We start from the raw sequence: 55,283 nt of genomic DNA, 5'->3' as shown, positions 1-55,283 counted from the left end.
TGCTGGGCATCACCTGTGTCGCGGGCAACGTGCCACTGGAGCTGACCTCGAAAAACGCGCGCATCGTCTGCGAATTGGCGGGGCACCGGGATGTAAACGTCTTTGCCGGTTGCGACCGCCCGCTGGGCCGTGACTTGGTGACGGCAGAACATGTGCACGGCAAGACCGGCCTTGATGGCCCCGACCTGCCCGACCCCACCATGCCGCTGGCCGAGGGGCATGGCGTCGATTTCATCATCGAACAGATCCGTGCCCATCCCGCAGGCAGCGTGACCCTCTGCCCCTTGGGCCCGCTCACCAATATTGCGACCGCCCTGCAAAAGGCGCCCGATATCGCCGAGAGGGTGCAAGAGATCGTGTTGATGGGCGGTGGCTATTTCGAAGGGGGCAATATTACCCCCACGGCGGAGTTCAACATCTACGTCGACCCGCAAGCCGCTGACATCGTGTTTAAATCAGGTATTCCCATCGTCGTGATGCCGCTGGACGTGACCCATAAGGCCCTGGTCACCAAACCGCGCAACGATGCCTTCCGCGCGATTGGCACGCCGGTGGGTGTCGCCGTGGCCGAAATGACCGATTTCTTCGAGCGGTTCGACAAAGAGAAATACGGCTCCGAAGGCGCGCCGTTGCATGACCCTTGCGTCACCGCCTATCTAATCAACCCCGATCTGTTCAAAGGTCGCCATATCAACGTCGAGATCGAGACTGTGTCTGAACTGACCATGGGCATGACCGTAGCCGATTGGTGGGGCGTGACAGACCGCGCGCCCAACGCGCTTTTCGTGGGCGACCTTGATGCCGATGGGTTCTTTGCGCTGCTTACCGAAAGGCTGGCCCGTCTATGAGCGCACATCTCACCCTCGGCGCGCCTGAGCATCTTGATAAATTAGTCGGGCTGGTCACGGCCTTTCACGCCGAAGCGGGCATTGAGATGACCGACGAGCAGCGCCGCAACGGATTGGCGCCGCTGCTGGAGGGGATCCCCCATGGGGCCGCCTATCTGATCGGCCCGCCCCGCGCGCCGATTGGCTATGTGGTGATCTGTTTCGGCTGGTCGGTTGAATTCGGCGGGCTGGACGCCATCATTGATGAAATCTACGTCCGTCCCGGCGTGCGGGGGCGCGGCATTGCCTCGGAAGCGCTGATCGCTCTGCCACGGGCGCTTGCCGCAGGCGGGTTGCGCGCCATCCATCTTGAGGTGGACCGCACCAATAAAGCGGCGCTCAAAGTCTATACCCGTGCGGGCTTCCGCCCCCGCGAGGATTACATGCTTATGTCTCGGAAACTGTGATGCGTATTCCCTTTGATAACAGCTATGCCACCCTGCCCGACGGGTTCTTTACCCGGCTCGACCCGACGCCGGTAAAAGAGCCCAAGCTCTTGGCATGGAACGACGATCTGGCGGCGTCGCTGGAAATCGAAGGCGGCGATGCAAAGACCCGCGCGCAGGTTTTCGGCGGCAATCAGGTGCCCGCAGGGGCGGCCCCCTTGGCGCAGCTTTACGCCGGGCATCAGTTCGGCAATTTCAACCCGCAGCTTGGCGATGGCCGTGCGATCCTGCTGGGCGAGGTCGTCGACAGCGTCGGCAAGCGCCGTGACATTCAGCTCAAAGGCTCCGGCCCGACGCCCTATTCGCGTATGGGCGATGGCCGCGCTTGGGTTGGGCCGGTGCTGCGCGAATATCTAATCAGCGAGGCGATGCATGCGCTCGGCGTGCCGACCACCCGCGCTCTGGCTGCTGTCGCCACAGGCGAGCCGATCCTGCGCGAAAGCGGCCCTCTGCCCGGCGCCATCGTCACCCGCGTCGCCGCAAGCCATCTGCGCGTCGGCACCTTTCAAGTCTTTGCCCATCGCGGAGAGACGGAGGCGCTCAAAACCCTCACCGACTATGCCATTGCGCGGCATTATCCCGATGCCGAGGGTCCGCTTGACCTTCTGCGCGCGGTCTGTGCCGCGCAGGCAGAGCTGGTGGCGCAGTGGATGTCCTTCGGCTTTATCCACGGGGTGATGAACACCGATAATTGCAGCATCTCGGGCGAGACGATCGACTATGGCCCCTGCGCCTTTATGGATGCCTTTCATCAGGGCCGTGTGTTCAGTTCCATCGACCGGCAGGGCCGATATGCCTACGGCAATCAACCGCAGATCGTTGTGTGGAACATGGCGCAGCTTGCGACCTCGCTTTTACAGCAGATGGACGACAAAGAGACCGCCGTCGAAGACGCCACCGAAATCGTACATGACTTGCCCGAGTTGGTCGAAGCCGCATGGCTGCGGCGTTTTGCGGCCAAACTCGGAATTTCCAATCCTCGACCCGAGGATGTGGATCTGATCAACGAACTGCTGAGCCTGATGCAAACGGACGGCTCGGATTTCACCAACACGTTCCGCGCCCTTGGGACCGATCAAGCGCGTGATCACTTTACCAACGGCGATGCCTTTGACGCATGGGCCGAAAACTGGCGCAGCCGGATCAAGGATGAGCCGGACCCGCAGGCGGTCATGCAGGCGGCGAACCCCGCCGTGATCCCGCGCAACCACCGGATTGAGCAGATGATCGAAGCCGCCGTTGCGGGCGACATGGCCCCGTTCGAGCGGTTGATGACAGCGCTGGCGACGCCCTTTGAAGAGACCGATCCCGAGCTTCAGCGCCCGCCGACCGAAGATGAGATCGTCCCGGCGACCTTCTGCGGGACCTGAAGCCTAGCGCACTCGGGGTTTGCGGTTGATCAGGTGGATCCCTGTCGCCACCAGCAGCAGGGCGAACCAAACGGTGAGCCCGGTGTCTTGCGACAGGATCAGCCAGCCTAAAAGCACCGCTAAGACCGCAGCCACGCGGGTCGGATAAGTCAATGGCGCGCTGTGGTTGTCACAGCACGCCATTGGGTCGTTCAACATTCTAAATGTCGGCTTAGGCTGCCTGCTGGCCGCCCGGCTTCCCGCCGCCGCCACCGCGCCGACGGCGACGACCACCGCTTGGCTTGCCAGCGCCTTCGCCCCCGCCGCCGCCACCGGGACGACCACCGCCGCCACCGGGACGGCCACCGCGCCCACGGCCACGGCCTTTGGGTTTGGACGGCTCATCAATCACTTCCCACGGACGGCCCGAAGCCACAGGGATCGAGATGCCCATGGTCTTTTGGATCGCTTTCAACTCGCCCATTTCATCCGGTGCGCAGAAGGCCACGGCAGCGCCGTCCTTGCCCGCCCGCGCGGTCCGACCGATCCGGTGCACATAGTTGTCAGGCACGTTCGGCAGCTCGAAGTTATAGACGTGCTTCACATCCGGGATATCCAGACCACGGGCCGCCACATCGGTGGCCACCAGCACAGTGATGTCGCCATTTTTGAAACCCGCAATCGCGCGGTCACGCTGGCCTTGGCTTTTGTTGCCGTGGATCGAAGCGGCGTCGAAACCGGCTTTCACCAGCGTCTTCATCAGCTTTTCCGAGCCATGCTTTGTACGGCCAAAGACCAATGCGCGCTCGCCTTTATGCTTGGCCAAAAGCTCTTTCAGCAGTTCGGTCTTTTCGGCCTTGGCGATGAAGTGCACCTCTTGCGTCACCTTATCCGCCGCCTTGCCCGGAGGCGAGACTTCGATGCGGATCGGGCTGCTAAGATAGCTGTTGGCGATCTCGTTCATCAGCTTGGGCATGGTCGCCGAGAACAGCATCGTCTGACGCTCTTTCGGGATCAGGTTCGAGATTTTTCGCAGGTCATGGATGAACCCCATGTCGAGCATCTGGTCGGCCTCATCCAGCACGAGGAAGGTCGTGGTGTCGAGCTTGACCGCGCGGCGGTCCAGCAGGTCCAGCAGACGGCCCGGCGTGGCGATCAACAGATCGACACCGCGCTCCAGACGCTTGATCTGCGTGTTGATCGACTGACCGCCGACAACCATCGCCACTTTGATCGGCGTGCCTTCGGCATAGCCGCGCAGGTTCACGGCGATCTGTTGGGCCAGCTCGCGTGTCGGGGCCAAGACAAGCCCGCGCACGGAGCGCGGCGCGGGGCGGCCTTCAAGCTCCATCATCTGCGCGATAAGCGGCACACCAAAGGCCGCCGTCTTGCCGGTGCCGGTCTGGGCAAGGCCCATCACGTCGCGGCCATTCATGGCTTGGGGGATTGCTTGTCGTTGGATCGGGGTCGGATCTTTCAGACCCATTTCATTCAACCGGGCCACCAAGTTCTTTGGCAGGCCCATCATGTCAAAATCGCTCATTCGTTCACTTTCCGGCACGCAAGAGCGCGCACCATCCTTAGTCGCCGCGCCCAATTCAGGCGCCACGGGGTCGCGCAAGCCAGATCGCGGGCGCAGGCCACATGCCTCACACCCGTCTGTCGCGCTTGGCCCCACGCGTGATTTTGGGAACATCGGCGGGCCTTGTCGTCAGCGTCCAGAGGCCCCTTATGGGACTTGGCGCTGATACTGCTCACGCGGCAGAAGGCTTCGCTTGACCCCCACATGGGCGGTGCGCGGGCAAAAGTCAACCGGCGGGGTTCAATTGCGGTGGCGTCTGACCGCGCTAGAATGTTAGGAACGTGGTCCGACGGACGAAGGGCGAAACGATGCGCAACCCGATCATCAAACGGTGCGAGGCCATGGGCCTGCGCATGACAGGTCAACGCCGGGTCATCGCGCAGGTAATTCACGACAGTGACGACCACCCCGATGCCGAGGAATTGCTGGCCCGCGCCACTGAGATCGACAGCGGCATCTCTATCGCCACGGTTTACCGCACGGTGAAACTGTTCGAAGAGGCAGGCATCCTCGACAAGTTAGAATTCGGCGATGGCCGGGCGCGCTATGAAGATGCGCAGCGCGAACATCACGACCACCTGATCGACGTGAATTCCGGCGAGGTGATTGAGTTCGTCGACGCAGAAATCGAAGAGCTTCAGGAACGTATCGCGCGTAAATTGGGTTACAAACTGCAGGGGCACCGGATGGAACTTTACGGTGTGCCAATCAAGAAGGATGACCCATGACCGACCGTGACCGCCCGCTTCTGGCCGTGTTAATCGACGCCGACAATGTCCCGGCCAAACATGCCGCGGCCATCATGCGGGAGGTCACAACCATCGGAGAGCCCGCCCTGCGCCGCGTCTATGGCGATTGGTCGAATGACCACCTCAAAGGATGGAAGGCGCCGATCCGCGAGTTGGGCTTGGTGGCCCATCAGGAAACCGCCAACACCAAGGGCAAAAACGCCAGCGACATCGGTCTGGTCATTCAGGCGATGGACATTCTGCATAGCCGCCGCTTCGATATCATCGTGATCGTCTCGTCCGACAGTGACTTCACCGCGCTGGTGAACCGTCTGCGCGAAGATGGGGTGACGGTGATCGGCATCGGCGAAAAGAAGACCCACGATTCGCTGCGCAACGTCTATAACCGCTTCATTCTAATTGAAAACCTCGACGGCGCGGAGCCGGATACAACGTCCCGCGCCAGCGCCAAAGTGGCCGACGCCCTGCCCCTGTTCAAAGCCGCGATGGATAAGATCGACACTGAGGACGATTGGTACAATCTCGGCCAGATCGGCCAGACGATACAGGCTGCGCATCCGGATTTTGACAGCCGGACATACGGCCATGGCAAACTGAGCGCCTTGGCGGCTGATCTGAAGGCATTGGAAACCCGAAAGACAGGCAATCGGCTGATGGTGCGGCTGAAACCTTAACGCCTGCGTATCACTCGGCGGGACGCTTTTCTCGGCGGGAGACGCGCGACAGCATGGCGGGCAACAGCACGCTCAGCACCACCAGCCGCATGATGTGGCAGGCGGCGACAAACCCCGGCACCACGGCCAGCACCGCGCCAAGCGCGATCATCGTCTCAAGCCCACCGGGCGCGAAAGCCACCAACACATGGCCCAGCGGCATGCCGAGCGCCCAAGCCACAGGCACAGCACCCAGCCCCGCCAGCCCGACGGCCACGCCGGTAATCGCCAGCCCCGCGCCAAGCCCGCTGACAAACCGCGCGGGCGTGATCCCAGAGAACCGCGTGCCGATCAGGCAGCCCAGCACCAGATAGGCGATAAGGGTCAGCCAACCCGGCAGCACCCCGGTCTCCAACTTGGTCAGATGCGCGATGGCAGAGACCACCATCGCCCCCATCAAAAGTGGTGCGGGCACCGAAAGCCGGGCAAAGATCAGCCCTACAACCACGGCCGCAAAGATCATCACGAAGATTGAGAGCACCTCCATCCCCGCGCCCGCCGGGGCGATATTGCCGGTCATATCGACGCCCATCAGCAAAGCGGCAAAAGGCACGACAATGGTCAATGCCAAAAGCCGGACCGACTGGGTGATCGAAATCCGCGGCACGTCAGAGCCTCCGTCGCTGGCAATCGCCATGACGAAACTCAGATGCCCCGGAGCCGAGGCCAGAAGCGCGGAACGCGCGTCGAAACCGAAATACCGCGCCAGCATCCAGCGGCAGACAGCCATAATCCCCCAGATCACCCCCGTCATAAATACAAAGGCCAGCGGCCAGCGCACCATGGCGTTGACCGCATCTTGGTTAAATCCCGCGCCGACAGCGATGCCCAGCACCACGAAACAGGCATCCCGCAGCCGCGGGTCGACCGCCGTGCGCAGACCGGCCAGCCCCAGACCACTCACCGCGATCACCGGCCCCAGCAGCATATAGACAGGGGCGTTGAGCCACCAAAACAGCAGCGCGCCAAGACCCCCTGTGGCAAGGGTCAGCAGGGTGTCACGCGGGGCAAGGGAAAGGCTGGGCCATCTCATGCATGATGGCTAGCACCCTGCCTTAGCGGGCGCCAGAGCCACACGCATGACGCGCATTTTGGGCTCTTGCCCTTTCATCGCAAAAGGTTCATGGGCGATTGGCAATATCCGGTGTGAAAGGGCGATAACATGGACAATCTGCGCGGCGCGATGCTGATGGTGCTGGCCATGGCCGGTTTCGCCATTGAGGATATGTTCGTCAAACTGACGAGCGATGCCCTCCCCGTGGGGCAGATCATCGCGCTGTTGGGCGCGGGCGGCGGGGCGATCTTTGCCGTGATCCTGCGCATTCAGGGGCGGCGGTTGTTCTCTGCGGATATGCTCACCGGGCCGATCCTGCTGCGCGCCGTGGGTGAGGTGCTGGGCACCCTTTGTTTCGTGACTGCCATCGTGCTGACGCCGCTTTCCTCGGCCTCCGCAATTTTGCAGGCGACCCCGCTGGCCGTGACCCTTGGTGCGGCGCTGTTTCTGGGGGAACCCGTCGGCTGGCGCCGTTGGAGCGCGATTGTCGTGGGTTTCCTCGGCGTGCTGCTGATCGTCCGGCCGGGGTTAGAGGGGTTCAACGCGCTGTCGCTCTTTGCCGTGGCAGGTGTCATCGGCCTTGCGCTTCGCGATCTGGCGACCCGTAAAGTCCCCAAAAGCATCAGTTCCATGCAGCTTAGCTTTCTTGCCTTTATCGTGCTGGTCCCGGCGGGCCTGATCCTGATGCTGGCCGCTGGCACCCCCGCCGCCATGCCCGGCGGGGCCGAGGTGGTCTATCTTGCCGCCGCGATGGTGATCGGTGTGATGGCCTATTACGCCATCGTGGCCGCCATGCGCGTGGGCGAAGTCAGCTTCGTCACGCCCTTTCGTTACATGCGGATGCTATTCGCGTTGGTCGCGGGGATCGTGGTCTTTGACGAATCCCCCGACACGCTGACGCTGGTGGGGGCCGCAATCATCATCGCCTCGGGGGTCTATACCCTGCTGCGCGAACACAAAATCACCCCCCGGCCCCGCCGCGGTCTTTCCAAGCCGGGCCTGCCGGGGTAAACCGCTGCAAACCCGAACATGAGGACAAAGCCCATGAGCACGATCATCGACATCCACGCCCGCGAAATCCTCGACAGCCGGGGCAACCCGACGGTCGAAGTCGACGTTATCCTCGAAGACGGCACAATGGGCCGCGCAGCGGTTCCTTCCGGTGCCTCCACAGGCGCCTATGAAGCGAACGAACGCCGCGATGGCGACAAGTCCCGCTACATGGGCAAAGGTGTGTTGGAAGCCTGCGCCGCCGTCAACGGCGAGATCGCAGAGGCGCTGGTCGGGATCGACGCGACCGAGCAGGTTGAGATCGACGAGATGATGATCGAACTCGACGGAACCGAGAACAAATCCCGCCTTGGTGCAAATGCGATTCTGGGTGTGTCGATGGCCGCCGCCAAGGCCGCCGCAGACTACTGCGCGCAGCCGCTCTACCGCTATATCGGCGGCACCACTGCCCGCGTTCTGCCCGTGCCGATGATGAACATCATCAATGGTGGCGAACATGCCGACAACCCGATCGACATTCAGGAATTCATGATCATGCCGGTCGCCGCGGAGAACATCCGCGAAGCCGTGCGCATGGGCGCCGAAGTCTTTCACACGCTGAAAAAAGAACTTTCCGCCGCGGGTCTGTCGACCGGGATTGGCGACGAAGGTGGTTTTGCCCCGAACATCAGCTCGTCGCGCGATGCGCTTGATTTCATTTTGAAGTCGATCGAAAAAGCAGGCTACAAGCCCGGCGAAGACATGTACCTCGCCCTCGATTGTGCGGCGACGGAATACTACAAAGACGGCAAATATGTCCTCTCCGGTGAGGGCAAGACCCTGTCGAGCGAAGAGAACGCCGACTATCTGGCAGCCCTCGTGAACGACTATCCGATCATCTCCATCGAAGACGGCATGGCCGAAGACGATTGGGAGGGCTGGAAGGCGCTGACAGATGTCTTGGGCGGCAAGGTGCAATTGGTGGGCGACGATCTCTTCGTGACCAATCCCGCGCGTCTGTCCGACGGCATCAAACGCGGCTGCGCCAACTCCATGCTGGTGAAGGTCAACCAGATCGGCACCCTGACCGAGACCCTCAAGGCTGTCGATATCGCGCATCGCGCGGGGTACACCAACGTCATGTCGCACCGCTCGGGCGAGACTGAGGATGCCACCATCGCAGACCTTGCCGTGGCGACAAACTGCGGTCAGATCAAAACCGGCTCGCTCGCGCGTTCCGACAGACTGGCCAAGTACAACCAGTTGATCCGTATCGAGGAAATGCTGGGCGAGACCGCGCAATACGCGGGCCGCTCGATCCTGCGCGGCTGATGTCTAAAGTTGATATTCGTCCTGTCACCACCGCTGCGGATCTCGCGGCGGTGGTTGAACTTTGCTGGGCCTACCGTGACTTTCTTTACACTTTCGCCCCGACCGAGCGGCGGATTGTCGAGACCTTCTATCCGCAAGACAAATACAGCGCTCTGATGGCCCGTCTGGCCGATGAACACGCCCGCCCGCGCGGCATCATTCTGTTGGCCGAGCGGGACGGCATCCCTCTGGGCTGCGGCATGTCCCATGCGCTGAGCGATACCGAGAGCGAGATCAAGCGCGTCTTCATGACGGATGCCGCCCGTGGCACCGGCGCGGGCCGCGCGATCTGCCAAAGGCTGATAGATCAGGCGCGGGAGGATGGGTTTGAGAAGGTCTATCTCGACACGTCCATCGCCTTTGCCCCTGCCCGCGCGCTCTATGCCTCGCTTGGGTTTATTGAGCGGGGGCCCTACCAGCCAATGCCTGATTTCGCCCGTAAGGCGATCTGCTTTTATGAGCTGCCGCTGACCGACATCCCGGCAAGCGCCGGACCTACCTGAACGCGGCTATGCTCGGCTGACAGTACCGCCACCCACTGCTGCACGCACGCCGGTCGTGCTAGGGCATGAGGTCGGCAGGCCACGCGCCACGCGTACAGCGAGATAGGCAAAAGCCTGTGCCTCCAGCATATCGCCATCCAACCCGATCTCTTCCACCGGAGCGACAGGGCAATCAAGGCTGACGTCCAGCATCCGCATCAGCACCGGATTATGGCGCCCGCCCCCCGTGATATAGACCCGCTCGGGCGGGGCCGGGCAGTGCTGCATCGCCTCGGCCACGCCAGCGGCGCACATGGCGGTCAGGGTGGCACAGGCATCGGCGTCTGACAGTTCACCGACCAAGGCGACCATTTCCGCGAAATCATTCCGGTCGAGCGATTTGGGCGGCATGCGTGCAAAGTATGGCTCGGCAAGGAATAGCTCCAACGCGCCATGTTCCACCCTGCCCCGCGCGGCCAGTCTGCCGCCTTCGTCAAAGTCTTGGCCGAGGCGGGCCTGCATCAAATCGTTGATCGGCGCATTTGCCGGGCCGGTATCGAAAGCCAGCAGCGCGCCTTCTTCCTCTGGGCGTGCAACGCGCGGATCGACCCAAGTCAGGTTGCCCACGCCGCCGAGGTTCAAAAAGGCCACCGGGCCCTCCCGCCCTGCAAATCGCGCGCAGGCATGGTGAAAGAACGGTGCCAAAGGCGCGCCCTCTCCGCCCAGTTCGACATCGGCGCTGCGGAAATCCCAGACGACGGGCAAGTTGATGGTGCGCGCCAATAGCGCCCCGTCGCCCACCTGCAGCGTGCCCTGCATCCGCGGCGCATGGGCAAGGGTCTGGCCGTGGAAACCGACAAGCTCGACCCCGGGTTCATCTTTCAACACATCATCCAACAGCGCCAGATGCGCGGACTCGACAGCTTGGGCTGCCGCCTCAACCTCGGCCCCGTGCCATTTCCCGAATCCGGCGGCGATCACCCGACGTTCCTCAGTCGAATAGCTGCGATAGGCGCTGCGCCCAAAGCTGGTGATGTCCTGCCCATCGGTGCGCAAAATCGCGGCGTCCACCCCATCCAGAGAGGTGCCCGACATCATTCCCAGAGCCGTCACCACACCGGTTCCGACATGTTGCCTGTGCATGGCCCTATTCATGGCCTTTTCCTTTGCCGCTCGTACGCATATAGATTGCCCCGCAATACAGTTTTGAGGCAAGTCACCATGACATACCATCCCAAATCGGAGTTCATCCACACGATGATGCAGCGCGGCTTTCTGGCCGATTGCACCGATTATCAGGGGTTGGACGACGCCCTGCGACAAGGCGCAGCCCCCGCCTATGTGGGCTATGACGCCACGGCCAAATCGCTGCACGTGGGGCATCTGGTCAATATCATGATGCTGCGTTGGTTGCAGAAATGCGGCGGCAAGCCGATCACCCTGATGGGCGGCGGCACGACAAAGGTGGGCGATCCATCCTTCCGCTCGGATGAGCGCCCCCTGCTCACGCCCGAGGCGATCAACGACAATATCGAAGGCATTCGTCAGGTCTTTGCCCGCTACCTTGATTATGGCGATGGGCCGAGCGACGCGCTGATGCTCAACAACGCCGAGTGGCTGGATGAGCTGAACTACCTCGATTTCCTGCGCGACATCGGGCGGCACTTCTCAATCAACCGGATGCTCAGCTTTGAAAGCGTAAAATCGCGTCTGGACCGCGAGCAATCGCTGTCGTTCCTTGAGTTCAACTACATGATTCTCCAAGCCTATGACTTTATGGAGCTTCACCGTCGCTACGGTTGTATCCTGCAGATGGGCGGCAGCGACCAATGGGGCAACATCGTCAACGGCATCGACCTCACCCGACGCGTGATCGACGGCGAAGTTTACGGCCTGACCTCGCCCCTCTTGACCACCAGCGACGGCAAGAAGATGGGCAAATCTGCGGGCGGCGCGGTCTGGCTGAACGGCGATATGCTTTCGCCTTATGAGTTCTGGCAGTTCTGGCGCAATTGCACCGATGCCGATGTGGGCCGTTTCCTTAAACTCTACACCGAGCTGCCGGTCGATGAATGCGACCGTTTGGGCGCGCTCGCCGGGTCCGAGATCAACGAGGCAAAGGTGCGTTTGGCCAATGAGGTCACCGGCCTGCTGCACGGCGAAGAAGCGGCGCGCAACGCCGAAGCCACGGCGCGTGAAGTCTTTGAAAAAGGCGGTGTGGGCGACGATCTGCCCACCCTGACCCTCTCGGCGGCGGATGTGGGCGATGGCGTCTCTATCGTGCAACTGCTGGTGAAATCGGGTCTCGCCGGGTCCGGCAAAGAGGCCAAGCGCCTGATTGCCGAGAACGGCGCGCGGATTGATGACCAGCCGCTGACCGATGCGGGCATGATGCTGGATGCGAGCGCGCTGTCCTCTCCGATCAAGCTGAGTGCGGGCAAGAAACGCCACGCGCTGGTGCAGGTCGGCTGATTGCCAAGGGGGGAAGGCAACGGCCTTCCTCGCCCCCCGCCGCAACGGCATCGCTTGCATGGGGCGAGACTTCGTGTTGAACTGAACAAGCGTTCATATCGGGGGGAGCCATCATGAAACTAGACAGTACAGCCGCCATCGTCACCGGGGGCGCATCGGGGCTTGGCGAAGCCACGGCGCGCTATTTTGCGTCGCAGGGGGCACAGGTCACCCTGCTGGATCGTGACGCCGCACGGGGCGAATCTGTGGCCAAGGAAATCGGCGGGCATTTCGTCATGACCGATGTGACGGATGAGGCTTCGGTCCAAAAAGCGGTGGGCCATGCTCAGGAAAAGATGGGCTGGATCACGGCGGCGGTGAACTGCGCAGGTATTGCCCTTGGCATCAAGACCACAGGCCGCGACGGGCCGCACCCCTTGGACGCCTTTCAACGCACGGTCGACATCAACCTTGTCGGCAGTTTCAACGTGGCGCGGCTTGCAGCGGTGGCCATGGCCAAGAACACTCCCGAAGACGATGGGGCGCGGGGGGTGATCATCAACACCGCCTCAATCGCCGCTTTCGACGGTCAAAAGGGCCAAGCCGCCTATGCCGCGTCCAAAGGCGGGATCGTAGGCATGACCCTGCCCATGGCGCGGGATCTGGCCAAAGACGGCATCCGCGTGATGACCATCGCGCCCGGCATCTTCAAGACGCCGATGCTGGCGGGCCTGCCGGAAGAAGTGCAAGCGGATCTGGCCAAGGATGTTCCCAACCCGCCGCGCCTTGGCGATCCTTCGGAATACGGGCGGTTGGCCGGGTTCATCGTTGAAATGGGCTATCTCAACGGCGAGGTTATCCGCCTTGATGGGGCGCTGCGGATGCGCTGATGCCGCTGCAGAACCGCGTCCAGCCCGATGGAGAGATCATCGCCCACCCCGCGCGGGGTGGGTTCATGGGCAATCGCGGTATCCTGCACGATGAAAACGGTCTGCACCCCAAACGCCGTTGGGCGCATCAGAATTGGGTGTGCTGTGTGCTCAGCTTTAAGGGCCGTCGGCGGCAGTTGATGGCCCCGCGGCACTATACCGAGCTTTTCTTTCTGGACGAGGCCGTGGCCTTTGCCGCAGGTCACCGGCCCTGCGCTGAATGCCGCGCCGCGGATTACCGACGTTTTCGGGCGTGCTGCGATGTGTCGGGGCCTGCTGCGGCCCTTGACCGTCAGTTGCACAGCGAACGCGCCGTGCCGCGCGTTTTCCAACAGCGTCGCCATGCGGATGTGGCGATGCACGACCTGCCTGACGGGTCTTTTGTCTTAGATCATGAAGGCCAGAGTGGGGTGCTGTTCGGCGATGCCTTCCACCGCTATCAGCCCTCAGGCTACGGCCCGGCGCAACCACGCCCTCGGGGCCGTGTCACCCTGCTCACTCCGCCCAGCAGCTTCGCCGCCTTCCGCAATGGATACCGGCCGCAGATCGCCCTGAAAGACGCGGGGGGTTAACCCTGCGCCTTTTCCTCCAGCGCCATCCACTCTTCCTCGGCGTCGGACAGTTTTTCGTGCCGCTGCACCAGCGCATCGGTGGCCTTTTGGAACTTCACCGGCTCACGGGTGAACAACTCCGCGTCGCTAAGCAGTTCTTCGAGTTTGCCGATCTCCGCCTCAAGACGCTCAATCTCACCCGGCAGCGCTTCGAGCCGGTGCTTTTCGGTAAAGCTGAGACCTGAGACGGATTGTTTCTTCTCTGCTTTCGGCTCGGCCTTGCCGGGCTTGGACTTTACCACGCTGTCGGAAAAATCATCCTGGTCGCGCTGCGCCAGATAGTCGCTCCAGCCGCCGGCATAGACCGTGGCACGCCCGTCGCCTTCCATGGCGATGGTGGTGGCGGCCACGCGGTCAAGGAAGTCACGGTCGTGGCTGACCAGCAGCACGGTGCCGTCGTAGTTGCCCAAGAGTTCTTGCATCAGGTCAAGCGTCTCAACATCCAGATCGTTTGTCGGCTCGTCGAGCACCAAAAGGTTCGAGGACCGTGCCATGATCTTGGCCAGCAGCAGCCGCGCCTTTTCCCCGCCTGAGAGCGAGCGCACAGGCGCGCGGGCCTGCCCCTCGTCAAAGAGGAATTCTTTTAGGTAGCCGACCACATGTTTGGGCTGTCCGCGCACCAGCACCTGATCGGCCTTGCCTGACACGCGCATGTCAGGATCCCCCGTGAGGCTGTCCCAAAGGGTCATGTCCCCGTCAAGCTGCGCACGGGCCTGATCGAAAAGCGCCAGTTCCAGATTGGTGCCGAGCTTGATCTCGCCTGAATCGGGCTGTTCTTTCCCGATCAGCATGTTCAGCAGCGTGGTCTTGCCCACGCCGTTCGGCCCCACCAGCGCGATCCGGTCGCCGCGTTGCACAGTGATCGAGAAATCCCGCAGGATCTGTTTGTCACCGAATTTCTTGGCGATCCCCGCAGCTTCGATCACCTTGCGGCCAGACTTCGGCCCGGCCTCCAACGCCATGGCCGCCGTGCCTTGCCGTTTGATCTGGGCCGACCGTTCGGCGCGGAGATCCTGAAGCGCCCGCACCCGGCCCTGATTGCGTTTGCGCCGCGCAGAGATGCCTTCGACCGCCCAACGGGCCTCGGCCTTGATCTTGCGGTTCAGCTTGTGACGCTGCATGTCCTCCTCTTCCCAGACCTGATCGCGCCAAGCCTCAAAGCCTTCAAAACCGATGTCCTGTCGGCGCACGGCCCCGCGGTCCACCCAAAGGGTCGCGCGGGTCAATTCGCGCAGAAAAGCGCGGTCGTGGCTGATGATGACAAAGGCCGTGCGGGTGCCCTTCAGCTCGGATTCGAGCCAAGCGATGGCTTCGATGTCGAGGTGGTTGGTCGGTTCGTCCAGCAGCATCAGCTCGGGCTCTTCGGCCATCAGCCGCGCCAGTGCCGCACGGCGGCGTTCGCCGCCCGAAGCGGTGGCGACGGGGCGTGCGGGGTCGAACTTCAGCCCCTCGCCCGCGCGTTCGACCTTGTACATCTCGCCCGGATCAAGACCGTGTGCGGCGAAATCGCCAAGCGTCTCGAACCCCGTAAGATCGGGTTCCTGCTCCATATAGCCGACCGACACGCCGGGCCCGGCAATCACCGCACCGCTGTCAGGCTCGACCAGCCCGGCCATGACCTTCATCAGGGTCGATTTGCCCGAGCCGTTGCGGCCGACCAAAGCCAGCCTGTCGCCGGTCTGAATCACCAGTGAGAGGTCTTCGAAAACAGGATCGCCGCCAAAGGTCAGCGAAATGTCGGTGAGTTGTAAAAGGGGTGCGCGTGCCATGCCCGCCAGCTATCTCTCGGCGCGGGCAAGGTCAATGTCCAAAGGCGCGCCCGCGTCAGGCCAATGCACGCAAGAGCCGCGCGCGGTTGGGTGGGATCGCGGCGATCTCAAGCCCGGTAAAGACGTGCAGCGTGTTCATCTGCCGGTCGATCACAGCGTGATCGCTGACCCATCCCCCCATCGCCAGATAGCTGCGCAGCAGCGGCGGGATCTGCTGGCGCGCGCGCCGGGGATCTGCGGTATGGCTGTCGCGGGCGTAGGCGTGGATATCCGCGGCTTTGGCGGCAGGCCGCCAGTGTGCCGGGGCAAGGTGCTGCTGTTTCAACAGGGCAAAGGCATCGCGGTAGGCGGCAGGATCGGTGCCCGCAAAGGAGGAACAGCCGAACAGAAGCGCCGCACTGCTGCGGTCGACCTCTCGCGCCAACTGCCCCCAAGCGAGGCGCTGAATATCCGGATCGTGCCAATCTGGATGAATGCAAAAGCGCCCAAGTTCCAGCATGGCGCCCTCCATCCGGTATAGGCGGCTCAGGTCATAGAATTGCGCGGCATAGCTTTGGCCAAGGCTCGTGCCCTGAAACCGCGTCAGGCGAAAGCAGCAGATCAGCCTATCGCTGGCGCGGTCCTCGACCAGAAAATGCCGTGCAGCCGCGTCGAAGGGGTCTCTGTCTGGGGTGGTTCCGGTCTGAAAACATTGCGCCCGAAGCGTCTGCGCACGGGTAATGTCAGCAGGCGTGATGGCTTCGCGCGTCAGATATCGGCCCGGGGGCGCATGGGTCATCTGCGAGGTCGCCTTCGCTTGTCCGCTGCCCCGCCGACCGTCCGGCGGGACATGCCGGGGGAAACTTAGCTGCCGAATGCCGAGGGGCTAAAGCGGCCGATGTTGCCCAGAAGCTGACGCAGGAAGGTGTTATCGGCTACGGGAGATGTCGTCACGCGGCGCGATAGCGGCACAACTTGCCCGCGTTCCAGCCCAAAGCGTTCGACATTCGACACCACACCCGCCTCATTGAAGCTGACGGTCACCACTTCACGCTCGATCTCTTTGGCGGCCAGAAAGCCCAGAGCCCGTTTGCGCATTTTAACGTAATAGTAACTATCATCGCTCAAAACACCTGAAACGGTGGGCACACCGATCTTCTGGGCGACGCTTTCTTTGGTATCGCTGCCAACGACGACCTGCTCAAGCTGGTCCTGCGGCGGCACATAGCCGTGGTTTTCATACTGCGGGCTGCAGGCTGTGAGAAGCAGTGCAAGGCCCATACCTGCGAGCCGGAGACTCGTCTTGCCGGTCTGTTTCGATTTGCGCATTTGCTCTGCCCTCTTGCCCTGACGGATTATGGCTTTTATTTCGCATACACCAAGGCACCCCAAGTGTACAAGAAACGAAAGTCGGATCTCATGTCGCGCAAATCACCTACGCCCACCGCTCTACGGGTCGCTGACCTGTCCCAGACGGAGCCAAACGGCTTTGCGCTGCGCCCTGAGGCAGAGGCGCTGGCGCAGATCGCCGAGGAGTTGAACCTCTCCGCGCTGCGCAAACTCAGCTTTTCAGGGAGCATCAAACCCCTCGGCAAGCAGGACTGGCAGCTTGACGGGAAATTGGGCGCGACCGTGGTGCAGCCCTGCGTGGTCACGCTGGAACCCGTTACCACGCGCATCGACGCGAATATCACCCGCCGCTTCGTCCATGATTTCGAACTCCCCGATGAGGAGGAGGTCGAAATGCCCGAGGACGACACGACCGAACCGCTGGGGCAATGGATCGACCCTGCGCAGGTGATGATTGAGGCGCTGGCGTTGGAAGTGCCGGAATACCCCCGCAAGGGCGATGTCGAACTGGGCCAGATGGTCCATGCCGAACCCGGGCAGAAACCGATGACCGACGAAGACGCGCGGCCCTTCGCGGGCTTGGGTGCCCTGCGCGATGCGCTAAAGAAAGACGAAACCTAAAGAAACAGGCGGAAAACCGCGGGTATTCGCGCTTGCATCGCGGCGAATTCGCGTTATTTTGCCGCCCTCACCCGAATTAAGGTTGGACATTGCGCGGCTGCGGCCCTAAAGCGTCGTCACGCCCGAAACGGGGTCCGAATTGAAACACGGTTGCGGCCTGCCACATGCACGTCAGCAACCCCGAAGGCAAAGGCACCAGACATGGCTGTCCAACAGAATAAAGTATCTAAATCCCGCCGCAACAACCGCCGCGCCCACGATTCGCTGTCCGCAGCGAACCCGAACGAATGTTCGAACTGCGGTGAGTTGAAGCGCCCCCACCACATCTGCGCTGCTTGCGGTCACTATGACGACACCGAAGTTGTCGCCCTGACCGAAGAAGTAGACCTGGAAGACGACGCAGCATAAGCTACGGTTGTTTCCAAGGTTTTCTCTAAGGCAGTGAGGCATTCGCACTGATGACGGCCCAGCCCGATCACCCCAACGCGAAAGCCGGACACACCCTGATCTCGGTCGACGCGATGGGGGGTGACGAAGGCCCGGCAGCAGTTGTTGCCGGGTGTGCGCTTTCTGCGACAGCAAATCCCGACATTGGTTTTATCCTGCATGGTCCCCGCGATCAGTTGGAGCCTTTGATCGCCAAACGTGGCGAGTTGTGGGGCCGTTGCGAAATACGTCACGCTACGGATGTCGTCACGATGGACGACAAGCCGAGCCAAGTTGTGCGTACCGGCAAAGACAGCTCCATGTGGTCGGCCATCGAATCCGTGCGCAGCGGAGAGGCGGCCGTGGCTGTCTCTTGCGGCAATACCGGCGCGCTGATGGCGATGTCGATGATACGGCTGCGTAAATTGCCGGGCGTGAACCGCCCTGCGATTGCCGTGCTCTACCCGTCTTCCAACCCCCAGGGGTTCAACGTGATGCTCGACGTGGGCGCCGATGTGCGCGCCGACGCCGATGATCTGTTGCGTTTCGCGCTGATGGGCACCTCCTATGCCCGCAACGGCATGGAACTGGAACGCCCCCGCGTCGGTCTGCTGAACGTCGGCACCGAAGAGCATAAGGGCCGTACTGAACTCAAAGAAGCCTACGATCTGATTCGGGCCCAAGGCGATGCCACCGGGTTTGAATTCGTCGGTTTCGTCGAGGGCGGCGATATCTCGGGCAACCGCGCCGATGTCATCGTGACCGACGGTTTCACCGGCAATGTCGCGATCAAGACCGGCGAAGGCACCGCCAGCATGATCGGCAACCGCCTGCGCGAGGCGTTCAAATACTCGCCCCTGTCCCGGCTGGCCTCGCTGCTGGCCTATACATCCCTGCGCCGCCTCAGCAAAAAGATCGACCCACGCCGTGTGAACGGTGGCGTCTTTCTGGGTCTGAACGGCACGGTGGTGAAATCGCACGGCTCTGCCGATGCGACCGGCATCTCTGCTGCGATCAAACTCGCCGCGCAGTTGTCGCAGAATAAATTCAATGACAAGCTGGCCGCTCGCGTTGCCGCGACGCTGCCAGCCGAGGAGTCCGTCAAATGAGCCTGCGCGCCGTTGTCACTGGTTGTGGCCACTACCTGCCCGCCCGTGTCGTGGAAAATGCCGAATTTGAAGCGACCCTCGACACCAATGACGAATGGATCCGCTCGCGCTCGGGCATCGAACGGCGCCACTTTGCCGCCGAAGGAGAAACCACCTCCACCATGGCCAGCGCCGCAGCGCGCAAGGCGCTCGAAGACGCCGGGCGCGATGTCTCTGACGTGGATGCGATCGTCGTGGCGACCTCCACGCCTGATCTTACCTTCCCCTCCGCCGCGACCATGGTGCAGGCCGAATTGGGCATGACCAGTGGTTTTGCCTTCGACGTGCAGGCTGTCTGCGCGGGCTTCGTCTATGCGCTGGCAAACGCCAATGCCTTGATCGTATCCGGTCAGGCGCGCAATGTGCTGGTGATCGGAGCCGAGACTTTTAGCCGGATCATGGATTGGACCGACCGCTCGACCTGTGTGCTGTTTGGCGACGGCGCGGGCGCGTTGCTGCTTGAGGCGCAAGACGGCAGCGACAGCCCGTCCGACCGGGGCATCCTCGCGACGGACCTGAATTCCGACGGACGCTACCGTGATCTGCTCTACGTTGATGGCGGCGTGTCGACCGGCACCACTGGCTATCTGCGGATGCAGGGCAATCAGGTGTTTCGCCACGCGGTCGAGAAACTTGCCGCCACCGCCAATACCGCGATGGACCGCGCCGGCGTCAGCGCCGAAGATGTCGATTGGATCGTGCCGCATCAGGCCAACATCCGCATCATCCAAGGCACCGCAAAGAAATTGAACCTGCCGATGGAGCGCGTGGTCGTCACCGTACAGGACCATGGCAACACCTCGGCGGCCTCGATCCCGCTGGCGCTGTCTGTGGGCCGTGAGCGTGGCCAGATCAAACAGGGCGATCTGATCGTCACCGAAGCCATTGGCGGCGGTCTGGCGTGGGGCTCTGTTGTCCTGCGCTGGTAAGTCCCTGAGCTAACGCGGAAAATCTCTGCCGAATCGTGCTTGATCCGGGCATTGATGTTGACTCTAAAATTCTGAGCAGCATATGCTATTGGAAAGCATGGGGGATATAATGCCGAACAAGACATTGACGCGCATGGATTTAAGCGAAGCTGTATTTCGTGAAGTCGGTCTTTCTCGTAATGAGAGTGCTCAACTGGTCGAAGCAGTGCTTGAGCATATGTCCGACGCTCTGGTCGACGGGGAACAGGTCAAGATTTCCTCTTTCGGCACCTTCTCGGTACGCGACAAGACCGCGCGTGTGGGCCGAAATCCGAAAACCGGCGAAGAGGTTCCGATCAACCCGCGCCGGGTGCTGACCTTCCGCCCCTCGCATTTGATGAAAGACCGCGTTGCCGAAGGCAACAAGTCCTGACCCATGGTCAAATCGCCGGACGCTTTTCGCACCATCTCCGAAGTCGCTGACTGGCTCGGTATTCAGGCCCATGTTCTGCGGTTCTGGGAGAGTAAGTTCACCCAAGTGAAACCCATCAAACGGGCTGGAGGGCGGCGCTATTACCGTCCGGCCGATATGCTGTTGCTGGGTGGGATCAAGAAACTGCTGCACGATGACGGGCTGACCATCAAAGGCGTCCAAAAGATCCTCCGCGAAGAAGGGATGACCCATGTGTCCTCCCTCTCTGCCCCGCTTGATGAGCTGGATTTTGCGGAGCCTCGGCCCGCCCCCAAACCTGACATCATCCGCCCGGAAACCGGGGTGGTTCTGAACTTTGGCGGCGCAAAGTCTGACGCCGTGCCCGAGGCCGATGTCTCGGACGCGGACGCCGAAGAGGCAGAGCCTGCCGCCGATCTGGACGAGAACGCTCTGCCCGTCAAAGAACCCGCAAGCGCAGCGGAGGCGACGCCTGTCGAAGAGGCACCGAAAGCACCGGAGGCCGCGCCTGTGGCGGTGCCGCGCCGCTCGCCCGTGCCGCCCTCCGATGACCACCCACGGGCCACGCCTGATCCGCTGGCCCCGTCAGACAGCGCGACGCCGGATGCGCCGCAATTGGATGAACCTGCCGCTGATGCAGCGGTTGAGCCCGCCCCGGCTATGTCCATCCCATCTAAGCCAGAACCGTCCGAGCCTGAACCGGCATCAAACGCCAGCCTCCCCGATTTTCTCAAACGCCCACTGGCTCCCGAGCCTGAACAGGCAACCGAAGCGGCGCCCGACCCCGCGCCTGAGCCCGCAGAAGCCGCGCCCCAAGAAGACGAGGTCGACCACACGCCCAAACCCGCGATCATCGATCTGCCTGATTTCACCCCCGAAGCCGATTTCCCCGCCAGCCCGGGGCTGCTGAGCGTTGGCGCCCGTGTCCACCGTCTGCCGCGTGACGTGCAACCTCGGGTCGCCGGTCTGCTGCTGGATCTGGCCGAATTGCGCGCGCGTATGGCCGCGGAACCCGGCACCGAAACAAATTACTAATCGCGATGAAAAGTTTGGCAATTCCCTCTTGCGCCCCCTGCGAGATCGGGTATGAAGCCCACGTAGTCGGGCTATGGCGCAGCCTGGTAGCGCGTCCGTCTGGGGGACGGAAGGTCGCAGGTTCGAGTCCTGCTAGCCCGACCAACCGACTACAACAAAACGCCCGCGCCGGTAACGCGCGGGCGTTTGTCATTTGAAAGGCCCCGTTTGATGCCCAATGCGATGAACGGGGTGCTCCCCAACCAGCAGATTGCAGCGATGATCGACAGCGGTGCCATTGCCGCCGATCCGGCGGTGACCTCGGCGCAAATCCAGCCCGCCAGCCTTGACCTGCGGCTCGGCAATGTCGCCTACCGCGTGCGCGCGTCTTTCCTTGCGGGGCACGGGGCCAAGGTCGCGGATCGTTTGGAAGAATTCGAGATGCACCGCGTCGACCTCAGCGATGGGGCCGTGCTTGAAAAAGGCTGCGTCTATGTGGTCCCCCTGATGGAGCGGCTGGCCCTGCCCGAAGGCGTCTCTGCCGTGGCGAATGCCAAAAGCTCCACCGGGCGGCTTGATCTTCTGACCCGCACCATCACCGACGGCGGCACCGAATTTGACCGGATCGCGCCGGGCTATACCGGCCCGCTCTATGCCGAGATCTGCCCCCGTTCCTTCTCGGTGCTCGTGCGCCCCGGTATGCGGTTGAATCAAATCCGCTTTGGCAGCGGGGATGCGACGCTCGATGATGACGCCCTGCGCGCGCTGCATGACACCACGCCACTGGTGGACGGCACTGCCGTGATCGACGAAGGGTTGGGTTTTTCCGTCGATCTGCGGCTGCCCGGCACCAGCCTTGTCGGCTACCGCGCGAAGCCGCATACCGGGGTGATCGACCTCGACAAGATCGGCCACTACGACCCCGCCGCCTATTGGGAAGAGGTGCACAGCACCAATGGCCAGATCATCCTTGATCCCGGCGCGTTTTATATCCTTGTCAGCCGCGAAGCGGTGACGATCCCGCCCGCCTATGCCGCTGAAATGGCACCCTATTTGGCAATGGTCGGAGAGTTCCGCGTGCATTACGCGGGCTTCTTCGATCCGGGCTTTGGCCATGCCGAAGCAGGTGGCGCAGGCTCACGCGGGGTGCTTGAGGTGCGCTGTCACGAGGCGCCCTTTGTGCTGGAGCATGGGCAGGTCGTGGGGCGCTTGGTCTATGAGCATATGGCGCAGATCCCCAGCCAGCTTTACGGCGCCGACATCGCGTCGAATTACCAAGGTCAGGGTCTGAAACTGTCGAAGCATTTCCGCTCCGTCTGACCGCCTACCGCGAGCGAAGAAACCGGCGCAGCAAGCGGACCCCTCGCTGCGCATTGCGCGCATTGAAAGCGGTGCCCCCGCGCGAGCGGCCCTTTTTTCCCACGCCAGCGCCTCGTGACATTAAGCGGCGCATGACATGGCGCAGAACCATATTGACGATCGGTTTCATCAGCCCTCTCCCTTGGATCAGCCTCCCTGATGTAGTGGCAGCGGGGCGTAAGTCAGCCCTGGCCCCAATCAATCTTCGAACAGCTCGCTCTGGCCTTCGGTGGTTTCTGGCTCGTCCTCGCCATCGCCTACGGTGGGCAGCAGACCGGCGGGCGGGCGGTTTTCCAACAACCCGGCAGAGCGCAGTTCTTTGAGCCCCGGCAGGTCCCGCGCGCTTTCCAGACCGAAGTGATCCAGAAACTCCTGCGTGACCACAAAGGTCACCGGACGGCCCGGCGTCATCTTACGGCGGCCAAAGCGGATCCACTCCATCTCAAGCAATTGATCCACCGTGCCGCGCGACACGGCCACGCCGCGAATCTCTTCGATCTCGGCGCGGGTGACGGGTTGGTGATAGGCGATGATCGCAAGCGTTTCGATCGCAGCGCGGCTGAGTTTGCGGGTCTCGACCGTTTCCCGATGCATCAAAAAGCCAAGGTCCGGCGCGGTGCGAAAAGCATAGGCGTCGCCGACTTTCATCACCTGCACGCCGCGCCCCTGATAGCGGTGGCGCAGAAAGGCCATCGCCTCGCCCACGTCAGAGCCGCGCGGCAGCCGCTGTTCCAATTCTCGCAGCGTGATTGGTTCGGAACTGGCGAAAAGCACGGCTTCGATCATACGCTCCTGCTCGGCCAGCGAGGGCGCGTCGAACAGTTTCTTTTCTTTCGTTTCAATCTCTTCCGACACGCATCAATCCTTCTTGCGCAGTTGGATGGGGGCGAAAATCTCTTTTTGCCGGATCTCCATATGCCCCTCTTTGACCAATTGCAGGGAGGCCGCAAAGGTCGCAGCGGTCGCTGAGCGGCGGCGCTCAGGATCGCTTTCCCAGCCCTCGGGCAGGTAGCTGCTCAGATCACCCCAATCGCCCGCATAGCCGATCAGCCCGCGCATCCGTTCCAGCGCCTCTTCCATGGTAAAGACCTTGTCGCGGTCCATCACAAAGGGGCGGAAATCCTCCCGCGTGCGGGTGCGCGCATAGCCCTGCATCAGGTCCAGCAGCGTCGCGGTATAGGTGACCTTTTTGACAGTGGTGATTTCTTGGGTCTGGCCGCGGGCAAAGAAATCCCGGCCCAGTTGATCCCGCGCCATCAGGCGTGCGGCAGCGTCCCGCATCGCCTGCAGGCGTTCCAGTTGGAAAGCCAGATGGGCGGCCATTTCTTCGCCCGAGGGGCCTTCTTCGGTGGGGTCCGGCGGCAGCAAAAGGCGTGATTTCAGGAAAGCCAGCCATGCGGCCATGACGAGGTAATCCGCCGCCAGTTCCAACCGCAGTTCTTTGGCACGCTCGACAAAGGCCAGATACTGCCGCGCCAGTTGCAGGACCGAAACCTTGCGCAGATCGACCTTTTGCGTCCGGCTCAGCGACAGCAGCAGATCAAGCGGCCCTTCATAGCCTTCGACATCAATGATGAACGCCTCGGCGGCCAGCCGGTCGGCCACGGAGCCACCGGCCCCGCCCCTGTCTTCCTCGAATGTCGTGTCAGCCATGCAATGCCCCGCCCAGAAGCGTCTCAAGCTGGGCGCTGAGGGCGTCGATGTCAACGTCGTCGGGGGTTTGCCGCGCATCCAACGCACGCAGCGCGCGGGTCTGGGTAGCTGTAGTCATCTCGCCTGCGGCCTCGGCCACGGCGCGGCGTTCTTCCAGCGGTCCATTGCAAAAAAGCGCGACATCACAGCCCGCGGCAATGGCCGCACGGGTGCTTCCCGCCGGGGTCATCTGCAGGGCTTTCATCGAAATATCGTCGGTCATCACAAGGTTATCAAAGCCGATATCATCGCGGATGATCCGCATCACCTCTGACGACAGAGTCGCGGGCGTGTCGTCCAGCGCGTCATAGACAAGATGTGCCGTCATGCCCATCGGCAGGTCGCGCAGGCTGCGGAACGGCGCGAAATCCACGGCCTCCAGATCAATGCGGCGGGCATCCACGCGGGGCAGATTGTGATGGCTGTCGAGCGTCGCCCGGCCATGGCCCGGCATATGTTTCATCACCGGCAGCACGCCCCCGGCCAGCAGCGCATCGGCAACGGCGCGGCCAATCTCGGCCACCTGCCCCGGCGTTTCGCCATAGCACCGGTTGCGCAAAAACGGATGGGTCTTGGGCCCCGCTACATCGATCAGTGGCGCACAGTTGCTGTCGATCCCGACGCTGTGCAACTCATGGGCGATGATCCGGTACATCAAGTAAAAGGCCTTCGTCGCCCGTTCCCCGGCGCGCGCGGCCAGTTCCATCGGCGGCATCCAATCGCGCCACTGCGGGGCGCGCATCCGCTGCACGCGGCCTCCCTCTTGGTCGATGGTGATTACTGCCTCATGGCCTGCCGCCTCGCGCATCTCATCACATAGCGCGCGGACCTGATCCGGGCTGTCGATGTTGCGGGCGAAAAGGATGAAGCCGAAGGGCCGCACGTCACGAAAGAACGCTTTTTCCTCGACGCTGAGCTGGAGGCCCGTCGCGTCGAGGATCGTGGCCCCGAAGGGACGCATCAGCGCATCACCACCGGGATGCAATCCGCATTTTCGGCCACAAGTGCCGAACAGAAGCGCCGCGCATCGGCGATGTCGTCAAAGCCCATGGCACGCAGGCGATAGAACACCCGCCCGCCGCTGGTGGCCTTTTGCACAACGCGATTCTTACCTTCGAGATAGGCACCGAAACGGCCCTGCAAACGGTCCCATTGTTCGCGGGCAACCTCGGGGCTGTCAAAGGCACCAAGCTGGGCCATCCGGGTGCCAGCGGGAAGGGCCGCGGGATCAACCTCTTGGGCGACAGTCGCGACCGGATTGCTCTGGACTGCGGCGGGTGTCACCACGGCACCGCCTGCCGGGCGGCGGCGCGGACGCAGGGAGTTGCGCACGCCGGGCGCGTTCAATACGGCCTTGACGACTTTCGGCTGCACGGAGGTATCGGCCAGCGCCATCGCCACGGCGGCATCGACCGGATCACCAGAGGCGCCCGCCCCGGAGAGCGGTGCGACACCATTGGTCAGCTGCGCCACGAGGTCTTGAACATTGCCAGAGCGGATCGCGGCGGAGGCATCGATCAGGTCGCCGTCATTCTCGTGGGCGACGGCGGGGGTCGCATTGCCCTGTGTCTTTGCGGCAACCATCGCCACTTGAACGGGCTGGTCTTCGTCTTGCAATTCCATTTGACGCGGCGCGAGGCGCAGTTGATCTGCGGGCCGTCCGGCGCTGCCTTCGGCGGCAACGACATTGACCGATAAGCCCTGATGGCGGGCCAATTCGCCGCCCGGCTCTTCGGGGCGCACGCGGATCTCGCCTTCGATGGCGCGGACCACCGGAATGCCGGTCACATCACGCACCAGCAGCTTGTAGCCCCAAACACCAATCCCCGCGACAAGCGCCAAGGAAACCACAGCACCTGCGATATTGGTGAGCGTTGTCAGGGTCTTGGGCCCGCTGCCCACTGCGTAGCCATGCGCGGAATCGGGCGCATAGCCCGCCGTCGTCGGGGAAGACGTGAAATCTGCCATCTCTGCCTCTTTGCCCGGCGTGATACATCGCCACGCGGGTCTGGTCATGGGGTTGCCTGTTTTCGGCGCGCTGGTGCGGTTATCGCATCTCCTGCGCCGGTGTGACCCCAAGAATACCAAGACCCGCCGCAATTACAATCGCAACGGCACGCGACAGGGCGATTTTTGCCTGCGATGTGGCAGCGTCCCCTTCTTGCAACGCACGCAGCCCGTCTTCGGAACGGCCCAAGTGGTAGAGGCTGTGGAAATCGGACGCGAGTTCATAGAGGTAGAAGGCCACCCGGTGCGGCTCGTTGCTGCGCGCGGCGGTTTCGACCAGACGCGGCCATTCGGCCAGTTTGCGCAGCAGGCCCAGCTCGGCATCATGGTCAAGCTTGGTCAGATCCGCATCCATCAGCGTGGCATCGGCAACCTCGACCCCAGCCTCTTGCGCCTTGCGCAGGATCGAAGCCACCCGTGCGTGGGCGTATTGCACATAGAAGACCGGGTTCTCGCGGCTTTGCTCCAATACCTTGTCGAAATCAAAGTCGAGCATCGCGTCGTTCTTGCGCGTCAGCATGACAAAGCGCGTCACATCGGGGCCGACCTGATCGACCACATCGCGCAGGGTCACAAAGGTCCCTGCCCGTTTGGACATCTTGAACGGCTCGCCGTTTTTAAAGAGTTTCACCAGCTGCGTCAGCTTGATGTCGAGCGGCACATGACCATCGCTCAATGCCGACACGGCCGCCTTCATCCGTTTGACGTAGCCGCCATGATCCGCGCCGAAAATGTCGATCAGCATGTCAAAGTCGCGGCTAACCTTGTCGTAATGATAGGCGATGTCAGGGGCGAAATAGGTCCAGGACCCGTCGGATTTCTTGACCGGGCGGTCCACGTCATCGCCGTGTTCGGTGGATTTGAACAGCGTCTGTTCGCGCGGTTCCCAATCTTCGGGCTTCTTGCCTTTTGGCGGCTCCAGCACGCCTTCGTAGATCAGCCCTTTGGCTTCGAGAGAAGCAATCGCCGCTTCGATCTGGCCGGTGCCGTAGAGAGATTTCTCGCTGTAGAAGACATCCATCTCAACGCCGAGGGCCGCCAAATCCTCACGGATCAAGTTCATCATCGCATCGGTGGCAAAGTCGCGGATATGATCAAGCCATTCGCTCTCAGGTTGGTCGACCAGCTTGTCGCCATACATCTTGGCCAGCGCCTCGCCCAGCGGGATCAGGTAGTCCCCGGGGTATGTGCCATCGGGAAAGGCCACCTCTTTGCCATTGGCTTCAAGGTAGCGCAGGTAGACCGAGCGCGCCAGCACATCGACCTGCGCGCCGCCGTCGTTAATGTAATATTCGCGCGTCACATCGTAGCCTGCGAAATCCAGCAAGCTGGCCAGCGCATCGCCAAAGACCGCGCCACGGGTGTGGCCCACATGCAGCGGCCCGGTGGGGTTGGCCGAGACATATTCGACGTTCACCCGCTGACCCGCGCCAAGGATCGCGCGGCCAAAGTCGGTGCCTTGGTTCAAGACTTGCCGTGCCACGTTCTGCCAGACCGAAGGCGCAAGGCGCAGGTTGATAAAGCCCGGGCCGGCCACTTCGGCAGAGGTGATGCGCGGATCGTTTTGCAATTGGGCGGCCAATGCTTCGGCGATATCGCGTGGCTTCATGCCCGCGGGCTTGGCTAGCACCATCGCGGCGTTGGTCGCCATATCGCCATGCGCGGCGTCGCGTGGCGGCTCGGCGGTGATCGGGTCAAAGTTCAGGGTCGCAGGCAGGGCCTCCTGCGCGACCATCTGTTCCAGCGTCGCAATGATAAGATGGCGAATTTCGGCAAATAGGTTCATGTCGGGTATCCTTGTTCCCCGCCCGTTTATCATGTGCGGGAGTGCAGTCAATCAAGCGGCAGGCCGCGAGGGCCCAAGTCAGGGAATGGCGTTTGAAGCGGCGGTATCAGCCGAGGTCCAAACGCCCACTTCGGAGCCGTCGGCCAGCCTCGGACCCCAGGAACAGCGCGCTGTCTGCCGCGAGGTCGGCTTGCCCCTCGGGTACCGTAATCAGGTGAAAATGCAGCCCGCGTGCGCCAAACACCTTATCGAGCGCGGCATTGGCGGCCTCAAATGCGCCGATCATGCCATGACCAGCAAGCGCCAGCGGCTGGCTGGGGCGCGGCAGGACGGTCACGACAGACCCCTGCCCAGCCACCAAGCCCCGGCCCAAGGCCCGCACCATGGCAGACAGCCCCCGGATCTGCGCGTCCATGCCCTTGGCGCAATCGTCGGGGTCCAGCGGCATCAGGTTCAACACCAAATGCAGCGGCGTGCCGCCCCAGTTGCGGTGGAGCGGTTCGAACCGGCTGACCAGATCCCCGGCAAGCGCCAGCCCTTCGACCCTTGCGGTCGACTGGCTCATCAGCCGTGCCAGCACGGCGGGATCACGGTCCATCGCCACGACTTCCGCCCCCAACTTCGCCGCGCGCTTGGCGACCGTTGGGCCCGGCGCTTGACCCGCCGAAAGGATCGCAAAGGTCGCGTCACCGGCAAGGCTTTCCGGCAGAACGGGGGTTTGTATCATGTCACGTCACCTATGGATCACAAAAGGCAGGCTACCATGCCGCAAAGATTAGCGGAAGCTGCGCAAATCACTGCCAAAGAGACGGGCGTGTTCTTGCAACGCAAATCGGTCAGTCATGCCCGCAATGTAATCCGAGACCATCCGCGCCAGCGTGGTTTCATCCTCTGCCGCCTCAATTGCCGCCGCCCAGTGGCGCGGCAACAGGTTGGGCTGAGACAGAAACAGCGGAAAGAGGTCTTCGACCACCTTAGTGACCTTCTCGCGATTCTCCATCACCGAGGGGGCGCGATACATCCGGGTGAAAAGGAATTTTCGGATCTCGCGCAGGTCCTGCCAGACAGGATCCGAAAAACGGATCACCGGACGGCCCAGATGGCGGATGTCATCGGGCGATGTCGCCCCCGTCTCTTTCAGCAGTTTGGACGATGTTTCGATCACATCGCCTACCATCACGCCAAAGACCCGGCGCAGCGCCTCATGACGGCGGCGGTAGCTGTCGGTGTCGGGGTAAAGCCGGTCCACTTCCGCATAGGCCGCGCCGACCATGGGCAGCTCTGCAATCTCGGCTTCGGTGAACAGCCCTGCCCGCAGACCGTCGTGCAGGTCGTGGTTGTTGTAGGCAATGTCATCGGAAAGTGCCGCCACCTGCGCCTCTGCACTCGCATGGGTGTGCAGTTCCAGATCATGGCGCGCGTTATAGTCAGCCAGCGCATGGGGCACGGCGCCCATGACCGGCCCATTGTGCTTGGCAATCCCTTCGAGCGTGTCCCACGTCAGGTTCAGCCCGTCGAATTCGGCATAGTGCCGCTCCAGCGTTGTGACGATCTTGATCGCCTGCGCGTTGTGGTCAAACCCACCGTAGGGTGCCATCAGCTTGTGCAGCGCATCCTCGCCGGTGTGGCCAAAGGGCGTGTGGCCCAGATCATGCGCCAACGCCACGGCCTCGGTCAGCTCGCCATTCAGGCGCAACGCCCCTGCGATGGTGCGCGCAACCTGCGCCACTTCGATGGAATGGGTCAAACGGGTCCGGAAATAGTCGCCCTCATGCTCCACAAAGACCTGCGTCTTATGTTTGAGCCGCCGAAAGGCGGAGGCGTGAATGATCCGGTCCCGGTCCCGCTGATAGCAGGAGCGAAACGTGCTTTCCTCCTCCGGCACCAACCGTCCCTTGGCGGTGTCCGGATCCGAGGCGAATTCTGCGCGCATTGCGGCTGGTCCTCTCTCGCGGTCCTTGTGACCTGTCCTTGTGGTTTCTATATGTTAGGGGAACACGAAAGAAAACCGATGCATCGGAGCCCGCAGATGAACCTGCCCCCCAAAGTCACCCCCCGCGCCTTTGAACGCCTTGCCGAGATCGGCGCCGCCGACGAAGGCAAAGCCCTGCGCGTCGCTGTCGAAGGCGGCGGCTGTTCAGGGTTTCAATATGACATTGCGCTGGACGAACCTGCCGAGGATGACCTCGTTCTGGAAGGCAGCGGTCAGAAGGTGGTGGTCGATAGCGTGTCCCTGCCGTTTCTGGCCGATGCGGTGATCGACTTCACCGAAGAACTGATCGGCGCGCGGTTCACGATTGAGAACCCTAATGCCACGGCGGCCTGCGGCTGCGGCACGTCATTTTCGATGTGAGCGCATCCGGGCGCGTTCAGGCGCGCGCCCGTGCGAACCCCTCGAAAAACTGTTCGAAATGCGGGCCAGAGCGTTCGGCTGCGAGCAAGATCGCATGGCTGTCAGGTCCGAGATAAGACAGAACATGGGGGCGCATATACCCCCAATCCGCGCGCCGCTGCGCCCCCATATCACTCAAGCAAGCCGCCAGCGGGCGCAGCGCACCCTGCCCGCTGCGGGCGGCGTGAAAGCGCAGCGCGCCTTGCGGCATGGTTTGGGCCAGTGACGAACGGTCTGCGATTTTCATGGCCCAGCCGGTGACAAGAAATTCGTGATAATCGTCATGCATGGGCGCATGGGGCTCGGCTTGAACGCGCAGGGCGCGGTGGTAGGCCGCGATGGCATCTTCCCACAGTGGGCTTGGGTAATTGCCGCTGAAACGCAGCGCGGCGCAGACCTCGGCCAGCAGATCCATGTCCTGATCCAGAAAGGCCAGCAGCCCGGTGAAATGCAGGCTCTTTAGTGTCCCGTCTGGCAGTTCGGGAATCTGGCGGCCATAATCCGACAAGTAGAAAATGATATGTGTCAGCTCATAAGCCGCCTTTCGATTGGGCATGGCAAAGGTGACACTGCGCGAGACGAAGTCGCGCAGCCGCTGGCCAAGCGCCCCGTCACCGACCTGCGGCCCGACACCCCGACGGCGCAGCAGACGGCGGGCCTCGGCGCGTTGCAGGTCCGACAGTTCCGCGCCTTCCAGCTCCGCCCGCGCAACCCTGCCGCAGAGCGCCGCGCCGTGTTGCTTTGGCAGGCCGATTGCTTCGAGGTCGAGGCAGATCGACAGGATAAAACGGTAGTATTGTGGGAAATTGCGCAGCAGATCGCGGCACCCTGCGTGGAATGCGGCGAGCGGCTCTAGCGCCTCGGCGTCCAGCGCGGCGCCCGTGCTTGCCAGCACCCCCAGCAGTTCGGCGTTTTCCTTGAGCCAAAAAACATCCCCCTGAGCGCGACGCTCCTTCGCAAAGCTGCGGATCAAGCGGGCGGACTGGACGCCCGGGTCGCGGCACTCGGCAGGTCTCAGCAGAACAACATTGGTCATCATAGCGCCTCCAGATGGGAAACAGCGGGCGACAGGGCCGCCCGCTTGAACCAGTTTCAGGCATCAAAGCGCAGCACCTGCGCCTCGGTCGGCGCGAGGCCGGTTGTGAAAAGACCGACCCCCGCCCCCTGCGCGATGCTGCCGCTGTCGTGGTGCAGACCGGTGGTGAACATCTCGGTCCCCTCGCCCATCAGCATGTCACCGCCTCCGCGGTTAAGACCGGTGGTGAAAAGGCCAACCCCCGCGCCGAGCATCATCGGCTTGTCCTGTGTTTCAGGCGCTGTTACGGGGGCGAAGTTACGTGCGGAAATAGCGGTCATCGTGGTGTCCTTTCAAAGGGCTTTGCAATTTAAGGATGTAGTCCAATTACTGATGCACGTTAAAATTGTTTCGCCAAGGATTTTTCGCCTAAGTTATTGTACTGGTTAAGTTATCCACATTAGTGTCGCGCCACAGTTTCGACCAATTGTTCGACTTTCCATCCTTTGCATGGTGCCAACTAAAAACCTTCCACAGGGCTGCTATAGAACAATGCAGCGCGGGAGAATTCCGCGGCTCTAGCTATACTAGAAATTGCCGCCCAAGAATCACCCTAAGCGCGCAGCCCTCCCCCTTGCTCCGCCACCGCATTTGCGCGATAGCAGACCCACGTCGAAAGAGGGCCGGATATGAAAATCGCGAGTTTTAACATCAACGGTATCAAAGCCCGCGCCGCGGCCTTGCCCGAGTGGCTCGACGAGGCGCAGCCGGACGTGGTTGTGCTGCAAGAGATCAAGTCGGTCGACGAGGCCTTCCCCCGCGAGATGCTCGAAGAGCGCGGTTATAACGTCGAGACCCACGGGCAGAAATCTTTCAACGGTGTGGCGATCCTGTCGAAACTCCCGCTGGAGGATGTGACCCGCGGCCTGCCCGGCGATGACGAAGACGATCAGGCTCGCTGGATCGAGGCCACGGTCGTGGGTGACGATATGGCGCTACGGGTTTGCGGGCTTTACCTGCCCAATGGCAACCCGGTGCCGGGGCCAAAGTATGACTATAAACTCGCTTGGATGGCCCGGCTACAAGCCCGTGCCGAGACGCTACTGGCCGAAGAAACGCCCTTCCTCATGGCGGGCGATTACAACATTATCCCGCAGGCCGAAGATGCGGCCAAACCCGACAGTTGGCGCGAAGACGCGCTATTTCGCCCCGAATCCCGCGCGGCGTGGCGGCAGCTGGTGAACCTTGGGCTAACGGATGCTTTTCGGGCGCGAACCCAAGGGCCGGGGCATTATTCGTTCTGGGATTATCAGGCCGGTGCCTGGAACCGCAACAACGGCATCCGCATTGACCATTTTCTCTTGTCGCCGACCGTGGCGGACCGGCTGCGCGATTGCCAGATTGACCGCGATGTGCGCGGGCGTGACAAACCGTCGGACCATGTGCCGATCTGGGTCGAACTGGATATCTAAGCGTCAGGCCTGAAGCTCGGCATCCCAATAGAGAAAATCCATCCAGCTTTCATGCAGATGGCCGGGCGGGAATTTGCGCCCCATGTTGCGCAACTCTTCGGCGGCGGGTTGGCGCGGCGGTTTGCGCAAAGCCAGCCCCGTGCGGTGCAAGGGCCGCGAGCCTTTGCGCAGATTGCAGGGGCTACAGGCCGCCACCACGTTTTGCCAGCTTGTCACCCCACCCGCAGCGCGGGGCACCACATGGTCAAAGGTCAGATCCCCCTTCGCGCCGCAGTATTGGCAGCGGAATTCATCCCTCAGAAATAAATTAAAGCGCGTGAAGGCCACGCGCTTTTGAGGTTTGACATAGTCTTTGAGAACGACAACGGAAGGGATCCTGATCACCGTAGAGGGGCTGCGCACCACCTCGTCATATTCGGCGACGATCTCGACCCGGTCGAGCCATTTGGCCTTTACCGCTTCTTGCCACGGCCACAGCGACAGCGGATAATAAGACAATGGCCGATAATCCGCGTTGAGCACCAGCGCGGGGTGGTGTTTGAGCGCCGCCGGGTGGCGGGTAAATTCGGTCCTGAAATCGCCGTCCATCTGGTCGCGTCCTCTGCCCGTTTTAGTCACTATATCTCGCGGTTTCTCTCTGGCAAGACAAAGGTGAACCACTAGATGTCGCCGGTTTTGCCCAAAGATTACGACAGAGGCGTGACAGATGGGCAGAGTTTGTTAACCTTGTGGCATGATGAAAAGCCCCCTGCCCGATGCGCCCGCCCCGCAGTCCTTGCTCGAAGCCGCCGTTTACGTCGATGATCTGGATGCGGCGCGGGAGTTTTACCGCGACATTCTGGGTCTACAACTGTTTCAAGAGGTGCCGGGGCGGCATATGTTCTTTGCGCTTGGCCCCTCGGTCTTGCTGGTCTTCAACCCCACGGCAACAAGCCAGCCGCCCGGTAATCCGAAGATGCCGGTGCCGCCCCATGGGGCGCGGGGGCCGGGGCATGTCTGCTTTGCGATGAAACGCGATGAGATCGCCGCGATGGAGACGCGGCTGCAGGCCGCCGGGGTCGAGATCGATACCAGCTTTGACTGGCCCAACGGGGCGCGCTCACTTTATGTGCGCGACCCGGCAGGCAATTCGGTCGAATTCGCAGAGCCGTGGCTCTGGGATGAGATGAAGGGTTAAAGCCCCAGTTTGTCGCGCATGAAGGCAAGTGCGACACTCAAGCCATCCGGTGCGATGCCATGGCCGGTGCCCTTCATCACATGGGCGTAGACGTCCTGCCACCCGGCCTCTTGCAGGGCTTCGGCGGCCTGCGGCAGGGATTGCGGTGCCACCACATCGTCGGCATCTCCGTGCACCAGCAGCACCGGCGGCTTGACGCGCGCCTCTTCGGCCAGCGCTTCGGGGTTCAGCAGGCGGCCCGAAAAGGCCACGATGCCCGCCACCGCATCCTCGCGGCGCGGGGCCACATGCAGCGACATCATCGTGCCTTGAGAAAAGCCAAAGAGCACGACCTGTTCGGGCAGCACGTCTTCGTCCACCATCAGCGCATCGAGGAAGGCGTCGAGGTCTTCGACCGCGCTCATCATCCCGCGCATCGATTCCTCTTCGGATGATCCATCGATCCACGGGATCGGGAACCACTGGAAGCCCATCGGTGCGCCGGCGCAGGCTTCAGGCGCGTCGGGCGCAACGAAAAGCGTGTCCGGCAAATGCTCGCTCAGAGGATCGGCGAGGCCCAGCAGGTCAGCGCCATTGGCCCCATAGCCATGCAGGAACACCACAACCGACCGTGTGGTGCCAGAGACCGGCTCGCGGCGCTCGGCGTTCAAAACCCGTGTCATGACAATCCTTCCTTTTGTTTCAACACCCGGTAGTAGGCAAAGAGCAAGCGCGCCGCAACCGACCGCCAAGGTGACCAAGCGGCGGCCATGGCGGTAAGGTCTTTCGGCGTCGGGCGCGCGGGCAGATCAAACAGCCCCCGCGCGGCTTCTTGCAACGCAAGATCGCCACTTGGAAAGATGTCGCGACGGCCCATGCAGAACATCACATAGACCTGCGCGGTCCACGGCCCGATACCCGGCATGGCGACCAACGCGGCAATGGCTGCGTCATCGGACAGGCAGTGCAGCGCGTCAAAGTCAAACTTCCGCTCCGCCAAGGCCAGCACATAGCGCGCTTTGGGGCGGCTCAGCCCCGCGGCGCGCAGACCGTCGTCGCCCGCGTGCAGGACGTTTTCCGGGCGGTCCAACCCCGCCTCCACCAGCCGCGCATAGATCGCCCGGGCAGAGGCCACGCTCACCTGCTGCCCCACGATGATGTCGAGAAGGCCCGCGAAACCCGGCGGGCGCAGGCGCAGGGGCAGCGGACCGGTGCGTGCAAGCGCCATGGCAAAACGCGGCTCGGCTTCAGACAGCCAAGCGGCTCCCTCGGCCACATCGGCGTTGCAGGTGATCGGGAGCGCAAGGCTCACAGCTGCGCCGCCCAGTCCATCATCGCGCCAAGGTCGGTCAGGCACTGTGCCCCCTCTGGCAGGCGCGGCTTTTCAATGAGGATTACTGGCAAGCCGAGCGACAGGGCGGCGTCGACCTTTGGCCGGCTGGCCTGCCCGCCGAGGTTGCGGCAGATCAGCAGGTCGACGCCGAGTTCACGGAACAATGCCGTCTCGCTCTCCACGGTGAAAGGCGGATCGCCAAAGATCAGGTCGACAAAGTCATAGGGTGCGGGCCGGTCATGGTGGGTCGTCTGGCGCAGCATGAGGCGTGCGCCCTTGAACGGCAGGAACGCGGGCAGGCTCGCCCAGCCGGTGGCGACAAAGACGCGGGCCCCGGGCGGCACCGCACGGGCGGCTGTCGTCACATCGGGCGCCGATTGCAGCAGCGGGTTGTCCAAAGGCCAGACAGGCCGAGAAAAGCTGATGAAGGGTTTGCCCAAGGACTTGGCGGCGGCAAAACCTGCGTGGCTTAGCCCCGCATCGAACCCATGGCTGAGATCGAGCACCGCATCAAAACCCGCCATATCGCGCCGCAGGGCGGTGGTGTCGTCGGGGTCGCGCATTTCAAACGCCATCGGCATCGGATTGCTGCCGCGCGGCGGTTCCGTCAGCCATGCGGTGACCCTGTGACCGGCCTCAGCCAAAGCGACGCCAAGCTGCCGCGCCTCGGCAGTGCCAGCGAGCAGAAGAAGGTTCAGCGAAGGGTGGTTTGAGGCGGTCATCGGCGCAATCATCGGCGAGCTTGGCGTCGGGTGCAAGCGGGATCGGGGGCGCAAAAACCGGGGCCGGGCTTGCCCTTACGCATCGGCAGGGCTACGCCTTGGCGGGAAGTGAGGAATTCAGACATGATCGACGACAGACGCGCCCGGCGCAACGTAGCGGTGCTGGTGGCAGCGCAGGCCTTTCTTGGTGCGCAGATGCCGATGATTTTCCTCGTGGGTGGTCTTGCCGGTCAGTCGCTGGCGACCAATGTCTGTCTTGCCACGCTGCCGATCTCGATGATCGTGCTGGGCTCCATGCTCTCGGCCACGCCGGTTTCGGCCATCATGCAAAGGTTTGGCCGACGGGCGGGGTTTTTTCTGGGGGCTGCGGGCGGAGCATTGGGCGGCGCGGTCGCGGCCTATGGGCTTTATCTCGCGTCTTTCCCGGTCTTTTTGCTCGGCTCCCTGCTGACGGGCGTCTATATGTCTGCCCAAGGGTTCTACCGTTTCGCCGCCGCCGATACTGCCTCGGATGACTTCCGGCCCAAGGCGATCTCTTATGTGATGGCGGGCGGTCTGGTCTCGGCCATCATCGGGCCGCAGCTTGCCACGGCGACCTCTGGCAGCCTCGTGGTGCCCTTCCTTGGCACCTATTTGGCCGTGGTGGCGGTGAACGTTGTGGGCGCGCTGCTGTTTCTTTTCATCGACATTCCAAAACCGCCGATCCCGGCGCATGACGCGCCCAAGGGCCGCAGCCGCTGGGAGCTTCTGACCACGCCGCGCATCGCCGTGGCGGTGATCTGCGCCATGGTGGCCTATGCGCTGATGAACCTCGTGATGACTTCGACCCCGCTGGCCGTCGTCGGCTGCGGTTATAGCCAAGATAACGCGGGCTACGTGGTCACTGGCCACGTGCTGGCGATGTTCGCGCCGTCCTTCTTTACCGGCCACCTGATCAATCGGTTCGGGGTCGAGCGGATCATGGGCCTTGGCATCGCGATCCTTGCCGCCGCAGGACTGGTGGCGCTGCAGGGGGTGGAACTGGGCAACTTCTTTGTCGCGCTGATCCTCTTGGGGCTGGGGTGGAACTTTGGTTTTATCGGGGCCACGACCATGCTCGCCGGGGCGCATGAGCCGCATGAGCGCGGGCGGATGCAGGGCCTGAACGATCTGCTGGTGTTCGGCGGCGTGACCGTCGCCTCGCTCGCCTCGGGCGGTTTGATGAATTGTTCGGGCGGCACGGCGCAAGAAGGCTGGGCAGCGGTGAACTTTGCCATGGTGCCGTTCTTGGTGCTGGCCGGTGGCTCGCTGATCTGGCTGGTGCTGCGCAGCCGCAAAGAAACGCAGCTGAGCTAAGCGCCTACCAGCGAGACGCCATGGCCCGCAGCGCGAAATGGCGGCGCGGGTCAGGCAAGCCTGCTTGGGAGACCTTTTGCGGGTCTGCCACAGCCGCGTGCAAAACAGGTCCGGCATGGGCGGCAGGCAACAATGCGGCCCGCGCCGCCTTTGGGATCTGCGCCCGTTTGGCCCGCGCTGATTTCAGGCGGTCCAACGCCCCCTTGGCAAGGGCCGAAACCCCTTCCGCCGTGCCATCGAGCAGCGGCACACGGCCCGCCTCTTCCAAATTCGGAATGGCACAGAGCCAAGCGGCGATGCCGGTGGCATAGGCCGCATCACGCACGATCGCTTCTTGCGTCGCGCCAAGGCGGCGTGCGGCGACCCACATCAGATGGCCTGCGGTCTGGTCGATGTAGCGAGCGAAATGGGCAGCATCCTCAAAGGGGTCTTTGTAGATATCCCACCGCCGCGCAGCGACGAGTTCATCGAGTAATTCCGCATCCTCGGGCGCGATCGCGCGGGCCAGCGGCGTGGTGACTTCGTGGCGCCTGACGGGGCCGCCCTTAGCAATCTCCTCCAGCGCGTCGCGCCACCATTGTAGGCGCATCTCGGCGATCATCGCCTCTTGGGTGACCCATGGCGCGCGGGCAACCTCGACGTTGAAGGCATAGAGCGGGAAGAGCAGCTTGCGCGTCTCGACGGGGGCGGCCATGGCGGCGCGAAAGCGCCAAGGGTCGGCGCGCTCTACCATGGCGGCGCAGGCGTTTAGGTCGGCGTCGAAGGTCATGCGGGGCGTGCCACCGTCAACAGATAGCCAAATTCATCCCCGTGCGCGCGCCAGCAGGCGATTTCCGCCTCTGTTGCATCAAGCACCTGTGCCAATGCGTCATCCGCACCGGGGCGCAGCTTTTCGATGCGGGCCTCCAGCGGGGTGTAGTAATTCTCCCAAGCCTCCTCCGACAGAACGCGGGTCGCCACGACCTCATATCCCGCCGCGCGCACCCGTTCAGCAATGCCGTCTGGGTCGCTCATCGCGGGATAGTCGGCCCATTGCGCGCGGGCGTCCTCCGAAGGGGTATCGGTCAGCCAGCAAGGCTCGGAGAATGCCACCACACCACCCGCGCGCAGGGATTTGCGCCAACGGGTCAGCGCCTCGGTCACGCCAAGGAAATAGACCGCACCGGCGCACCAAATGAGATCATATTCATTGGCGATCGCGGCCATATCGGCGCGCAGCAGGGTGACATTGCCATCGGCCACGAAACGGCCCCGCGCGGTGTCAACGAAATGCGCGGTTTGATCGAGGGCGGTCACATGGCCCTGCGGAATCGCCGCGCGGAGTGCGCCGATGTCGCTGCCGGGGCCGCAGGCCACATCGGCGATCTCGGCGCGCGCGGGCAGGTCGACCTGTTCCACGGCCCAGTTCACGTCCGAAGGCTCCCCCGGCCCCTCGCGCGGCAGGTCACGGTGCAGGGTGAAAAAAGCGGTCATATCGTCTGTCATTGGGCGCGGTCCCGGATCAATTTCCAACGTATCGCATCTAGCAATGCCTCGAATGAGGCGTCGAGTATGTTGGCGCTGACGCCCACGGTGGACCAACGCCGCCCCTGCCCGTCTTCGCTGTCGATGATGACGCGGGTGGTGGCTTCGGTGCCGCCTTGGGTGATGCGGACTTTGAAGTCAACCAGACGCATGTCATCCAGCAGACTGCTGTACTTGCCCAAATCCTTGACCAGCGCTTTGGAGAGGGCGTTGACCGGGCCACGGTCTGCGCCATCTTCGTCCAGCGATTCCGAGACCGAGAGCCGCTTTTCTCCGTCGACATCGACCACCACGACCGCCTCGGAAAGGCTGACCATCCGGCCTTCGGCATTGCGGCGACGTTCGACCGTGACGCGGTAACGCTCCACCTCGAAAAGATGCGGCAACTGGTCCATCACGTCGCGGGCGAGCAGCTCGAAACTCGCCTGTGCGGTGTCATAGGCATAGCCCTGCGCCTCGCGGCCCTTGACCACTTCCAAGATCCGGCCAAGCGCCGGGTCGCCCTTGGCCACGGCCAGACCGGCATCGCTCAGCCGTTTGCGCAGATTGGATTGCCCGGCTTGGTTCGACATCGGAATGACGCGGGTATTGCCGACCAGTGCGGGGTCGATATGTTCATAGGTGCTGGGGTCTTTGGCGATGGCGCTGGCATGAAGCCCCGCCTTATGCGCAAAGGCCGAAGAACCCACGAACCCTGCCTGTTTCATCGGCACCCGGTTGAGGATTTCGTCCAGCATCCGACTGGTCCGCGTCAGCCCTTTTAGCGCGGCGCGGGTGACGCCAATCTCGAACTGGCTGGCATAGGGTTCTTTCAGCAACAGGATCGGGATCAGCGTGGTCAGATTGGCGTTGCCGCACCGCTCGCCCAGCCCGTTCAGCGTGCCTTGGATTTGGCGCGCGCCCGCATCGACGGCGGCCAGCGTGCAGGCCACGGCGTTTTCGGTGTCGTCATGGGTGTGAATGCCCAGCCGGTCACCGGGGATTCCTGCGGCGATCACATCGCGGGTGATGCGGCCGATCTCTTCGGGCAGCGTGCCGCCATTGGTGTCGCAAAGCACGATCCAGCGCGCACCCGCCTCATAGGCCGCGCGGATCGCCTCAAGCGCGTAGTCGGGGTTGGCCTTATAACCGTCGAAGAAATGTTCGGCATCAAACAGCGCCTCGCGGCCTTGGGCGACCAGATGGGCGACCGATTTGGCGATGTTGTCGGTGTTTTCCTCCAGCGTGATGCCTAGCGCGGTTTTCACATGGAAGTCATGGGTCTTGCCGACGATACAGACCGACTGCGTTCCGGCGTTCAACACGGCGGCCAGCACGTCGTCATTTTCCGCCGACATGCCCGCGCGTTTGGTCATGCCAAAGGCGGTGAGCCGTGCCTTCGTCTGCGGAGCGGCCTCGAAAAATGCGCTGTCGGTGGGGTTGGCACCCGGCCAGCCGCCTTCGATATAGTCTACCCCGAGCGTGTCGAGCGCCTCGGCGATCTGGCGTTTTTCATCGGTTGAGAACTGCACGCCTTGGGTCTGCTGCCCATCACGCAGAGTGGTGTCGTAGAGGGTGAGGCATTCTTTATTCACTTTTGGATCCGCCACCTGAGATGCTCTTATCAATCTTATCTACAGAAGCTTGCTCGTATGTCTCCCCGGGGGACAAATTCACCTCATTCTTAGTCATTTTCACGATTACACCCGCTTGAGAGAGCAATCTTTTCCATCGATCAACCTCCCCAAAGTCCTTTGAGACCATCGCCGTTTTGCGGAGAGCATCGAGATCTCGTCCCAATCTAGAAAGCTGGGGGGTAGTTCCAGAGCCGAAGGCGCTGTTCGCGCGAAACTCTGCAAAAAGAGCTCTTCTTTCATCCGATAGAAAGCCAAGAAATCTAGCATGGTCGAGTAATTTTTGCGGTTCTTTCTTCAGACTTCTAACGAAAGTCAGCGCGCCATGTGTGTTCAGGTCATTACCTAAAATTGCGAGAAAATTACTGTCCGGGATGAAATCATCTTTGCTAGTTGGTTGCAGACCCTCAGTGATCTCGAACCATTGGTTAATAGTATGGTACGCAATCTTTGCTTTCGAGGCAGTCCAGTCCATCGGCTTGCGGTAATGGGTCGAGAGCATCACGAACCGGATCACCTCGCCCTGCACGCCTTGTTCCAGCAGATCCCGCACGGTAAAGAAATTGCCCAAGCTCTTGGACATCTTCTTGCCTTCGACCTGCAGCATCTCGTTGTGCAGCCAGTAGTTGGCAAAGCCGTGGCCTGCACATTTCGACTGGGCGATCTCATTCTCATGGTGCGGGAATTGCAGATCGATCCCGCCGCCGTGGATGTCGAACTGCGCGCCCAAAAGATCATGCGCCATAGCGGAGCATTCAATATGCCAACCCGGACGGCCTTGCCCCCAAGGCGACGGCCAGCCCGGTGTACCTTCGTTCGAAGGTTTCCACAGGACGAAGTCCATCGGGTCTTCTTTGTAGGGCGCCACCTCAACCCGCGCGCCTGCGATCATATCATCGACCGAGCGGCCCGAGAGCGCGCCATATTTGGCATATTTACGCACCCGGAACAGCACATGGCCTTCTGCCTCATAGGCGTAGCCCTCATCGATCAACCCGCGGATCATCGCGACCATCTGCGGGATGTATTGCGTGGCGCGCGGCATGTGATCGGGCTCGAGCGCGCCGACGGCGGCCATGTCGTCGAGATACCACTGCGTCGTCTCTGCGGTGATCTCCCCAATACTGCGCCCGCTGTCGGCGGCGCGGGCGTTGATCTTGTCGTCGACATCGGTGAAGTTGCGCACGTAAGTAACGTGTTCGGGGCCATAGACATGCCGTAGCAGACGGTAGAGCACATCAAACACGATCACGGGCCGCGCGTTGCCCAGATGCGCGCGGTCATAGACCGTGGGACCGCAGACATACATCCGCACATTCTGCGCATCAATCGGCGTGAAATCCTCTTTCTTCCGGGTGGCGGTGTTGTGCAGCTTGATCGTCAGGTCACGGGTCATGGGCAGGCGTCCTTGCGCGGGTGTGACGCGGGCTTGGCATAGTTTTGTCAGAATGGGAATGACGTGAACAGCGGCCCGCGGGGATGTCTCAGCGGGTAATGCAGCAAATAATGAGCGTTGCGGTGTTCATGACAAGCTTGTAGCAAGCCCGCCGCCCTCCGCCAAGCCCCTTGTCCGGTTAAGTTTTATGCGCGTAGCGCGCGGCCATGACGGACGAAGACAGCCTGCTTGGGGGCAGCATTGCCCATCTTTGCCAGATGACATGCCCGCCACGCTGCCTGTCCGCACAAAAAAGGCCGGCCTCCTTTCGGAAGCCGGCCCCCTATCCAAGCGAGTTACCCCGCCAAGATAGATTAGAAGCGCATGGAACCACGCAGGGAGATGGTTGTCGCGTCCAGATCGTCGCCTGTGCCGCCTACGTCATCGAATTTGTGCTGCAGCACTTCGCCACCGACGGTGTAACGGTCTGTGACTTTATATGTGACGCCCAGACCAGCGAAGGGCCCTGTTTCATCACCAACGTCGGTGTCGGCGCGGGCTGCACCAGCTGTTGCATAGACCAGCGTGTTGCCGAAGTCGTAACCGGCTTTCAGCTTGGCGCGTGCAACGGAATCCGCGGCGACGCCTGTGTTGCCCAGGTCGATGTCGGTTTTGTCATAGTCGAGTTCACCACCCAGTACGAACTTGCCGAAGTCATAGTCGTAACCGGCGTGGAAACCGTAGGACGTGTCGTCACCGTCAAGGGTGCCGCTGTCGCTGTCGATGTCGGTTTGACCAACCTGAAGACCGGTGTAGAAGCCTGTCCAGTCGCCATCAACGGCCACGGGTGTCGGCGCAGGTGTGAAAACCGGTGCTTCAACTGTGGTGTCTTCCAGCGAACCGGCTGCTGCTGCACCCGCGAAGGCGCTGGATGCGATCAGGGCGATGCTGGCGATTGTTGTCGTGCGTTTCATGTTCTGCTCCTTAAATACAGGTGACCTGCGATCCTCGCCGCAGGGTCACTTACGCAACGCCTCATCTAGTATTGGGTTTCAGGTTTTTCACTTCACAGATTTGCGATGCGCTGATTGTCGCACATTTGCAACATACCCTCGGCCAAGCGCCGCTTAAGTTATGTATCAAGTGTGTTTCCGCCTTGGGGCTTAGCGATAATTATCAAGATGCATCAGATACTTGCCGCCGCAATACGGATAATGCAGCCCCAGTCACTGCCACGAAAGCGCAAATAGCCTGCGCGGATCGGCCCTGCACCGACGGTAGCATTGCAAGCAGGATCCGTCTTTCAAAGCCACCACCTCAAAAACCACACTAAAATCATTCCTCGACGCCTGACACCGACCAAGGCTTGCTGTCAAAGGTGAACGGGTTATTTGCCTCTATTGCCAGCAAGAAGGAGCAGACCCCACCCCATGTCTTGGATCACCACCCATCTAGAGATCGTCATCATCGTGATCCTGACGCTGCTGGCGGCGATCGTGATTTTGCAACAGCGCCGCACGCCGCAATCGACGGCGGCTTGGCTGCTGTTCATCATCGCGCTGCCATGGGTGGCGGTGCCGTTGTTTCTCGGGCTGGGCTTTCGCAAACAATCTTCGCGCTACTCCCCGGTGCATTTCCTCAAAGGGGAAACCGGAGGGCCGCCGCCCCGTCCGGTGCATACGCTGGACGCGACGATGCAGTATTTCGGCCTGCCCGCCGCCGCCCATGGGCAAGACCTGCGGCTCTTGGGTGATCCGACAGCGGCGCATGAAGCCGTGATGGCGCTGATCCAAGGGTCCGAGAAACGGATCGACGCGCTTTTCTACATCGTTGCCAATGACGACACCGGCCGTATCTTTGTCGATGCGCTGACCGAACGCGCCAAGGCCGGTGTCAAAGTTCGGCTGCTGATGGACCGTTTGGGCACCCTGCGCGGCCCGGCCGCGGCACTGCGCCGCCTGCGTGCGGCAGGGGGTGACGTGCGCTTTTATTCACCGCTGTTGCAAGTGCCGGGCTCAGGCCACCTGAACCTGCGCAACCACCGCAAAATGATTATCGCGGATGATGCGCGAGTCTTTTCAGGCGGCATGAACATCGGCGCGCACTACCTCGGCCCCACGGCGCTTGAGGACGGTTGGACCGATCTGGCCTTCTTGCTCGAGGGGCGCGCAGTGCAGAGTTTCGGCGATGTTTTCCGCTCGGATTGGGGCGTGGCCAGCGGGGAGGCTTTGGAGCCTGCCCCCTCGGTCGCGGCGCATACGGGCGGGACCGCCACGGTGCAATTGGTTCCTTCCGGACCCGATATCACCGAGGACCCGCTGCACGACGGTCTGATCCGCGCGCTGCATTTGGCTGAGGCGCGGATTTGGCTCGTGACCCCCTATTTCGTGCCGACCGAAGCACTTGGTGCGGCTTTGACGACCGCAGCCCGCCGCGGTGTGGATGTGCGGGTGCTGGTGCCCGAACGCTCCAACCAACGGCTGGCGGATTTTGCCCGCGGTGCCTACCTGCGCGACCTGCAAGAAGCTGGCGGCCATGTGCTGTATTACCAGCCCGGGATGATCCACGCCAAAGCCGGGATCATCGACGATATGGGGCTTGTGGGCACCGCCAATTTCGACGTGCGCAGCATGTTGCTGAACTTTGAGGTGACGCTTTTTGTCTATGACGCGGGGTCGGTCGCGAAGCTGCATGATTGGTTTGAACATCTCTCCGAACACTGCGCCATGGAGAAGCCTCCGACGGGGATGATCCGCAAGGTGGCCGAGGGGCTGTTTCGTTTGGGAGCGCCTGTTCTATGATCCCCGCCGTCGCCCCCCAATCGCTGCGCATCGTCAGCTATAACATCCGCAAGGCCCTGGGCACCGATAGACGCCGCGATCCGGAGCGGATCATGCGGATCATCCGCAGCCTGCATGCAGATGTGGTGGTGCTGCAAGAAGCCGACCGCCGCCGCGCCCCGCGCCCCTCTGCCCTGCCGCTGGATCGGGTCGAAGAGGTCACGGGCATGCGCCCTGTGCCAACGCCAAGCGATGTCAGCATAGGCTGGCACGGCAACGCCGTTTTGGTGCGCCCCTCCGCCAAGATCGATCAGGTGGCGCATCTGACCCTGCCGGGGGTCGAGCCGCGCGGTGCCATGGTGGCCGACCTGCACATCGGCGCGCGGCAATTGCGGGTCATCGCCTCGCATCTTGGCCTGCTGCGCCCCTCCCGCAAGGAACAGTTAAGCGCCATGATCGCTCACCTTGATGCCTGCGCCGCCTGCCCCACGCTGATCGCGGGCGATCTGAACGAATGGTCGCAAAAGGTCGGGCTGGGGCGCTTGGCGAAACGCTTTACGATCCATGCACCGGGCAAAAGCTATCACGCCCGGATCCCCGTGGCTTTTCTTGATCGCATGGCGTTGGATCAGCATCTGACAGTGCGCCAAGGCGGCGTGGTCGAGACGTCGCAGACCCGCCGCGCGTCGGACCATCTGCCGATCTGGCTCGACGTGGCGCATCGCTAGAGGGGGTCATCCCGTAGCCCAAGCCAGTTCGCCCACCATCATGTTGCAAGCCTGCTGCGGATTGGAGAAGGCGACCTGCATATCAAAGGCCATGCGCACATCCGTTCGCGCCTTGGCAATCGTCGCATCCGTCGCCCCAAGCCGCCGTGCCGTGGCGATATTCTGGTTCGCGTCGTGCCGCAATTTGCGCACGCTCTCATAGCCGCCCGCAAAGCCTGCACATTGTTTGGCGGTCAATTCCGCCGCCGCCGCCCGTCGCGCCGCGGCTTCCATGGGTGAGGCCGGAGGTTCGACACAGGCCGCCAGCGATCCGGTGAGAAATCCCAATATAACAAGACGTTTCATCAAATTCTCCCTTTCACATCCTTGATAGGGAGGGACTGGTTTAATTTTGGTTAACGACTGTTTTGCCTCACGGCCAAGACCTGACGACGGGGCCCATAGGGCCGCGCTCAACCCCGGATGTCGTCTTGGCGCGCCGACGCAGGCGACAGCGCCAAGCGCGCGCGACACGTGCCCGGCCTCCAGCAGCCGCAATCATCAGACCCTGTCGCCCTTCAATACATAGTTAACCCTGCGCGGTTAAGAAATCTCACCAAAGCCTAGCAGACCTAACCCAAAGCATATGCCCAAGACCCACCTGCTCAGATTGACGCAAAAGTTACCCGATGAAAGCCTAGTGCAGGACAAATTGAGAGTAAGTCATGATATTCTTTAGATTATTCTGCGCGAGCGCCAAAGCCGTTCTGGGGGCATTCTTTTGGCTCTGTTTTTCAACCATGGTGCTTTCGCACGGCGCGTGGCTGGGCGGCGGTGGGGTTTCGCTGACCGATGCAAGCCGTCAGCAGATCGCGGACCGGGTCGCGGCGGGGCTGCCGCCGATTTCAGCCGGTGATAACATTGCCATCATTGCCGACTTTCCCGTCATAGCCGAAGGCACGCTTGATGGTCCGGGCGGCTATGCCACGTTGTATGTGCCCGCCGGGACCGAAGTCGCATCCGCCTATATGACTGATGCTACAGGCGCGGCCCGCGACGCCCGCCCGGCGCGTGCCTCGACGGGGTCTGGCGTGTCTAAGGGGTGGGGTCCGAAGGGCCAGCAAGTATTTGATATCTCTCCCAACGGCTGGGCTCCCTCTGACACGGCGCAGTGCCAAGCAGCGGGGTTTTCCATCGCCAATTGCAACGCCGGGCTGGCCTATATCTATGGCGATACTGGTATTTTCTACTCAACCCGTCCGGATACTGCATTGTTCGCAAATGGATCGGATATCGCCACTTTAGAAAACGGGTACCTCGTTAATCCCACGAATGGCAGCCCTTGGAGCAGTGTTGGCGGCACCGGCACCGCCCGCGTTCACAACAAATGGGACGCGGTTCAGATCAACGCATTCGGTTCTGGGGGGACAATCGACCCAAACGGTTTCTCAACACAAGAAGAGACCACGATCACGGGCGGCCGAGGGGCGACCCCCTTTCGCGCGGGCAGCCCCGTGGCAGGCCCGGATTCAGGATCCGATTGGGACCGTTACGGCACCACCGGCCCTTGGAACCGGATCAGCTATCCCGGTTCCTGCGAAGCGGATGATCCGCTGCTCGCGGGGCCAGACGGGCCTGCCACTGGCGCCGGATCCGTCTTTCCCGAATCGCTGGACCCGGGCGTTAACTCTTACGAAGCCTGCACCGAGACGACCGCGGGTTTTAACCTCAATAGCAGCGCCGCGTCAGTTTTGCCGAGCGGCACAAACGCAGTGCGCTACGCCTTCGGCGGGATCGCGCAGGGAGAGACTTATTACGCCGTCATGGAAGTGAAAGTCAGCGACCCGGCCAACATTGGATATTTCAATGCCGAAGGTCACGGCGGAGACTCCGCCGAAGGCGCCTCTGCCGGGAACGACAACCCGTGGCGCTACTGGGTCGCCGGAACCTCAGCCGTCTCACCTGCGGGGCCTGAGGACCTTTTCGTATCAATCTCCATTACAGCGGTGAACGGCACCCCGTATTCGGGGGGCGACGTCCCGCAGGGCGCCACGCTGACCTACCGCGTGAGCTATGTTAATACATCGCTCAGCCCCATGACCAATGTGCAAACCTCGGTGACCCTGCCGCCGGAAATTTCGGGTACGACGAACTTTCAGGTCATCTCGGGCGAAGATATCCGCCCTGCGACCACCCCGACAAACGGCAGTTTCCCGCTCCTTCCGATGACCAGCTTGAACGGCCTTGGAAGCGGCGCCATCGAGTTTGACGCCTATGTCTCTACCGCGGCGGGAGGCAGCATCACCGCCGATGCCGCGAATTCCAGCGATGAAGGCGGTGCCGATACCGACAGCGTCAGCGTTAACGTCACCGCCGTGCCAGCCGATACGCTTCCAACCTGTTCTGGAACGCGGTTTTCAATCGTCGATTGGACATCTGACAGCCCTGCAGCCCTCGGCGCGACATCTACTTTCACCCGCTATGGAGTCGGCGGTTCACTCACTGCAACTGCAAACGCTGATGCCAGAATTGGCCGCGCAGCCGCGATCGGAAACGCAAATGAACTCTACTCCGCCGGGTATGGCGGCAATCCCGTGTTCACACAGCAATATGCCACCTTGAATATTGATTTTGACACCCCCATGGACTCCGTCCTTTTCTACGTCACGAGCTTGGAATTCGACGAATCCGTAGCGGTCTACGGCGAACGCAACGGCGTGCGCGTGCAACCTGCCATCGCCGACGGCCCGCTTTCGGCCTCCATGTTTCGCCGGGCCAATGCGGATGGTTCTGTTTTGGCAGAGCGCGACAGCGCATTCTCGACAACAGCCTTACCCGAAAATTTTGCCGTAGAAGTCGGATTTGGCGCCCCGGTTGATCGGGTCGTGATCGATCATGGCACCCGCAAAAACAACAGCGCAAACTTCGCCGGATCTCTGCAACTGACCGACATCCAAGCCTGTGCCGACTTTACCGACGCGCCATCGATATATGGGGATGCACTCCATACGGTGGGGTCAGAGCCCAAGGTCTATCTGGGCGATGCTTTGACAAGCGATGCAGGGCCAGGGAACGCCGATGATGCGGGGTCGGACGATGACGATGGCATAACGATTCCCCCGCTCATCCAAGGTTTTATCGCAACACTAGAAGCACGTGTCCAAGGCGACGGTGGCTTTTTGACCGCTTGGATCGACTACGACGGCAACGATGTCATGGCCCTTGCAACCGCCGAAGAAATCGCGCGCGATTTGCAAGACGATGGCACCGGCGGGGATCAGGTCGCGGGCGATGGCCTGATCCAATTTGAGGTGATTGTCCCGGGTGACGCGGTACTAGACCAGACCTTTGCCCGCTTTCGGTGGTCTACAACTCCGGTCGTCGGCGTGGCAGATGTTTCCTTGGATGGGGAGGTCGAAGATTACCCGATCAATATCGCTGCGGCCCCTCTGGTCGATCGCGGTGATGCTCCGGCAAGCTATGGCGACCCATTGCACATCATCGCTGAAACCGGCATCGCGGGGACCTACTTAGGGGCCCTCCCTCCTGACCCCGAAGCTGCCTCTCAAGCAAGTGCAGATGCTTTGGGCGACGATCTTGACGGGAACGACGACGAAGACGGGGTCACGCTCCCCCAGCTCTTTGCTGGCGGCACGACTGAAATAACCGTGTTCGTAAACGAGGTGACCGGCGGGGTCGGCAGTTTGACAGGCGGCGTGGCCTATCTTCAGGCGTGGATCGACTTTAACGGCAACGGGCTCTTCGACGCTACTGAGCAGATCGCCTCTGATCTGCAGGACGGCAGCGCTTCGGATAAAGATAACACGCTGAATGGCGAGATCCGATTTGATGTGAACGTGCCGGGAAGTTCCGTGCTCACGCCGACATTCGCGCGGTTCAGGTGGTCAACCACCGAGGGCGTCGTCCCCGTCGCACTTGACGGAGAGGTTGAGGACTACAGGCTGACAGTTTCCGGCGATGTTCCTCCGGTTTCCTGCGACAGTGGCCTATACTTGCTGTCTGACGATCCAACACAGTTGCGCAAACTGCGCTTTACCGACACCGGGTCGGGCTACTCCATGTCATCGCAACCCCTCGGGACAGCGCCGCGCCGGCTGGCAGCCGGCTGGGGATACAACGAAATCGATGGCTATATCTATGGCGTCCGCCCCGGCAAAGATGAGCTGTGGCGCGTGGACGGTACCGGAAACTTCACCAAAATGCCTTCATTCCCAAACAGCGCCGAAAGGGCCGAAGATGCGGGCGATATCTTGCCCAACGGTATAATGGTCTACGAAGCAGACAACGTCACATGGCAGTTGTTGGATTTGACCGACCCCAACAATCCGATCGATGCCGGGCAATTGACCCTCTCCCAAGCCGTCACGGTGTCCGATTTCGCTGTAAATCCATTGGACGGATTCATCTACGGCATCAACGAAAACACCGGCAGCCTGTTTCGCGTGTTCGCGAACAATGGTCTCGCTGGTTTCACCACGGTGGTGGAATTTGGGCCCAGTGTTTACACGGGCATCTGGTCTGCGGTTTTCTTTGACGAGAACGGCCAGATGTACGCCTATGAGGAGGTATCGAACTCAATCTACCTAATCGATACGTCGACCGGCAATCGATTAAGACTGGCAACGGGCACGGATGAGGGCGGTTTCAGCGATGGCACCTCGTGCCGCGGCGGGACACCTTTCGTACTGTCCGGGCTGGGCGGCAATATCTATATCGATCAAGACGGTTCCGACATAAAAGACGGGGCGGAAGAGAACTTGGCGGGCGGGATCCGGGTGGATTTGTACTCGGATAACGCAACGCCAAATGATCTGGACGATGACAGTTTCATCCGGACAGTCGATACCGAGCCTGACGGAACATATGCCTTTGTCGGCTTGCCTGCGGGCACCACCTACCGGGTAGAGGTCGATGTGAATGACGCAGACCTCCCCCCCGGCGCGCAGATCGGAACCTCAAATCCCCTCGTTGGTGTAAAGGCCGATTCCGGTGCCTTTACAGTGGCCTACGACTTTGGTTTCGATCCGCAGTTTTCTGACCTCTCAATCACCAAAGAGGCCTATCAAGCGGGCACCACCTCTCCCGTCACAACCGCTGTCGAAGGCGACATCATCGACTGGGTGATCAGCGTGACAAACGACGGCCCCGGCTCGCCTTCGGGGGTCAAGGTGATCGAAAGCATCCCCGCAGGTTTCGCCTATATCAGCGACACGGCCCCTCCGACCGGCGATTATTTCGACCCAAGTACGGGACTTTGGTTCGTCGATGAAATCCTGCCGGGTGCGACTGAAACCCTTACCATACGTGTGCGTGTCACAGCGGGTGGCAACTATACAAACGTCGTCGAGATCGTGAGCAGTTCCCTACCCGACCTCGACAGCGATCCAGCCGTTGGTCTGGCCCAAGATGACTTGCAGGACGGGATTGCCGACGATGACGAAGCCAGCGTCACGATCGCTCTCGCAACCTCGGGCGGTGAAATTTCAGGCCAGCTGATCCGGGATGATGGTCGCGGCGGGGTCGCGCACGATGGCTCTGCCACGGGCGACGAGGTAGGCACGAATGCAGGAACCATTTTGCTGCTGGACGATGCCGGTGCGCTATTGGCAAGCCCGCAGGTCGGCGCCGATGGACGATGGTCCTATCGGCTCGCGCCGAACTACACTGGCAGTCTGACCGTCTCCACGGTGCCCGCCGAAGGGTGGAGAGCGATTTCCGAGCGACCGGGCTCACTGCCGGGCTTGGTGAACAGCGATCCACATGATGGCTCGTTCAGCTTCACCCCTTCGCCTGAGACCGATTACAGCGGACTTACCTTAGGCATTATTCCACTTCCCACTTTGAGTGAGGACCGTGACGCGCACATCGGCGCGGGCCAAATCGCCCTTTTGCCGCATCTCTATCGAGCCAGTTCATCTGGCATCACCACCTTTACCGTAGAGAACATTTCCGAGCCTGCGGTCGGTGCATTTTCAGTTGCGCTCTTTATCGACAACGATTGCGATGGCGCGCCCGACACCCCGCTGAACGTGCCAATTTCCGTTCAAGCGGGGGACGAACTCTGCCTGATCTCGAGGGTCTCGGCGGGTGGCGGCCTGCCTCCGGGCAGCGCTTTGACCTACGAGGTGCAAGCCGCCACGGACTTTTCCGGAACCACTGCTTCGCACATTACAACCGATACGGATCGCGTGACGGTCGAAGTCGGTGGCAGTCAGCTCGTTCTGGTGAAAACTGTACAGAACGAAACGCAAGGCACGGGTGAGGGCTATTCAAATCAAGCCTCGCCCGGGGATGTACTGGTCTACCGCATCACAGTGGTGAACCCGAGCCAGCGCATTGCATCCGCCATCGTCATTTACGACCGAACGCCGCCCTATACTCAATTGGCGGAGGCTGTAGCCACGCCGCAAACCGTGAGCCCCTCGCTGATCTGCGATCTCGCAACCCCAAGCGACAACCTACCGGGATATGAAGGCCCCCTGCGGTGGGATTGCAGCGGGACGCATGCCGCAGGCGCCGAAGGGAGTGTGTTTTTCAAGGTCCGCGTGACACCTTGATCGGAACCGCTGTTCAGACAGTCGGCGCAGAAAGTGGGATTTTGATCTTTACGATTAACCCCTTGTCTTGCGGCACCAGTTCGGCTTGCCCGCCGTGACGGCGCAGGACATCTTTAACAATCGCAAGACCAAGACCACTGCCTTGCCCTTCGCTTAGTTGGCCAAACCTCTCAAACGCGGCTTCGGCACTGTCTTCGGGAATGCCGGTGCCGTCATCTTCTACAGCCAAAACCGCAAATCGCCCCTCTACCATGGTGCTGACGCGGATCGCGGTGAGGCCGCCGCCGCCATGGGTCAACGCGTTTTCAAGCAAATTGGTGATCGCTTCGGCGAGCAGCACAGTGTCGCCCGCAACGTGGAGCGGCGTGGTGCATGGTTCAAAGCCAAAGCCAATGTCCCGCGACAGGACGGTGGGGGCAAAGTCACTGCACACTTCGGCAGCGACAGCGTTGAGCTCAAGCGTATCGAATGCAGGGGCCTCGTCGTAGCGCAACCGTTCAAGAGACAGCAACTGGTTGGCCAGCCGCGCTGATTTGCGGGCCGCAGCAATCAATTCGCGTTCTCTCAACCGACGCTCTTGCGGGTCGCTGACATCTGGCAAAACCTCGGCCAATGACAACAGTGCGGAGGCGGGGTTGCGCAGTTGATGCGCGGCGTTGGAAATAAAGACCTGATGGTCCTCGATGCTCTGGCGCACCTGCCCGAAAAGCCGGTTCAATGTGGCGACGATACCAAAGGCCTCAGCCGGGACCGGGCGGCGGATATCGCGCAGGTCATCGGGGGATCGGTGTTGGATCGCATCTTGCAAATCGTTCAAGGGGCGCAGGCCGATCTTCACCCCGAACCAGACCACCAAAGCAAGGGCCGCCATCAGACTGGCGATCAAAGCCGCCGCGCGGCGCGCCAAGGCGGCGGCGAAGGCATTGCGATCACTGTCCCTTTGCCAGACTGTGACAATCGTATCGCCCGTCAGGTTACCGATGGTCGTACTCTCCCGCATCCGCAAAACGCGCACAGGCTCGCCCCGATATTCAGCCATCGTGTAGTTCAGCCGATCCTCGCCCGCCCGGCCACCAGAGACGGGTGGATAGGCATAGCCGGTGATGTAGATGCCACCGGGGCCCGTGACATGGTAAAAAAGCTCACCGCCCCCGGCGTCCGAGACGAAATCCCGCGTGCTGGGCGAAAGCGCATCCCCACCAGAAATCGCCACATCGCGGGAGATCGCCAAAGCTGCGGCCAGCAGGCTGCGGTCAAACAGGGTTTCAGAGGTGCGCTGCGCCACTTCGAAGCGCCAAAACCCCAGAACGATCGAAAGCAACAGCAGCGGCGGCAGGATCAGCATGAACAGCCTAGAGCGCAGCGACATCGAGGTCATGCGCTATCGACCTCCAGCATATAGCCCAGCCCGCGCGCCGCTTTAATGCGGATGCCGAAGGGCTCCAACCGTTTGCGAAGACGGGAGACATGCGGCTCGATTGCGCTGTCTTCCTGCGCGGCCCCGGTGCCATAGACATGGGTAATCAGTTGTGATTTCGAGACGATCCGCCCGCGCCTTTCCAGCAGGCATTCAAGCGTCGCCAGTTCTTTGCGGGGGAAGGCCAGTGGCTGTTCATCCTTCAACAACTGGCGGTTAGTGCGGTCAAAGACCAAGGGACCAATCGCGTCGCGGGCGGCGAACTCAAGGTTCTTGCGCCGCGCCATGGCCCGGAGCCGCGCCTCTAACTCGTCCATCTCGAAAGGCTTGGTCAGATAATCATCGGCCCCGGCATCCAGTCCGGCCACCCGCTCTGACGTCTCTGCCCGCGCGGTCAGCAGGATCACCGGCGTTCCATCGCCGCGGCGGCGCAGGCGGCTCAGAACCTCCAGCCCATCACAGCCGGGCAAGTTGCAATCCAGCACGATTAGATCTGCCCCCTCATGGCGCAGAAAGGCATCGGCCTCTTCCCCGTCGTGCAGCAGGTCTACTGCATGGCCGCGATCCCGCAGGCGATGGGCAATTCCTTGGGCAAGGGCTTCATTGTCTTCGATGACTGTAATGCGCATGATTAAAACTTAATCCTAATGCGCAAGTTTCGCGCAAGGTTGGAAAGGCAGAGTGCCCGTGTTGGAGGAGGGATTCGTTCCCTAAACAAATCCGAACGACGGCAGACGTGAAAGTCTGACCGGTACAGAATGTCTACGGGAGGACACCTATGACTATCAAGTATTTCGCCGCCACCGCTGCATCCGCCGCCTGCCTCGCCGCCCCGGCGCTGGCCGAGGTCGATTTTGCAGGCAAAACCATCGAGTGGGTCATCCCCTTCTCGGAAACCGGCGGCTCGGCCAAATGGGCCAACTTCTTTGCGCCGCTTTTGTCCGAAGAACTGCCCGGCAACCCCCCGGTCGTCGTGAAGTTCATGCCGGGTGCAGGTTCAACCAAAGGCGCCAACTGGTTCCAAGAGCAAGAGCATGACGAGGGCACGGTCCTTTTTGGCACCTCCGGCTCAACCCAGTTCCCCTACCTGCTGGACGACCCGCGCGTGCGCTATGAGTACAGCGACTGGAACCCGGTCATGGCCTCGGGCACCGGCGGGGTCGCTTATCTGAACCCCACGGACGGTGAGAAATTCGACGGCACCGCCAATAACCTCAAAGACGTCAACTTCATCTACGGCTCGCAGGGGGCCACGCGCCTTGACCTCGTGCCGCTGCTGGCATGGGAAATGCTGGGCATGAATGTCGAGCCTGTTTTCGGCATCAAGGGCCGTGGCGATGGCCGTCTGATGTTTGAGCGCGGCGAGGCCACGATCGACTATCAGACCTCGTCAAGCTACCTCGGGGCCTCTGCGGATCTCGTCGAAAAAGGTCAGGCCGTGCCGATGATGACATGGGGCGCGCTGGACGAGGATGGCAACATCGTTCGCGACCCCACCTTCCCCGACATCGCGACTTTCAAGGAAGTTTGCGAAGCGACCGAAGGCTGCGCCACCGAAGGCGAGGCATGGGACGCATGGAAAGCCTTCTTTATCGCAGGTTTCCCTGTGCAAAAGATCGCCTTCCTGCCCGCAGGCACCCCCGACGATGTGATCGCGACCTACACGGCGGCCTTTGACGCGGTGCGCAACCGCGACGACTTTGCCAAGATCGCTGAAAAGCGTGTCGGTAAGTACCCCGT

General features: G+C 61.8%; 54 protein-coding genes and 1 tRNA gene (2 of these 55 only partly in view). 27 read left to right on the top strand and 28 right to left on the bottom strand.

Going from position 1 to position 55,283, the window contains the following annotated elements; genetic code table 11:
• The 3 genes in view from B5M07_RS08705 to B5M07_RS08695 are tightly spaced (each overlapping or abutting the next) and all read left to right on the top strand, a layout consistent with a single transcriptional unit that may run on beyond the window.
• Window positions 1-848, top strand: partial view of a nucleoside hydrolase gene (locus B5M07_RS08705; protein ID WP_120351013.1) — the 3' portion only. It extends 94 nt beyond the left edge of the window; 848 of the gene's 942 nt are visible here — the last part of the coding sequence; its start codon lies beyond the left edge, outside the window; it ends in the stop codon at window positions 846-848.
• Window positions 845-1,294 (top strand): GNAT family N-acetyltransferase, encoded by a 450-nt coding sequence (locus B5M07_RS08700; protein ID WP_067629022.1) that lies wholly within the window; start codon window positions 845-847, stop codon window positions 1,292-1,294. The genes B5M07_RS08705 and B5M07_RS08700 overlap by 4 nt, the downstream gene beginning before the upstream one ends.
• The gene (locus B5M07_RS08695) at window positions 1,294-2,703 is read left to right on the top strand and encodes a protein adenylyltransferase SelO (RefSeq protein ID WP_120351012.1); all 1,410 of its coding nucleotides are present in this window, start codon (window positions 1,294-1,296) and stop codon (window positions 2,701-2,703) included. Before B5M07_RS08700 ends, B5M07_RS08695 begins: the two co-directional genes overlap by 1 nt.
• A gap of 3 nt (window positions 2,704-2,706) precedes the next feature.
• On the opposite strand, the gene B5M07_RS08690 is transcribed toward B5M07_RS08695, so the two are convergent.
• Together B5M07_RS08690 and B5M07_RS08685 are read right to left on the bottom strand one after the other, a co-directional pair.
• Window positions 2,707-2,901 carry a hypothetical protein gene (locus tag B5M07_RS08690; protein ID WP_205570850.1) on the bottom strand — a complete coding sequence of 65 codons (195 nt, stop codon included), beginning with the start codon at window positions 2,899-2,901 and terminating at the stop codon, window positions 2,707-2,709.
• A gap of 13 nt (window positions 2,902-2,914) precedes the next feature.
• On the bottom strand, window positions 2,915-4,225 hold the full coding sequence (locus B5M07_RS08685) for a DEAD/DEAH box helicase (RefSeq protein ID WP_120351011.1): 1,311 nt from the start codon (window positions 4,223-4,225) through the stop codon (window positions 2,915-2,917).
• Between the two features lie 347 nt (window positions 4,226-4,572).
• On the opposite strand from B5M07_RS08685, the gene B5M07_RS08680 reads away from it, so the two are divergent.
• Together B5M07_RS08680 and B5M07_RS08675 are read left to right on the top strand one after the other, a co-directional pair.
• On the top strand, window positions 4,573-4,992 hold the full coding sequence (locus B5M07_RS08680; protein WP_067629018.1) for a Fur family transcriptional regulator: 420 nt from the start codon (window positions 4,573-4,575) through the stop codon (window positions 4,990-4,992).
• On the top strand, window positions 4,989-5,687 hold the full coding sequence (locus tag B5M07_RS08675) for an NYN domain-containing protein (protein WP_120351010.1): 699 nt from the start codon (window positions 4,989-4,991) through the stop codon (window positions 5,685-5,687). Before B5M07_RS08680 ends, B5M07_RS08675 begins: the two co-directional genes overlap by 4 nt.
• Before the next feature lie 10 nt (window positions 5,688-5,697).
• Here B5M07_RS08675 and B5M07_RS08670 read toward each other — a convergent pair whose 3' ends face one another.
• Entirely contained in the window at window positions 5,698-6,759 is a 1,062-nt protein-coding gene (locus B5M07_RS08670) for an AbrB family transcriptional regulator (protein ID WP_120351009.1), read from the bottom strand.
• Window positions 6,760-6,888: 129 nt separating this feature from the next.
• Between B5M07_RS08670 and B5M07_RS08665 the strand changes: the two genes are divergently transcribed.
• The 3 genes from B5M07_RS08665 to B5M07_RS08655 are packed head-to-tail and all read left to right on the top strand — an operon-like array spanning window position 6,889 to window position 9,644.
• Window positions 6,889-7,791: a DMT family transporter gene (locus B5M07_RS08665; protein WP_120351008.1), complete on the top strand. Its 903-nt coding sequence runs from the start codon at window positions 6,889-6,891 to the stop codon at window positions 7,789-7,791.
• A gap of 33 nt (window positions 7,792-7,824) precedes the next feature.
• Entirely contained in the window at window positions 7,825-9,102 is a 1,278-nt protein-coding gene (eno, locus tag B5M07_RS08660; RefSeq protein ID WP_120351007.1) for a phosphopyruvate hydratase, read from the top strand.
• Complete coding sequence (locus B5M07_RS08655; RefSeq protein WP_120351006.1) at window positions 9,102-9,644, top strand: GNAT family N-acetyltransferase; 543 nt, start codon at window positions 9,102-9,104, stop codon at window positions 9,642-9,644. The genes eno and B5M07_RS08655 overlap by 1 nt, the downstream gene beginning before the upstream one ends.
• 6 nt (window positions 9,645-9,650) lie before the next feature.
• Here B5M07_RS08655 and B5M07_RS08650 read toward each other — a convergent pair whose 3' ends face one another.
• Window positions 9,651-10,778 (bottom strand): anhydro-N-acetylmuramic acid kinase, encoded by a 1,128-nt coding sequence (locus B5M07_RS08650; RefSeq protein WP_120351005.1) that lies wholly within the window; start codon window positions 10,776-10,778, stop codon window positions 9,651-9,653.
• A 66-nt stretch (window positions 10,779-10,844) separates the two neighbouring features.
• Between B5M07_RS08650 and tyrS the strand changes: the two genes are divergently transcribed.
• From tyrS to B5M07_RS08635, 3 genes are all read left to right on the top strand, one after another.
• A complete protein-coding gene (gene tyrS / locus B5M07_RS08645) occupies window positions 10,845-12,095 on the top strand; it encodes a tyrosine--tRNA ligase (protein WP_120351004.1) in 1,251 nt (416 codons plus the stop codon).
• 113 nt (window positions 12,096-12,208) lie between these two features.
• The gene (locus B5M07_RS08640; RefSeq protein WP_067939285.1) at window positions 12,209-12,964 is read left to right on the top strand and encodes a 3-hydroxyacyl-CoA dehydrogenase; all 756 of its coding nucleotides are present in this window, start codon (window positions 12,209-12,211) and stop codon (window positions 12,962-12,964) included.
• Window positions 12,964-13,575 carry a hypothetical protein gene (locus tag B5M07_RS08635; protein WP_120351003.1) on the top strand — a complete coding sequence of 204 codons (612 nt, stop codon included), beginning with the start codon at window positions 12,964-12,966 and terminating at the stop codon, window positions 13,573-13,575. Before B5M07_RS08640 ends, B5M07_RS08635 begins: the two co-directional genes overlap by 1 nt.
• Here B5M07_RS08635 and B5M07_RS08630 read toward each other — a convergent pair.
• From B5M07_RS08630 to B5M07_RS08620, 3 genes are all read right to left on the bottom strand, one after another.
• Entirely contained in the window at window positions 13,572-15,383 is a 1,812-nt protein-coding gene (locus B5M07_RS08630) for an ABC-F family ATP-binding cassette domain-containing protein (protein WP_120351002.1), read from the bottom strand. The two genes, B5M07_RS08635 and B5M07_RS08630, sit on opposite strands and share 4 nt — an antisense overlap.
• Window positions 15,384-15,438: 55 nt before the next feature.
• Window positions 15,439-16,161, bottom strand: a complete 723-nt coding sequence (locus tag B5M07_RS08625; protein WP_120351001.1) for a GNAT family N-acetyltransferase — start codon at window positions 16,159-16,161, stop codon at window positions 15,439-15,441.
• 65 nt (window positions 16,162-16,226) lie between these two features.
• Window positions 16,227-16,691, bottom strand: coding sequence for an outer membrane protein assembly factor BamE (locus B5M07_RS08620; RefSeq protein WP_120351000.1), 465 nt, complete (start codon window positions 16,689-16,691; stop codon window positions 16,227-16,229).
• A 90-nt stretch (window positions 16,692-16,781) separates the two neighbouring features.
• Between B5M07_RS08620 and B5M07_RS08615 the strand changes: the two genes are divergently transcribed.
• The 8 genes from B5M07_RS08615 (at window position 16,782) to B5M07_RS08580 (ending at window position 22,600) form a co-directional block, all read left to right on the top strand.
• Window positions 16,782-17,333, top strand: coding sequence for a YceD family protein (locus tag B5M07_RS08615; protein ID WP_120350999.1), 552 nt, complete (start codon window positions 16,782-16,784; stop codon window positions 17,331-17,333).
• Between the two features lie 201 nt (window positions 17,334-17,534).
• On the top strand, window positions 17,535-17,741 hold the full coding sequence (gene rpmF / locus B5M07_RS08610; RefSeq protein WP_067629003.1) for a 50S ribosomal protein L32: 207 nt from the start codon (window positions 17,535-17,537) through the stop codon (window positions 17,739-17,741).
• A 50-nt stretch (window positions 17,742-17,791) separates the two neighbouring features.
• The gene (gene plsX / locus B5M07_RS08605) at window positions 17,792-18,868 is read left to right on the top strand and encodes a phosphate acyltransferase PlsX (protein WP_120350998.1); all 1,077 of its coding nucleotides are present in this window, start codon (window positions 17,792-17,794) and stop codon (window positions 18,866-18,868) included.
• Window positions 18,865-19,836, top strand: coding sequence for a beta-ketoacyl-ACP synthase III (locus tag B5M07_RS08600; RefSeq protein ID WP_067628999.1), 972 nt, complete (start codon window positions 18,865-18,867; stop codon window positions 19,834-19,836). Before plsX ends, B5M07_RS08600 begins: the two co-directional genes overlap by 4 nt.
• A 109-nt stretch (window positions 19,837-19,945) precedes the next feature.
• Window positions 19,946-20,248, top strand: coding sequence for an integration host factor subunit alpha (gene ihfA, locus B5M07_RS08595; RefSeq protein ID WP_067265868.1), 303 nt, complete (start codon window positions 19,946-19,948; stop codon window positions 20,246-20,248).
• A 3-nt stretch (window positions 20,249-20,251) separates the two neighbouring features.
• Window positions 20,252-21,301, top strand: a complete 1,050-nt coding sequence (locus B5M07_RS08590) for a MerR family transcriptional regulator (RefSeq protein WP_120350997.1) — start codon at window positions 20,252-20,254, stop codon at window positions 21,299-21,301.
• A gap of 67 nt (window positions 21,302-21,368) precedes the next feature.
• Window positions 21,369-21,445: transfer RNA gene (locus B5M07_RS08585), tRNA-Pro, on the top strand.
• A 78-nt stretch (window positions 21,446-21,523) separates the two neighbouring features.
• A complete protein-coding gene (locus B5M07_RS08580; protein ID WP_120352198.1) occupies window positions 21,524-22,600 on the top strand; it encodes a 2'-deoxycytidine 5'-triphosphate deaminase in 1,077 nt (358 codons plus the stop codon).
• Window positions 22,601-22,837: 237 nt separating this feature from the next.
• Here the strand turns inward: B5M07_RS08580 and scpB are convergent, their stop codons facing one another.
• The 7 genes from scpB to B5M07_RS08545 all read right to left on the bottom strand — a co-directional run bounded on the left by scpB (window position 22,838) and on the right by B5M07_RS08545 (window position 30,057).
• The gene (gene scpB / locus B5M07_RS08575; RefSeq protein WP_067628995.1) at window positions 22,838-23,494 is read right to left on the bottom strand and encodes an SMC-Scp complex subunit ScpB; all 657 of its coding nucleotides are present in this window, start codon (window positions 23,492-23,494) and stop codon (window positions 22,838-22,840) included.
• A gap of 3 nt (window positions 23,495-23,497) precedes the next feature.
• Window positions 23,498-24,292: a segregation and condensation protein A gene (locus B5M07_RS08570; RefSeq protein WP_120350996.1), complete on the bottom strand. Its 795-nt coding sequence runs from the start codon at window positions 24,290-24,292 to the stop codon at window positions 23,498-23,500.
• A complete protein-coding gene (gene nagZ / locus B5M07_RS08565; RefSeq protein WP_120350995.1) occupies window positions 24,285-25,292 on the bottom strand; it encodes a beta-N-acetylhexosaminidase in 1,008 nt (335 codons plus the stop codon). The genes B5M07_RS08570 and nagZ overlap by 8 nt, the downstream gene beginning before the upstream one ends.
• Window positions 25,292-26,299, bottom strand: a complete 1,008-nt coding sequence (locus B5M07_RS08560) for an SPOR domain-containing protein (RefSeq protein ID WP_236646208.1) — start codon at window positions 26,297-26,299, stop codon at window positions 25,292-25,294. The genes nagZ and B5M07_RS08560 overlap by 1 nt, the downstream gene beginning before the upstream one ends.
• A 79-nt stretch (window positions 26,300-26,378) precedes the next feature.
• Entirely contained in the window at window positions 26,379-28,124 is a 1,746-nt protein-coding gene (gene argS / locus B5M07_RS08555) for an arginine--tRNA ligase (RefSeq protein ID WP_120350994.1), read from the bottom strand.
• 106 nt (window positions 28,125-28,230) lie between these two features.
• The gene (locus B5M07_RS08550; protein ID WP_120350993.1) at window positions 28,231-28,851 is read right to left on the bottom strand and encodes a hypothetical protein; all 621 of its coding nucleotides are present in this window, start codon (window positions 28,849-28,851) and stop codon (window positions 28,231-28,233) included.
• A gap of 48 nt (window positions 28,852-28,899) precedes the next feature.
• Window positions 28,900-30,057, bottom strand: coding sequence for a deoxyguanosinetriphosphate triphosphohydrolase (locus tag B5M07_RS08545; protein WP_120350992.1), 1,158 nt, complete (start codon window positions 30,055-30,057; stop codon window positions 28,900-28,902).
• 96 nt (window positions 30,058-30,153) lie between these two features.
• Here B5M07_RS08545 and B5M07_RS08540 point away from each other — a divergent pair, with 96 nt between their 5' ends.
• On the top strand, window positions 30,154-30,477 hold the full coding sequence (locus B5M07_RS08540; protein WP_067627534.1) for a HesB/IscA family protein: 324 nt from the start codon (window positions 30,154-30,156) through the stop codon (window positions 30,475-30,477).
• Between the two features lie 16 nt (window positions 30,478-30,493).
• On the opposite strand, the gene B5M07_RS08535 is transcribed toward B5M07_RS08540, so the two are convergent.
• Complete coding sequence (locus B5M07_RS08535; RefSeq protein ID WP_254693911.1) at window positions 30,494-31,555, bottom strand: DUF6902 family protein; 1,062 nt, start codon at window positions 31,553-31,555, stop codon at window positions 30,494-30,496.
• Window positions 31,556-31,608: 53 nt separating this feature from the next.
• Window positions 31,609-31,872, bottom strand: coding sequence for a DUF6749 family protein (locus B5M07_RS08530; protein WP_132443468.1), 264 nt, complete (start codon window positions 31,870-31,872; stop codon window positions 31,609-31,611).
• A 348-nt stretch (window positions 31,873-32,220) separates the two neighbouring features.
• On the opposite strand from B5M07_RS08530, the gene xth reads away from it, so the two are divergent.
• On the top strand, window positions 32,221-33,003 hold the full coding sequence (gene xth, locus B5M07_RS08525) for an exodeoxyribonuclease III (protein WP_120350991.1): 783 nt from the start codon (window positions 32,221-32,223) through the stop codon (window positions 33,001-33,003).
• Between the two features lie 3 nt (window positions 33,004-33,006).
• Here the strand turns inward: xth and B5M07_RS08520 are convergent, their stop codons facing one another.
• A complete protein-coding gene (locus B5M07_RS08520; protein WP_067621954.1) occupies window positions 33,007-33,591 on the bottom strand; it encodes an HNH endonuclease in 585 nt (194 codons plus the stop codon).
• A 145-nt stretch (window positions 33,592-33,736) separates the two neighbouring features.
• On the opposite strand from B5M07_RS08520, the gene B5M07_RS08515 reads away from it, so the two are divergent.
• A complete protein-coding gene (locus B5M07_RS08515) occupies window positions 33,737-34,180 on the top strand; it encodes a VOC family protein (protein ID WP_120350990.1) in 444 nt (147 codons plus the stop codon).
• On the opposite strand, the gene B5M07_RS08510 is transcribed toward B5M07_RS08515, so the two are convergent.
• From B5M07_RS08510 to B5M07_RS08500, 3 genes are read right to left on the bottom strand one after another with little or no spacing between them, the layout of a single operon-like run.
• Window positions 34,177-34,842, bottom strand: coding sequence for an alpha/beta hydrolase (locus tag B5M07_RS08510; protein ID WP_120350989.1), 666 nt, complete (start codon window positions 34,840-34,842; stop codon window positions 34,177-34,179). The two genes, B5M07_RS08515 and B5M07_RS08510, sit on opposite strands and share 4 nt — an antisense overlap.
• Window positions 34,839-35,471, bottom strand: a complete 633-nt coding sequence (locus tag B5M07_RS08505; RefSeq protein ID WP_120350988.1) for a DNA-3-methyladenine glycosylase family protein — start codon at window positions 35,469-35,471, stop codon at window positions 34,839-34,841. Before B5M07_RS08505 ends, B5M07_RS08510 begins: the two co-directional genes overlap by 4 nt.
• Window positions 35,468-36,214 (bottom strand): precorrin-6A/cobalt-precorrin-6A reductase, encoded by a 747-nt coding sequence (locus B5M07_RS08500; RefSeq protein WP_162931836.1) that lies wholly within the window; start codon window positions 36,212-36,214, stop codon window positions 35,468-35,470. The genes B5M07_RS08505 and B5M07_RS08500 overlap by 4 nt, the downstream gene beginning before the upstream one ends.
• Window positions 36,215-36,337: 123 nt before the next feature.
• Between B5M07_RS08500 and B5M07_RS08495 the strand changes: the two genes are divergently transcribed.
• On the top strand, window positions 36,338-37,549 hold the full coding sequence (locus B5M07_RS08495; RefSeq protein WP_120350986.1) for an MFS transporter: 1,212 nt from the start codon (window positions 36,338-36,340) through the stop codon (window positions 37,547-37,549).
• 4 nt (window positions 37,550-37,553) lie between these two features.
• On the opposite strand, the gene B5M07_RS08490 is transcribed toward B5M07_RS08495, so the two are convergent.
• From B5M07_RS08490 to B5M07_RS08470, 5 genes are all read right to left on the bottom strand, one after another.
• A complete protein-coding gene (locus tag B5M07_RS08490; protein ID WP_120350985.1) occupies window positions 37,554-38,318 on the bottom strand; it encodes a squalene/phytoene synthase family protein in 765 nt (254 codons plus the stop codon).
• A complete protein-coding gene (locus B5M07_RS08485) occupies window positions 38,315-39,022 on the bottom strand; it encodes a class I SAM-dependent methyltransferase (RefSeq protein ID WP_120350984.1) in 708 nt (235 codons plus the stop codon). Before B5M07_RS08485 ends, B5M07_RS08490 begins: the two co-directional genes overlap by 4 nt.
• A gap of 8 nt (window positions 39,023-39,030) precedes the next feature.
• Window positions 39,031-40,647, bottom strand: a complete 1,617-nt coding sequence (gene cimA / locus B5M07_RS08480) for a citramalate synthase (RefSeq protein WP_120352196.1) — start codon at window positions 40,645-40,647, stop codon at window positions 39,031-39,033.
• Complete coding sequence (gene cysS, locus B5M07_RS08475; RefSeq protein ID WP_120350983.1) at window positions 40,640-42,082, bottom strand: cysteine--tRNA ligase; 1,443 nt, start codon at window positions 42,080-42,082, stop codon at window positions 40,640-40,642. The genes cimA and cysS overlap by 8 nt, the downstream gene beginning before the upstream one ends.
• Before the next feature lie 353 nt (window positions 42,083-42,435).
• Window positions 42,436-43,035, bottom strand: a complete 600-nt coding sequence (locus tag B5M07_RS08470) for an outer membrane protein (RefSeq protein ID WP_067621921.1) — start codon at window positions 43,033-43,035, stop codon at window positions 42,436-42,438.
• Between the two features lie 456 nt (window positions 43,036-43,491).
• On the opposite strand from B5M07_RS08470, the gene B5M07_RS08465 reads away from it, so the two are divergent.
• Together B5M07_RS08465 and B5M07_RS08460 are read left to right on the top strand one after the other, a co-directional pair.
• Window positions 43,492-44,862 (top strand): phospholipase D-like domain-containing protein, encoded by a 1,371-nt coding sequence (locus B5M07_RS08465; protein ID WP_120350982.1) that lies wholly within the window; start codon window positions 43,492-43,494, stop codon window positions 44,860-44,862.
• Entirely contained in the window at window positions 44,859-45,569 is a 711-nt protein-coding gene (locus B5M07_RS08460) for an endonuclease/exonuclease/phosphatase family protein (RefSeq protein WP_120350981.1), read from the top strand. Before B5M07_RS08465 ends, B5M07_RS08460 begins: the two co-directional genes overlap by 4 nt.
• A 6-nt stretch (window positions 45,570-45,575) precedes the next feature.
• Here B5M07_RS08460 and B5M07_RS08455 read toward each other — a convergent pair whose 3' ends face one another.
• The gene (locus B5M07_RS08455; RefSeq protein ID WP_067622059.1) at window positions 45,576-45,914 is read right to left on the bottom strand and encodes a hypothetical protein; all 339 of its coding nucleotides are present in this window, start codon (window positions 45,912-45,914) and stop codon (window positions 45,576-45,578) included.
• 359 nt (window positions 45,915-46,273) lie between these two features.
• On the opposite strand from B5M07_RS08455, the gene B5M07_RS08450 reads away from it, so the two are divergent.
• Entirely contained in the window at window positions 46,274-52,126 is a 5,853-nt protein-coding gene (locus tag B5M07_RS08450; protein WP_120350980.1) for a DUF11 domain-containing protein, read from the top strand.
• Window positions 52,127-52,139: 13 nt separating this feature from the next.
• On the opposite strand, the gene B5M07_RS08445 is transcribed toward B5M07_RS08450, so the two are convergent.
• Together B5M07_RS08445 and B5M07_RS08440 are read right to left on the bottom strand one after the other, a co-directional pair.
• Window positions 52,140-53,504 carry a sensor histidine kinase gene (locus B5M07_RS08445; RefSeq protein ID WP_120350979.1) on the bottom strand — a complete coding sequence of 455 codons (1,365 nt, stop codon included), beginning with the start codon at window positions 53,502-53,504 and terminating at the stop codon, window positions 52,140-52,142.
• Window positions 53,501-54,172, bottom strand: a complete 672-nt coding sequence (locus B5M07_RS08440; protein WP_120350978.1) for a response regulator transcription factor — start codon at window positions 54,170-54,172, stop codon at window positions 53,501-53,503. Before B5M07_RS08440 ends, B5M07_RS08445 begins: the two co-directional genes overlap by 4 nt.
• Window positions 54,173-54,321: 149 nt before the next feature.
• Between B5M07_RS08440 and B5M07_RS08435 the strand changes: the two genes are divergently transcribed.
• Window positions 54,322-55,283, top strand: the 5' portion of a protein-coding gene (locus tag B5M07_RS08435; protein ID WP_120350977.1) for a tricarboxylate transporter. Its footprint extends 115 nt past the window's final position; only the first 962 of its 1,077 coding nucleotides appear in the window; it begins with the start codon at window positions 54,322-54,324; its stop codon lies beyond the right edge, outside the window.

This window comes from Sulfitobacter sp. D7 (assembly GCF_003611275.1).
In the GTDB taxonomy this organism is placed as follows: domain Bacteria; phylum Pseudomonadota; class Alphaproteobacteria; order Rhodobacterales; family Rhodobacteraceae; genus Sulfitobacter; species Sulfitobacter profundi.
Note: the sequence above shows the minus strand (reverse complement) of the source record. Positions and strands in the feature narration are given on the sequence as shown.

Excerpts from the sequence above, each read along its gene's own strand:
- B5M07_RS08700 (WP_067629022.1), top strand. The coding sequence starts at position 845 with ATGAGCGCACATCTCACCCTCGGCGCGCCTGAGCATCTTGATAAATTA.
- B5M07_RS08695 (WP_120351012.1), top strand. The coding sequence starts at position 1,294 with ATGCGTATTCCCTTTGATAACAGCTATGCCACCCTGCCCGACGGGTTC.
- B5M07_RS08690 (WP_205570850.1), bottom strand. The coding sequence starts at position 2,901 with ATGTTGAACGACCCAATGGCGTGCTGTGACAACCACAGCGCGCCATTG.
- B5M07_RS08685 (WP_120351011.1), bottom strand. The coding sequence starts at position 4,225 with ATGAGCGATTTTGACATGATGGGCCTGCCAAAGAACTTGGTGGCCCGG.
- B5M07_RS08680 (WP_067629018.1), top strand. The coding sequence starts at position 4,573 with ATGCGCAACCCGATCATCAAACGGTGCGAGGCCATGGGCCTGCGCATG.
- B5M07_RS08675 (WP_120351010.1), top strand. The coding sequence starts at position 4,989 with ATGACCGACCGTGACCGCCCGCTTCTGGCCGTGTTAATCGACGCCGAC.
- B5M07_RS08670 (WP_120351009.1), bottom strand. The coding sequence starts at position 6,759 with ATGAGATGGCCCAGCCTTTCCCTTGCCCCGCGTGACACCCTGCTGACC.
- B5M07_RS08665 (WP_120351008.1), top strand. The coding sequence starts at position 6,889 with ATGGACAATCTGCGCGGCGCGATGCTGATGGTGCTGGCCATGGCCGGT.
- eno (WP_120351007.1), top strand. The coding sequence starts at position 7,825 with ATGAGCACGATCATCGACATCCACGCCCGCGAAATCCTCGACAGCCGG.
- B5M07_RS08655 (WP_120351006.1), top strand. The coding sequence starts at position 9,102 with ATGTCTAAAGTTGATATTCGTCCTGTCACCACCGCTGCGGATCTCGCG.
- B5M07_RS08650 (WP_120351005.1), bottom strand. The coding sequence starts at position 10,778 with ATGAATAGGGCCATGCACAGGCAACATGTCGGAACCGGTGTGGTGACG.
- tyrS (WP_120351004.1), top strand. The coding sequence starts at position 10,845 with ATGACATACCATCCCAAATCGGAGTTCATCCACACGATGATGCAGCGC.
- B5M07_RS08640 (WP_067939285.1), top strand. The coding sequence starts at position 12,209 with ATGAAACTAGACAGTACAGCCGCCATCGTCACCGGGGGCGCATCGGGG.
- B5M07_RS08635 (WP_120351003.1), top strand. The coding sequence starts at position 12,964 with ATGCCGCTGCAGAACCGCGTCCAGCCCGATGGAGAGATCATCGCCCAC.
- B5M07_RS08630 (WP_120351002.1), bottom strand. The coding sequence starts at position 15,383 with ATGGCACGCGCACCCCTTTTACAACTCACCGACATTTCGCTGACCTTT.
- B5M07_RS08625 (WP_120351001.1), bottom strand. The coding sequence starts at position 16,161 with ATGACCCATGCGCCCCCGGGCCGATATCTGACGCGCGAAGCCATCACG.
- B5M07_RS08620 (WP_120351000.1), bottom strand. The coding sequence starts at position 16,691 with ATGCGCAAATCGAAACAGACCGGCAAGACGAGTCTCCGGCTCGCAGGT.
- B5M07_RS08615 (WP_120350999.1), top strand. The coding sequence starts at position 16,782 with ATGTCGCGCAAATCACCTACGCCCACCGCTCTACGGGTCGCTGACCTG.
- rpmF (WP_067629003.1), top strand. The coding sequence starts at position 17,535 with ATGGCTGTCCAACAGAATAAAGTATCTAAATCCCGCCGCAACAACCGC.
- plsX (WP_120350998.1), top strand. The coding sequence starts at position 17,792 with ATGACGGCCCAGCCCGATCACCCCAACGCGAAAGCCGGACACACCCTG.
- B5M07_RS08600 (WP_067628999.1), top strand. The coding sequence starts at position 18,865 with ATGAGCCTGCGCGCCGTTGTCACTGGTTGTGGCCACTACCTGCCCGCC.
- ihfA (WP_067265868.1), top strand. The coding sequence starts at position 19,946 with ATGCCGAACAAGACATTGACGCGCATGGATTTAAGCGAAGCTGTATTT.
- B5M07_RS08590 (WP_120350997.1), top strand. The coding sequence starts at position 20,252 with ATGGTCAAATCGCCGGACGCTTTTCGCACCATCTCCGAAGTCGCTGAC.
- B5M07_RS08580 (WP_120352198.1), top strand. The coding sequence starts at position 21,524 with ATGAACGGGGTGCTCCCCAACCAGCAGATTGCAGCGATGATCGACAGC.
- B5M07_RS08570 (WP_120350996.1), bottom strand. The coding sequence starts at position 24,292 with ATGGCTGACACGACATTCGAGGAAGACAGGGGCGGGGCCGGTGGCTCC.
- nagZ (WP_120350995.1), bottom strand. The coding sequence starts at position 25,292 with ATGCGTCCCTTCGGGGCCACGATCCTCGACGCGACGGGCCTCCAGCTC.
- B5M07_RS08560 (WP_236646208.1), bottom strand. The coding sequence starts at position 26,299 with ATGGCAGATTTCACGTCTTCCCCGACGACGGCGGGCTATGCGCCCGAT.
- argS (WP_120350994.1), bottom strand. The coding sequence starts at position 28,124 with ATGAACCTATTTGCCGAAATTCGCCATCTTATCATTGCGACGCTGGAA.
- B5M07_RS08550 (WP_120350993.1), bottom strand. The coding sequence starts at position 28,851 with ATGATACAAACCCCCGTTCTGCCGGAAAGCCTTGCCGGTGACGCGACC.
- B5M07_RS08545 (WP_120350992.1), bottom strand. The coding sequence starts at position 30,057 with ATGCGCGCAGAATTCGCCTCGGATCCGGACACCGCCAAGGGACGGTTG.
- B5M07_RS08540 (WP_067627534.1), top strand. The coding sequence starts at position 30,154 with ATGAACCTGCCCCCCAAAGTCACCCCCCGCGCCTTTGAACGCCTTGCC.
- B5M07_RS08535 (WP_254693911.1), bottom strand. The coding sequence starts at position 31,555 with ATGATGACCAATGTTGTTCTGCTGAGACCTGCCGAGTGCCGCGACCCG.
- B5M07_RS08530 (WP_132443468.1), bottom strand. The coding sequence starts at position 31,872 with ATGACCGCTATTTCCGCACGTAACTTCGCCCCCGTAACAGCGCCTGAA.
- xth (WP_120350991.1), top strand. The coding sequence starts at position 32,221 with ATGAAAATCGCGAGTTTTAACATCAACGGTATCAAAGCCCGCGCCGCG.
- B5M07_RS08520 (WP_067621954.1), bottom strand. The coding sequence starts at position 33,591 with ATGGACGGCGATTTCAGGACCGAATTTACCCGCCACCCGGCGGCGCTC.
- B5M07_RS08515 (WP_120350990.1), top strand. The coding sequence starts at position 33,737 with ATGATGAAAAGCCCCCTGCCCGATGCGCCCGCCCCGCAGTCCTTGCTC.
- B5M07_RS08510 (WP_120350989.1), bottom strand. The coding sequence starts at position 34,842 with ATGACACGGGTTTTGAACGCCGAGCGCCGCGAGCCGGTCTCTGGCACC.
- B5M07_RS08500 (WP_162931836.1), bottom strand. The coding sequence starts at position 36,214 with ATGACCGCCTCAAACCACCCTTCGCTGAACCTTCTTCTGCTCGCTGGC.
- B5M07_RS08495 (WP_120350986.1), top strand. The coding sequence starts at position 36,338 with ATGATCGACGACAGACGCGCCCGGCGCAACGTAGCGGTGCTGGTGGCA.
- B5M07_RS08490 (WP_120350985.1), bottom strand. The coding sequence starts at position 38,318 with ATGACCTTCGACGCCGACCTAAACGCCTGCGCCGCCATGGTAGAGCGC.
- B5M07_RS08485 (WP_120350984.1), bottom strand. The coding sequence starts at position 39,022 with ATGACCGCTTTTTTCACCCTGCACCGTGACCTGCCGCGCGAGGGGCCG.
- cysS (WP_120350983.1), bottom strand. The coding sequence starts at position 42,082 with ATGACCCGTGACCTGACGATCAAGCTGCACAACACCGCCACCCGGAAG.
- B5M07_RS08470 (WP_067621921.1), bottom strand. The coding sequence starts at position 43,035 with ATGAAACGCACGACAACAATCGCCAGCATCGCCCTGATCGCATCCAGC.
- B5M07_RS08465 (WP_120350982.1), top strand. The coding sequence starts at position 43,492 with ATGTCTTGGATCACCACCCATCTAGAGATCGTCATCATCGTGATCCTG.
- B5M07_RS08460 (WP_120350981.1), top strand. The coding sequence starts at position 44,859 with ATGATCCCCGCCGTCGCCCCCCAATCGCTGCGCATCGTCAGCTATAAC.
- B5M07_RS08455 (WP_067622059.1), bottom strand. The coding sequence starts at position 45,914 with ATGAAACGTCTTGTTATATTGGGATTTCTCACCGGATCGCTGGCGGCC.
- B5M07_RS08450 (WP_120350980.1), top strand. The coding sequence starts at position 46,274 with ATGATATTCTTTAGATTATTCTGCGCGAGCGCCAAAGCCGTTCTGGGG.
- B5M07_RS08445 (WP_120350979.1), bottom strand. The coding sequence starts at position 53,504 with ATGACCTCGATGTCGCTGCGCTCTAGGCTGTTCATGCTGATCCTGCCG.
- B5M07_RS08440 (WP_120350978.1), bottom strand. The coding sequence starts at position 54,172 with ATGCGCATTACAGTCATCGAAGACAATGAAGCCCTTGCCCAAGGAATT.